Origin of the sequence: Psychroserpens sp. (assembly GCF_034670085.1) — a bacterium.
GTDB lineage: Bacteria > Bacteroidota > Bacteroidia > Flavobacteriales > Flavobacteriaceae > Psychroserpens.
Genome location: NZ_JAXMOD010000008.1, coordinates 1 through 57,671, shown reverse-complemented (window position 1 = coordinate 57,671; position 57,671 = coordinate 1). Strand labels below are relative to the sequence as shown.

General features: G+C 31.8%; 55 protein-coding genes and 1 tRNA gene (1 of these 56 running past the window's edge). 23 read left to right on the top strand and 33 right to left on the bottom strand.

The features are described 5' to 3' along the window. From VOI25_RS13320 to VOI25_RS13270, 11 genes are all read right to left on the bottom strand, one after another. Positions 1–267, bottom strand: the 5' end (the start) of a protein-coding gene (locus VOI25_RS13320) for an efflux RND transporter periplasmic adaptor subunit (protein WP_323789574.1). The gene continues 879 nt to the left of window position 1, outside the view; only the first 267 of its 1,146 coding nucleotides appear in the window; it begins with the start codon at positions 265–267; the stop codon falls past the left edge of the window. A gap of 2 nt (positions 268–269) precedes the next feature. Beyond that, complete coding sequence (locus tag VOI25_RS13315) at positions 270–4,583, bottom strand: CusA/CzcA family heavy metal efflux RND transporter (protein WP_323789573.1); 4,314 nt, start codon at positions 4,581–4,583, stop codon at positions 270–272. Between the two features lie 70 nt (positions 4,584–4,653). Further along, positions 4,654–5,043, bottom strand: coding sequence for a hypothetical protein (locus VOI25_RS13310; RefSeq protein WP_323789572.1), 390 nt, complete (start codon positions 5,041–5,043; stop codon positions 4,654–4,656). 85 nt (positions 5,044–5,128) lie between these two features. Next, positions 5,129–5,338: a DUF2892 domain-containing protein gene (locus VOI25_RS13305; protein ID WP_323789571.1), complete on the bottom strand. Its 210-nt coding sequence runs from the start codon at positions 5,336–5,338 to the stop codon at positions 5,129–5,131. Positions 5,339–5,356: 18 nt separating this feature from the next. Further along, on the bottom strand, positions 5,357–5,662 hold the full coding sequence (locus tag VOI25_RS13300; RefSeq protein WP_323789570.1) for a hypothetical protein: 306 nt from the start codon (positions 5,660–5,662) through the stop codon (positions 5,357–5,359). Next, positions 5,662–8,856, bottom strand: coding sequence for an efflux RND transporter permease subunit (locus VOI25_RS13295; protein ID WP_323789569.1), 3,195 nt, complete (start codon positions 8,854–8,856; stop codon positions 5,662–5,664). The genes VOI25_RS13300 and VOI25_RS13295 overlap by 1 nt, the downstream gene beginning before the upstream one ends. Positions 8,857–8,867: 11 nt before the next feature. Further along, positions 8,868–9,947, bottom strand: a complete 1,080-nt coding sequence (locus tag VOI25_RS13290; RefSeq protein WP_323789568.1) for an efflux RND transporter periplasmic adaptor subunit — start codon at positions 9,945–9,947, stop codon at positions 8,868–8,870. A gap of 7 nt (positions 9,948–9,954) precedes the next feature. After that, the gene (locus tag VOI25_RS13285; RefSeq protein ID WP_416376071.1) at positions 9,955–11,235 is read right to left on the bottom strand and encodes a TolC family protein; all 1,281 of its coding nucleotides are present in this window, start codon (positions 11,233–11,235) and stop codon (positions 9,955–9,957) included. A gap of 364 nt (positions 11,236–11,599) precedes the next feature. Then, complete coding sequence (locus VOI25_RS13280) at positions 11,600–12,511, bottom strand: hypothetical protein (RefSeq protein WP_323789566.1); 912 nt, start codon at positions 12,509–12,511, stop codon at positions 11,600–11,602. Between the two features lie 71 nt (positions 12,512–12,582). Next, positions 12,583–13,254 carry a DUF6799 domain-containing protein gene (locus VOI25_RS13275; RefSeq protein WP_323789565.1) on the bottom strand — a complete coding sequence of 224 codons (672 nt, stop codon included), beginning with the start codon at positions 13,252–13,254 and terminating at the stop codon, positions 12,583–12,585. A gap of 121 nt (positions 13,255–13,375) precedes the next feature. After that, a complete protein-coding gene (locus tag VOI25_RS13270) occupies positions 13,376–14,002 on the bottom strand; it encodes a DUF2202 domain-containing protein (protein ID WP_323789564.1) in 627 nt (208 codons plus the stop codon). Positions 14,003–14,228: 226 nt separating this feature from the next. Here VOI25_RS13270 and VOI25_RS13265 point away from each other — a divergent pair, with 226 nt between their 5' ends. Continuing rightward, the gene (locus VOI25_RS13265; RefSeq protein ID WP_323789563.1) at positions 14,229–14,606 is read left to right on the top strand and encodes a hypothetical protein; all 378 of its coding nucleotides are present in this window, start codon (positions 14,229–14,231) and stop codon (positions 14,604–14,606) included. Positions 14,607–14,671: 65 nt separating this feature from the next. Then, positions 14,672–16,774, top strand: a complete 2,103-nt coding sequence (locus VOI25_RS13260) for a TonB-dependent receptor domain-containing protein (RefSeq protein WP_323789562.1) — start codon at positions 14,672–14,674, stop codon at positions 16,772–16,774. A gap of 284 nt (positions 16,775–17,058) precedes the next feature. Here the strand turns inward: VOI25_RS13260 and VOI25_RS13255 are convergent, their stop codons facing one another. The 16 genes from VOI25_RS13255 to VOI25_RS13180 form a co-directional block, all read right to left on the bottom strand. Continuing rightward, on the bottom strand, positions 17,059–18,060 hold the full coding sequence (locus tag VOI25_RS13255) for a c-type heme family protein (RefSeq protein WP_323789561.1): 1,002 nt from the start codon (positions 18,058–18,060) through the stop codon (positions 17,059–17,061). 19 nt (positions 18,061–18,079) lie between these two features. Next, on the bottom strand, positions 18,080–18,391 hold the full coding sequence (locus tag VOI25_RS13250) for a cupin domain-containing protein (RefSeq protein WP_323789560.1): 312 nt from the start codon (positions 18,389–18,391) through the stop codon (positions 18,080–18,082). Positions 18,392–18,449: 58 nt separating this feature from the next. Beyond that, positions 18,450–18,824 (bottom strand): rhodanese-like domain-containing protein, encoded by a 375-nt coding sequence (locus VOI25_RS13245; RefSeq protein ID WP_323789559.1) that lies wholly within the window; start codon positions 18,822–18,824, stop codon positions 18,450–18,452. A gap of 200 nt (positions 18,825–19,024) precedes the next feature. Beyond that, entirely contained in the window at positions 19,025–19,657 is a 633-nt protein-coding gene (locus VOI25_RS13240) for a Crp/Fnr family transcriptional regulator (RefSeq protein ID WP_323789558.1), read from the bottom strand. Positions 19,658–19,749: 92 nt separating this feature from the next. Then, entirely contained in the window at positions 19,750–20,670 is a 921-nt protein-coding gene (locus tag VOI25_RS13235) for a mechanosensitive ion channel family protein (RefSeq protein WP_323789557.1), read from the bottom strand. A gap of 10 nt (positions 20,671–20,680) precedes the next feature. Beyond that, positions 20,681–20,977 carry a chaperone modulator CbpM gene (locus VOI25_RS13230; RefSeq protein WP_323789556.1) on the bottom strand — a complete coding sequence of 99 codons (297 nt, stop codon included), beginning with the start codon at positions 20,975–20,977 and terminating at the stop codon, positions 20,681–20,683. Continuing rightward, complete coding sequence (locus tag VOI25_RS13225; protein ID WP_323789555.1) at positions 20,967–21,872, bottom strand: J domain-containing protein; 906 nt, start codon at positions 21,870–21,872, stop codon at positions 20,967–20,969. The genes VOI25_RS13230 and VOI25_RS13225 overlap by 11 nt, the downstream gene beginning before the upstream one ends. Then, entirely contained in the window at positions 21,872–22,084 is a 213-nt protein-coding gene (locus tag VOI25_RS13220) for a hypothetical protein (protein ID WP_323789554.1), read from the bottom strand. Before VOI25_RS13220 ends, VOI25_RS13225 begins: the two co-directional genes overlap by 1 nt. Before the next feature lie 10 nt (positions 22,085–22,094). Beyond that, complete coding sequence (locus tag VOI25_RS13215) at positions 22,095–22,547, bottom strand: hypothetical protein (protein WP_323789553.1); 453 nt, start codon at positions 22,545–22,547, stop codon at positions 22,095–22,097. A 78-nt stretch (positions 22,548–22,625) separates the two neighbouring features. Then, positions 22,626–23,300, bottom strand: a complete 675-nt coding sequence (locus VOI25_RS13210; RefSeq protein WP_323789552.1) for an ABC transporter ATP-binding protein — start codon at positions 23,298–23,300, stop codon at positions 22,626–22,628. Position 23,301: 1 nt separating this feature from the next. Beyond that, a complete protein-coding gene (locus tag VOI25_RS13205) occupies positions 23,302–24,564 on the bottom strand; it encodes an ABC transporter permease (protein ID WP_323789551.1) in 1,263 nt (420 codons plus the stop codon). Then, positions 24,564–25,724 carry an efflux RND transporter periplasmic adaptor subunit gene (locus VOI25_RS13200; protein ID WP_323789550.1) on the bottom strand — a complete coding sequence of 387 codons (1,161 nt, stop codon included), beginning with the start codon at positions 25,722–25,724 and terminating at the stop codon, positions 24,564–24,566. The genes VOI25_RS13205 and VOI25_RS13200 overlap by 1 nt, the downstream gene beginning before the upstream one ends. Positions 25,725–25,726: 2 nt before the next feature. Further along, positions 25,727–26,812: a site-2 protease family protein gene (locus tag VOI25_RS13195; protein ID WP_323789549.1), complete on the bottom strand. Its 1,086-nt coding sequence runs from the start codon at positions 26,810–26,812 to the stop codon at positions 25,727–25,729. A 60-nt stretch (positions 26,813–26,872) separates the two neighbouring features. Further along, positions 26,873–27,571 (bottom strand): purine-nucleoside phosphorylase, encoded by a 699-nt coding sequence (gene deoD, locus VOI25_RS13190; protein WP_323789548.1) that lies wholly within the window; start codon positions 27,569–27,571, stop codon positions 26,873–26,875. Positions 27,572–27,580: 9 nt separating this feature from the next. Beyond that, on the bottom strand, positions 27,581–27,877 hold the full coding sequence (gene trxA / locus VOI25_RS13185; protein ID WP_323789547.1) for a thioredoxin: 297 nt from the start codon (positions 27,875–27,877) through the stop codon (positions 27,581–27,583). Next, complete coding sequence (locus VOI25_RS13180; protein WP_323789546.1) at positions 27,867–28,268, bottom strand: hypothetical protein; 402 nt, start codon at positions 28,266–28,268, stop codon at positions 27,867–27,869. The genes trxA and VOI25_RS13180 overlap by 11 nt, the downstream gene beginning before the upstream one ends. A gap of 163 nt (positions 28,269–28,431) precedes the next feature. Between VOI25_RS13180 and VOI25_RS13175 the strand changes: the two genes are divergently transcribed. From VOI25_RS13175 to VOI25_RS13105, 15 genes are all read left to right on the top strand, one after another. After that, the gene (locus tag VOI25_RS13175; RefSeq protein ID WP_323789545.1) at positions 28,432–30,321 is read left to right on the top strand and encodes a PAS domain S-box protein; all 1,890 of its coding nucleotides are present in this window, start codon (positions 28,432–28,434) and stop codon (positions 30,319–30,321) included. After that, a complete protein-coding gene (locus VOI25_RS13170) occupies positions 30,318–31,361 on the top strand; it encodes a response regulator (protein WP_323789544.1) in 1,044 nt (347 codons plus the stop codon). Before VOI25_RS13175 ends, VOI25_RS13170 begins: the two co-directional genes overlap by 4 nt. Positions 31,362–31,448: 87 nt before the next feature. Further along, positions 31,449–32,309, top strand: coding sequence for a universal stress protein (locus tag VOI25_RS13165; protein ID WP_323789543.1), 861 nt, complete (start codon positions 31,449–31,451; stop codon positions 32,307–32,309). Further along, complete coding sequence (locus tag VOI25_RS13160) at positions 32,302–32,688, top strand: hypothetical protein (protein WP_323789542.1); 387 nt, start codon at positions 32,302–32,304, stop codon at positions 32,686–32,688. Before VOI25_RS13165 ends, VOI25_RS13160 begins: the two co-directional genes overlap by 8 nt. Before the next feature lie 283 nt (positions 32,689–32,971). Then, entirely contained in the window at positions 32,972–33,820 is an 849-nt protein-coding gene (locus VOI25_RS13155) for a universal stress protein (protein WP_323789541.1), read from the top strand. A gap of 18 nt (positions 33,821–33,838) precedes the next feature. After that, a complete protein-coding gene (locus tag VOI25_RS13150) occupies positions 33,839–34,681 on the top strand; it encodes a universal stress protein (protein ID WP_323789540.1) in 843 nt (280 codons plus the stop codon). Positions 34,682–34,757: 76 nt separating this feature from the next. Next, positions 34,758–35,591, top strand: coding sequence for a universal stress protein (locus tag VOI25_RS13145; RefSeq protein WP_323789539.1), 834 nt, complete (start codon positions 34,758–34,760; stop codon positions 35,589–35,591). 65 nt (positions 35,592–35,656) lie between these two features. After that, the gene (locus VOI25_RS13140) at positions 35,657–36,511 is read left to right on the top strand and encodes a universal stress protein (protein ID WP_323789538.1); all 855 of its coding nucleotides are present in this window, start codon (positions 35,657–35,659) and stop codon (positions 36,509–36,511) included. A 12-nt stretch (positions 36,512–36,523) separates the two neighbouring features. After that, on the top strand, positions 36,524–36,931 hold the full coding sequence (locus VOI25_RS13135) for a hypothetical protein (protein WP_323789537.1): 408 nt from the start codon (positions 36,524–36,526) through the stop codon (positions 36,929–36,931). A gap of 79 nt (positions 36,932–37,010) precedes the next feature. Beyond that, positions 37,011–37,850 (top strand): ATP cone domain-containing protein, encoded by an 840-nt coding sequence (locus tag VOI25_RS13130; RefSeq protein WP_323789536.1) that lies wholly within the window; start codon positions 37,011–37,013, stop codon positions 37,848–37,850. A gap of 13 nt (positions 37,851–37,863) precedes the next feature. Further along, on the top strand, positions 37,864–39,237 hold the full coding sequence (locus VOI25_RS13125) for an MBL fold metallo-hydrolase (RefSeq protein ID WP_323789535.1): 1,374 nt from the start codon (positions 37,864–37,866) through the stop codon (positions 39,235–39,237). Between the two features lie 11 nt (positions 39,238–39,248). Beyond that, positions 39,249–39,668 (top strand): hypothetical protein, encoded by a 420-nt coding sequence (locus tag VOI25_RS13120; RefSeq protein ID WP_323789534.1) that lies wholly within the window; start codon positions 39,249–39,251, stop codon positions 39,666–39,668. Positions 39,669–39,785: 117 nt separating this feature from the next. Further along, on the top strand, positions 39,786–40,238 hold the full coding sequence (locus VOI25_RS13115) for an Hsp20/alpha crystallin family protein (protein WP_323789533.1): 453 nt from the start codon (positions 39,786–39,788) through the stop codon (positions 40,236–40,238). A 65-nt stretch (positions 40,239–40,303) separates the two neighbouring features. Further along, positions 40,304–40,750 (top strand): hypothetical protein, encoded by a 447-nt coding sequence (locus VOI25_RS13110; protein ID WP_323789532.1) that lies wholly within the window; start codon positions 40,304–40,306, stop codon positions 40,748–40,750. 18 nt (positions 40,751–40,768) lie between these two features. Next, positions 40,769–41,419, top strand: a complete 651-nt coding sequence (locus VOI25_RS13105; RefSeq protein WP_323789531.1) for a hypothetical protein — start codon at positions 40,769–40,771, stop codon at positions 41,417–41,419. 193 nt (positions 41,420–41,612) lie between these two features. On the opposite strand, the gene VOI25_RS13100 is transcribed toward VOI25_RS13105, so the two are convergent. Further along, positions 41,613–41,798 (bottom strand): hypothetical protein, encoded by a 186-nt coding sequence (locus VOI25_RS13100; protein ID WP_323789530.1) that lies wholly within the window; start codon positions 41,796–41,798, stop codon positions 41,613–41,615. Between the two features lie 181 nt (positions 41,799–41,979). Here VOI25_RS13100 and VOI25_RS13095 point away from each other — a divergent pair, with 181 nt between their 5' ends. From VOI25_RS13095 to VOI25_RS13080, 4 genes are all read left to right on the top strand, one after another. Next, positions 41,980–42,759: a DUF3108 domain-containing protein gene (locus VOI25_RS13095; RefSeq protein WP_323789529.1), complete on the top strand. Its 780-nt coding sequence runs from the start codon at positions 41,980–41,982 to the stop codon at positions 42,757–42,759. A gap of 6 nt (positions 42,760–42,765) precedes the next feature. Continuing rightward, positions 42,766–43,101 (top strand): FUSC family protein, encoded by a 336-nt coding sequence (locus VOI25_RS13090; protein WP_323789528.1) that lies wholly within the window; start codon positions 42,766–42,768, stop codon positions 43,099–43,101. Positions 43,102–43,220: 119 nt separating this feature from the next. Further along, positions 43,221–44,261 (top strand): M28 family peptidase, encoded by a 1,041-nt coding sequence (locus tag VOI25_RS13085; RefSeq protein WP_323789527.1) that lies wholly within the window; start codon positions 43,221–43,223, stop codon positions 44,259–44,261. Between the two features lie 86 nt (positions 44,262–44,347). Continuing rightward, positions 44,348–45,877 carry a M28 family peptidase gene (locus VOI25_RS13080; protein ID WP_323789526.1) on the top strand — a complete coding sequence of 510 codons (1,530 nt, stop codon included), beginning with the start codon at positions 44,348–44,350 and terminating at the stop codon, positions 45,875–45,877. A gap of 77 nt (positions 45,878–45,954) precedes the next feature. Here VOI25_RS13080 and VOI25_RS13075 read toward each other — a convergent pair. Together VOI25_RS13075 and bshB1 are read right to left on the bottom strand one after the other, a co-directional pair. Further along, positions 45,955–46,030: transfer RNA gene (locus tag VOI25_RS13075), tRNA-His, on the bottom strand. A gap of 202 nt (positions 46,031–46,232) precedes the next feature. Further along, positions 46,233–46,949 (bottom strand): bacillithiol biosynthesis deacetylase BshB1, encoded by a 717-nt coding sequence (gene bshB1, locus VOI25_RS13070; RefSeq protein WP_323789525.1) that lies wholly within the window; start codon positions 46,947–46,949, stop codon positions 46,233–46,235. A 294-nt stretch (positions 46,950–47,243) separates the two neighbouring features. Here bshB1 and VOI25_RS13065 point away from each other — a divergent pair, with 294 nt between their 5' ends. Next, on the top strand, positions 47,244–49,082 hold the full coding sequence (locus VOI25_RS13065; protein ID WP_323789524.1) for an SLC13 family permease: 1,839 nt from the start codon (positions 47,244–47,246) through the stop codon (positions 49,080–49,082). Between the two features lie 38 nt (positions 49,083–49,120). Next, the gene (gene pckA, locus VOI25_RS13060; protein WP_323789523.1) at positions 49,121–50,731 is read left to right on the top strand and encodes a phosphoenolpyruvate carboxykinase (ATP); all 1,611 of its coding nucleotides are present in this window, start codon (positions 49,121–49,123) and stop codon (positions 50,729–50,731) included. Between the two features lie 52 nt (positions 50,732–50,783). Here pckA and rlmF read toward each other — a convergent pair whose 3' ends face one another. From rlmF to VOI25_RS13045, 3 genes are all read right to left on the bottom strand, one after another. Beyond that, entirely contained in the window at positions 50,784–51,671 is an 888-nt protein-coding gene (gene rlmF / locus VOI25_RS13055) for a 23S rRNA (adenine(1618)-N(6))-methyltransferase RlmF (protein ID WP_323789522.1), read from the bottom strand. After that, positions 51,664–52,830: an aminotransferase class I/II-fold pyridoxal phosphate-dependent enzyme gene (locus VOI25_RS13050; RefSeq protein WP_323789521.1), complete on the bottom strand. Its 1,167-nt coding sequence runs from the start codon at positions 52,828–52,830 to the stop codon at positions 51,664–51,666. Before VOI25_RS13050 ends, rlmF begins: the two co-directional genes overlap by 8 nt. An 87-nt stretch (positions 52,831–52,917) precedes the next feature. Further along, the coding region (locus VOI25_RS13045; RefSeq protein WP_323789520.1) for a LamG-like jellyroll fold domain-containing protein at positions 52,918–57,671 on the bottom strand (4,754 nt) is incomplete at its 5' end.

The following is a 57,671-nucleotide window of genomic DNA, read 5'->3' as shown; positions in this document are numbered from 1 at the left end:
TGTTTTCGTAATATAACCACCAATAAACGTAGTAATACTAGACTTGTTATGTGGTGGCACATCAATCATACCGTTTACTTTTACGGTTTCATTAAAATCATATTCTGCTAGCTGGCCTAAAGCCATTTTCTCGCCTTCAAATTGCGCTTTTGTGATGGCAATTTCATCGTTATGAGATTGGTTTTCTGTTATTCTGTCTTCTTTCTTTTCTGAATTCCCACAAGCTATAAAAACCACTGAAAATAATAAGATATATACGTTTTTCATAATTATAAAATTAGGTAATTGATGGTGATAACCGTTTGGTTATATTGATTTAATTGATCTAAATAATTAAGCTGAATATCTTTAGCCGTTTCTAAACTTTGAATGTATTGAAAGAAATCTATTTCACCTTCTTTAAAGGTTCGATTTGCAGTTTTAATTATTTCTTGGGAAAGTGAATTCCCTTGTGTTTCGTAATATTGAATCGCTTCTTCATACTGCTGAAGCTTTGCCAATAAGGATTGATATTCTGCATTTAATTCAATTTGATAGTTCTGTCTTTGCTCTAAAATCACTTCTTGAGCTATATTTGAAGCTTTTATTTTAGAACGTTGTCCACCAAATAAAATAGGAATTTTAATACCAAATTGATACCCTTTTATAGTCTCATTTAAATCACTGTTTGAACCCTGAAAATATTCAGCATTAAGATCTGGTAGAAGACTTTGCTTTTCCAATTTGGTATGTGCTTTTTGATAATTAATGGTGGCATCAAAAATCGATAATCCAGCATTTTGGTTTATAGATAAATTTTCAACTTCTAGTTTTCTAAGCAAACCAGTTTCGATAGAAATAGAATCTACCTGAACTACTTTTTTAAGTTGCTCATTAGCCAATTTCACTTCATGAAGCGACTGTTTATAAAGTGTTCTTAACTGCTTTTGTTTGGATTTGGCAGTAATCATTTCTAAATAATTAGTTTCACCTAGCTCAAACCTGCGTTCTGCTTTTATTGCAAAATCCTGATATAAGCTATCTAGATATTTATAATTTTCCGCTTTATTTTCAGCATAACTTAACTTGTAATAATTGGCATAAACCTGTTGTTCTAATTGCTGTAATTGCAAGTTTAAATTTGCCTCTTGTATTCTGACTTTGGACTGATTCAACTTTTTTTCAGCGAAATAAACCGTTGGAAATTTAAAGTCTTGCGAGATTCCAAAAACCTTGAGAGGTTTATTATTTATTGCCAGATTATTTTCATCATAATTATAATACACATTGGTTTTATCGAAAGAAAAGGCAGAACCAACTAGTACCTTGGATTGATTTAATAATAAATTCTCAGCTTTCAAATTTGCATTATTTTCAATTGCTAATTCTAAAACTTGTGTAACATTTAATGGTTTGTTTTGAGCTTGTACACTAATCGTCATTAGTAAAATCACAAAGGAAGCCATGGTTTTATTTTTCATTTTAAACTCTTTTTTTTCTTCAAACCAAGCATATAAAACGGGTAAAACAACTAGTGTTAAGAAGGTTGCGGTAACTAAACCTCCAATAACCACAGTTGCTAATGGTCGTTGTACTTCTGCTCCAGCGTTAGTAGAAATAGCCATAGGCAAAAAGCCTAAAGCTGCTGCTGCGGCTGTCAATAAAACAGGTCGTAAACGTTCTCTTGTCCCTTTTTTAATGCGCTCTTCAATATTGGTAAATCCTTCAGTTTTTAATTCTTTAAAATGCTCGATTAGTACAATTCCGTTAAGTACAGCAATTCCAAAAAGTGCTATGAAACCAACTCCTGCAGAAATACTAAATGGTAAATCTCTTAACCACAATAATAAAATCCCACCAACTGCCGCAAGCGGAATTGCAGAATACACAATTAAGGCTTCTTTTACAGAGTTGAATGCAAAATAAAGCAGTACAAAAATTAACAACAAAGCTACAGGAACAGCAACTAGCAATCGGTCTTTTGCACTTTGCAAGTTTTCAAATTGACCACCATACGTTATAGTATAACCAACAGGTAAAATTAATTTTTCGTTTATAATTATTTGTACATCATTTACTACAGATTGTAAATCTCTGTTTCTAACATTAATTCCAACAACAATTCTTCGTTTTGTATCATCTCTAGATATTTGTGCAGGTCCAGAACTGTAGCTAATATCTGCTAATTCACTTAACGGAATTTTATTTCCACTTGGAGTATCTACATATAAGTTTTGAAGACTTTCTATGGTTTTTCTGCTATTTTCTTGAAGACGAAGCACTAAATCAAAACGTTTTTCTCCTTCAAAAACACTACCTACACTTTCGCCTGCAAAACCCATCGTAATTATTTTGTTTAAATCGGAAATATTAAGTCCGTAACGTGCAATTTTACTTCTATTAAATCTCACGCTCATTTGTGGTAAACCTTCTACTTTTTCCACGGAAATATCTGCAGCACCTTCAACATTTTCAATAAGATTTTTGATTTCATTTGCTTTGGAAGCCAAAACAGTTAAATCTTCTCCAAAAATCTTAATAGCAACATCTGCTCTAACACCTGTAACTAACTCATTAAATCGCATTTCAATAGGTTGTGTAAACTCTACTTCCATGCCAGGAATGACGGTTAAGGCCTCTTTAAATTTATCGGCTAATTCGTCTTTGCTTTTGGCAGAAGTCCATTCTTTTTTAGGCTTTAATTTTATAATGACGTCACTTTCTTCCATCGACATTGGATCTGTAGGAACTTCTGCTGCTCCAATACGAGTTACGACTTGATCTACTTCCGGAAAATTATCTAATAATATTTGTTCTATTCTTGTTGTTATTTCTATAGTTTTCCCAAGTGATGTACCTGTTTTTAAAACAGGTTGAATAACAAAATCTCCTTCATCCAAAGTGGGAACAAATTCGCCACCCATTTTACTAAAAATCCAAATACTAGAAGCTAATAAAATTGCAGAAAGAACAACAACTATTTTTTTATTTGATAACGACCAATTAATAACTGGTTGATAGGCTTTATTTATAAAATCCATTAACCTGACCGAAATATTTTTATCAGATTGTTTACTAGGTTTTAGAAACAAAGACGCTACTACAGGAACATAGGTTAAACATAATAGCATGGCTCCTATTAATGCAAAACTAAAAGTCATTGCCATTGGCCTAAACATTTTGCCTTCAATACCACTTAAAGAGAGAATTGGAATAAACACAATTAAGATGATTAATTGACCAAAAATGGCAGAATTCATCATTTTTGAAGCACTTTTTAACGTTATTTGATCAATTTCGGCTTGTTTTTCGTTTTTACTGATTGCAGAAAGATGGTCTGATTTTCTTATAATTTGAAACGCAATAAATTCTACAATAATTACGGATCCATCGATTATAATTCCAAAATCAATTGCACCTAAACTCATTAAATTAGCATCTACACCAAATTGATGCATGAGTATAATAGCGAATAGTAAACTTAACGGAATAACAGAAGCAACTACTAGTCCAGAACGCCAATTACCCAGTAATAAAACCACAACAAAAATTACAATTAAAGAGCCTAAAATTAGATTTTCGGCAACTGTAAAGGTTGTTTTATCTATAAGTTCACTTCGCTCCAAAAATCCGTTAATATAAACACCTTCCGGCAATGTGCTTTGGATAGAAGCAACCCGTTCCTTCACAGTATTGATTACTTTTTTAGAGTTACCATCTTTGAGCATCATTATTTGTCCTAATACTTTTTCGCCTTCACCATTACCAGTAATTGCTCCAAAACGTGTTGCGCTACCAAAACCAACATTAGCAACATCTTTAATGTAAATTGGTGTGCCATCATTTTTCACAACACTATTTTCAATGTCTTGCAATGAGGTCACTAAACCTTCACCGCGAATAAAAAAGGCTTTGTCATTTTTTTCGATATAACCTCCACCAGAAACACTATTGTTTTTTTCTAAAGCTTCAAAAATTTCAGCAATAGAAATATTCATAGCTGTTAGTTTATTTGGATTAATCGCAACTTCATACTGTTTTAAAAAACCTCCCCAAGTATTAACTTCAACCACGCCTGGAATTCCAGACAATTGACGTTTTACTACCCAATCTTGAATGGTACGTAAATCAGTTGTAGTATAGGTGTTTTCATAACCAGGTTTAACATCAAGAATGTATTGATAAATTTCACCTAACCCTGTAGTTATTGGTCCCATTTCTGGTGTACCAAATCCTTTTGGAATTTGTTCAGAAGCAGATTTAATTTTTTCAGCAATGAGTTGCCTTGGAAGGTATGTTCCCATATCATCGCTAAAGACGATTGTCACTACTGACAAACCAAATTTTGAAATGGAACGGATTTCTTCAACTCCAGGTAAATTTGCCATTTCGAGCTCAACAGGATAGGTAATAAATTGCTCTACATCCTGTGTGGATAAATTCCTAGATGTGGTAATTACCTGAACTTGGTTATTGGTAATATCTGGTACTGCACCAATTGATATTTGGGTTAAAGAAAAGATTCCGAAACCAATAATAAATGCGGTAAACAGAAATATGATGAGCTTATTATTTAAGCTGAATTTTATGATTTTTTCTAACATAATTCATATATAAAAGCGTTGAAAGCTATTGATAAACAGCTTCTGAACTAAAGATTTTAATAGGTATGAATTATGCTAATTTTGGTGGTTGAAAAACGGAAGGTTTTTCGAACAAAGAAGTGCTTTCTTTGTAAAAGAAGTTAACCAGTCTTTCAACTAAAGGTTCGTTGGTGAAATCGAACTTTATAGTTTCAAAAGTAAATACTATAGTTGTATGAGTACAGGTTTGATGATTATGCTTAAACGGTAAATCCTTATGCTCATCATGATTATTATCATGTTCAGCAACTTTATTCCCATAATGTTCATCAAGAAAATCTAGAAAGGAATCTCCATAATTTTCTTGATGAAATTCAGCATGCTCCATTAATGCCTTGAATTTTGAAATATCTTCAAGATTTACATTAAAACTCTGGAACAGAATTAAAACTGAATATATTATAGCAATCAATTTATTCATAAGTTATGACTAAGGTACTAAAAAGTGTTAAGGCAACAAAAGTATTATCACTCAAAAATAGTTACAATTCAAACGTGTGTTTTATCTAGTTTGTTGAACAACTTCCACCTTCTTTTTTTATGCCTAACTTAACAAGAATAGTTTCCAACAAACACCATTTTGTAAATGCAGATTGGATTAAATTTACTCCAATAAATACAGTAAACCACATCCAATTTTGATTTACATAAACAGTTAACACAACACTGAGTAATATAAATGTGCCAACAATAGCTCTAAAATATGTATTTAACATTGTAATTAATTTTTAAGTTTATATAAATTTTTCAATAGGAACTACAATCGCTTTCAAAGGATTGTTCGTTTCTAATTTTGTATTAAATTCTGTTATCAAATTGAATAATAATTCAATATGTTCGTCATCTGTAAATGAGAAAAACAAGCTCGATTCGTTTCCTGCTTTTTCACCTGAAAACCAGTTGGAGGCCATTAACAAAGAAGGTCTGTTCTTGTAGCCATCAATGTCTGAACTACTAAAGTTTTCAATATTTGCGTTTTTAAAGAGTTTTAAAACATCTTTCTGAAACTCTTCTACTGCTGTAACTATGACTAATTTCATTATTTATAATTTTTACGTTCTATCATAAAATAAACCAATGGCACAACCAATAAGGTTAATACTGTCGAAACAATTGTTCCTCCCATTAGTGATATCGCTAAACCTTGAAAAATTGGATCGAATAGGATGACAAATGCTCCAATTACGACCGTTCCAGCTGTCAATAAAATTGGAGTTGTTCTCACTGCTCCTGCTTCAATTGCAGCTTGTTTTAATGGAATTCCTTCAGCTATACGTAGATTAATAAAGTCAATGAGTAATACTGAATTTCTAACCATAATTCCAGCTAAAGCAATCATGCCAATAAATGACGTTGCTGTAAAAAATGCTCCCATAATCCAGTGACCAAGTATAATTCCGATTAAAGAAAGAGGAATGGCAACCATCATCACAATAGGAGCTTTAAAATTTTGAAACCACCCTACAATTAATATATATATCAAGATTATAGCTCCTAAAAACGCAATTCCTAAATCTCTAAATACTTCTAATGTAATTTGCCACTCGCCATCCCATTTAACCGTGTAATCATTTTCATAATCTGGCTGACCTAAATACATTTCATTGATTTTATATCCATCAGGAAGCTTAATAGCGTTCAATTTTTCTTCCATCCCAAGAATAGCATAAGCAGGACTTTCTAATTCTCCAGCCATATCAGCCATTACATATACGACTCGTTTTTGATTTTTACGATAAATACTTTTTGCACTTGAAATTTCATTAATGGTTACCAAATCGGCTATGGAAACCATGTTTCCTTGTTTAGATTTCACTCTTAATTGAGAAATATCGCTTATAGTTGATTTTTCCTTTTCATCCAGGCTCAGCACCAAACCAATTTGATTTGAAGCAACTTCATCATATAAGGTTGTAATCGCTTTATTAGATAAAGCCATATGCATGGCAAATGTTATTTGCTTTGGAGCAACACCATACAACATTGCTTTTTCTTTGTTGATTTCGAATTGATATTCAATTTGATCTGCTTCCACCATCCAATCAATATCTACAACATCATCAGTATTTTTCAAGATATTTTTAATGCTATTGGCAATTTTAATTTGCTCGTTATAATCAGGACCATAAACTTCGGCAACAATGGTTGACAGCACTGGAGGTCCTGGTGGTACTTCAACCAATTTCACATTGGCATTGTATTTTAGCGCAATTTTTTGAATATCTGGACGTAGTAATTTAGCGATATCATGACTTTGAGCTGAACGCTCGACTTTGTCAATTAAATTCACCTGAATATCTGCCATATTACTACCACCTCTTAAATCGTAATGACGAACCAGACCATTAAAGGTTATGGGAGCTGATGTACCAATATAATTTTGATAATTCACTACTTCTGGTCGCGTAGATAAATATTGAGCAATTTCTTGAGCAACAACAGCTGTACGTTCAAGAGTTGTCCCTTCAGGCATATCGATGACGACTTGAAATTCATTTTTATTATCAAAAGGCAACATTTTTACGGCAACCGATTTAGTAAAAAACAATACCATCGTTGCCATTAACAGAATAAAAGTTCCGCCTAAAAACAACCAACGCTTAGCTTTATTTTCTAATAAAGGACGTTCAAACTTGTTATAAATCTTGTAGATTAATGTTTCTTCTAATGGTTTTTCTGGCTTGTTATCTTTGCCTTTTTTATCTTTTTCTCTTAGAAATATATAACCTAAGTATGGTGTAATGGTTAAGGCTACAAATAAAGATAAAATCATGGCAATTGAAGCTCCAATTGGCATTGGAGCCATATATGGACCCATCAAACCAGAGACAAAGGCCATAGGTAAAACTGAAGCGATTACTGTTAATGTTGCTAAAATTGTTGGGTTTCCTACTTCATTTATGGCATATAAAGCAGCTTGTTTAAATGGTAAGCGTTTCATTTTAAAATGCCTATGCATATTCTCAGCAATAATAATGGAGTCATCAACGACAATTCCTGTTACAAATACTAAAGCGAATAATGTGATTCGGTTTAATGTGTAATCTAACATATAATAACTCAATAAGGTTAATGCAAACGTGATTGGAACTGATAAAAACACAACCAATCCACCTCGCCAACCCATTGCTAGCATAACCACAAATGTTACTGCTATGATAGAACCTATGAGATGTAACAATAATTCTGATACTTTATGTGATGCAGTTTCTCCATAATTCCTAGTCACTTCAACATGAACATCATCTGGAATTAATGTCGTTCGCAAATGTGCGACTTTGTCAATAATGACTTCTGCAATTTTCATGGCATCTGCTCCTTTACGCTTAGCAACTGAAATTGTCACAGCAGGATATTCAGATTTAAAATCAGTTGCATTTTCACTTCCATTTCCAAATCCTAAACTCACATAATTCTGTGGTACTTCTGGTCCGTCAATAATTTTGGCAACTTGTTTTAAATAAATTGGTTGATTTTGTTGTACACCCACGACTAGGTTTTCAACATCAGTTATTGATTCAAGAAATTTGCCAGTATTCACTAAAAATTCCGTATCATTTTTATCAAAACTCCCAGAATTTAATTGGCTATTATTAGCTTTAATCATTTCAGAAATGGATAAAAAATCTAAACCACTTTCTGCTAACTTATCTTTATCTAATACCACACGTAGTTGACGATTTCTACCACCAATTTTATGTGTGATTGCTACATCATTAATCTTTTTTATTTCGGCTTCTAACTCTTGAGCCATCTGACTTAATTGGTAATCGTCATAGTTTTCACTCCATAAGGTCAAGCCTAACATAGGTACATCATCAATTGCACGTGTTTTTACCAGCGGAAACGTAACGCCTTCTGGCATCTGATCCATATGCTTATTTATTTCGTTGTATAATTTCACAAATGAACGCTCAATATCTTCACCTACATAGAATTGAACAATGACCATGCCTTGCTCTTTCATTGACGTAGAATACACATATTCAACACCTTTAATATTAGAAATTAATTGCTCTAAAGGTTTTATAATACGTGACTCTACTTCGGTAGGGCTTGCACCTGGATAACCCACAAAAATATCTGCCATTGGCACATCGATTTGAGGTTCTTCTTCACGCGGAATTAAAAACGAACTATACACGCCAATAACCATAAACACAATCATTAGCAATACGGTAAGTTTTGACTGTATAAAGATTTTTGCTATTTTTCCTGCGATTCCTTCTTTCATTATATTCTAATTTATTGAATTGAAACTTTCGCTCCATTAAACAGTTTCCCTTCAGAAGAAAGGACATAAGCTTCTTCACTATTTAAACCTGATAATACTTCTACTTGATCACCAAACGTTCTACCTAAGCGTAGCCAACGTAATATTGCTGTATTAGTTTGACTTACAGTATACACGCCAGATAACTGACCATGTGTCACAATTGCTTCAGTTGGAATTAAAACAAGTTCTGATTTTACTTTCCGCTCTAAAGGAAATTGTATTGTTGCAAACATTCCAGATAAAACATTCGTTTCTGTTTGATCTAAATCGATTGTTACTAAATATTGTCCACCCGAATGTTTAGCTGAAGAACTTACTTCTTTCACTTTTCCTTTTATAGTTTTATTAATAGATTTTATGATTACATCAACTACTGCTTCTGTTTTTATTTCAGAAATTTCCGTTTCAGGCACCATTGCTCTAACTTCAAAATCACCTGGAGTTTCCATACTAATTAATGGCACACCTGGATTTGCCATATCTCCAATCTCAATGTTTTTACTTGTAATTACACCACCAAAAGGAGCCGTAATATTGCTGTATGCAAATTGCGCATTGATTTCGTTTTTCATCTGATTTGCAGCGTCTAACCTTGCTTTAGCCATTTCGAAATTGGCTGTCATATCATCCACTTCTTTTTGTGATGCACTAGCATTTGCGAATAAATTTTTAAAACGATCGTAATCCTTTTTCGCATTATTAAAAGCAGCAGTAGCCTCTGTAATTCCTGCATTTATTTGTGCTCTTTTTGCCTGTAAATCAGAATTATTGATGGATACCAATAATTGTCCTTTAGAAACTTTATCACCAACATTAACATGCACTTTATTAACGTAACCCATTATTCTCGTACTTAAGTCAGCACTACTAACAGCTTGAATTTTTCCGCTTACATTTAAAAACGGATTATTAGAATTTTCTTCTACTTGTCTGACTTTAACGTTAATTGCTTGCGAATTATCTGCTATTACTTTTTGGTCTTCGCTACCACAACTTGATATTAAAAAAGTTGCAATTGCCAAGGTAACTACGTGTTTATATATTTTCATTTTATAATTAGTCTTTAGTTAAAAATTGTAAATAGGCTTGTATGTAATTCAATTCAAAAATGGTTTGATAGTATTCCAATTGCTTTTGTGCATATTGCGATTCTGCCAATAGCAAATCAGATGTTTTTTCTAATCCTTCTTTAAATCTATTGGTTCTAATTCTTAAAGCTTCTTCTGATTGCTGTAATGCTAAAGTGGTTAACTTCAACTTGCTTTCTGCATCTAATAAATCACGTTTAGCCTTTTGTAATTCGAGGTTACTTTTAGATACATAGTTGTGATATTCTAGTTTTGATTTTTGGAATTCGGCATTACTTTTTTGTGCTTTCCCAATACGCTTGGAGCCTTTAAAAATATCCCAACTTAGTTGTGCACCAAACAAATATCCATTGGCATCGCCTTGAAAAATTTGATCATCATACATTTCATAACTTCCAAAGGCATTTAATCGTGGTAAAAATGCCATCTTATCTGCTTTACTCATAGCCTCGTAAGCGTTGGAAGCGAGTTCCATTGCTTTGATGTCAGAACGATTTTCAGAAAGCGTCATATCTACTAAAGTAAAGGTCGAAATCACTAATTCTTCTGTTGGTGAATACACCACATCGGTTTCGTCATTCATTAAAAAAGCTAAATAATTTGAAGCGTTATACACATTACTCATTGCCATTTGCAATTGATTTTGAACTTCTGTGCCTCTTACTTCAACATTTAAAACATCTGCTCGTTGTATGATGCCTTGATTAAAACTATTATCTGCCAATTTTTTATTGGCATTTGCAGCTTCCAAAGCTTTTTCAAGAACATCTACTGCTTTATAAGCTAATTGCAATTGCATGTAAGCCTTGTCTACTTCAAGCCTTAAAAAATCTTGAATACGCTCTGATTTCAATGACATTGCTTCCATTTTAGACTTGGCTGCTTTACGTTGGTAAACGCCATCCAAATTTATTAACGGTTGTTGAATTTCGAGTTTTGTTGCAAAGTTTTCAATCTGTGAAGGATTGTTTAACAATACTGGATTAAAATCATTTTGTGTTAGTATTTCTTGATTCAATTTTGAACCAAATGCCATTAGTGGATTTGTAGTAGCAATTCCTGAATGACTTGCTGTTATGTTTGGCAAAAAGACAGCATTGGTTTGTCTGAAATCACCTTTGGCTTGATTAAATTCTTCTTGAGAGATTTTAATACTTGTATTATTTGCTAATACTTTAGTTAATACTTCGGATTTTGTAATCGGAATCAATTCTTGTGCTTTTACCATTACTGTAAATAGTAAAATCATAAGCGATATTATATAAGTGTTATATTTCATTATCCTTAATAATTTGTACAAAATTAGGTTATGATTTAATGAAATTCAGTAACTATTGTTACCAAGAAATCAGATTGAGTGACATTGACACACAGCATGGGAAATAAAAGTAATTCTTACCTTAGTGAATAGAAATGACATAAATCAGTAGACAAAAAAAGTATTCAAATTTTATTGAGAATTTTTACTGTTAATTCATAAAAATTAGCGAATAAAATTTTCATTTTTTGTAAGGAAATTTCCTTTTTTAATGAAGTTTAATTATACTTAGCTATGAAAGAGCATGTCAGTAACAAAGGCTATAGAGAACATTTAATTTGATGTTTTTCTATTGTTAAAAACTATAAGTTATGCCAGTAATAAAATAGAATGTATTATCTAAATTTTCTTCTACTAAAACATCATCAACACTTAGAATTCCTTCATTTTGTGGTATGACATAAGTTGGCATAATTACTACATTAAATGATTTATGTACATACCAAATAGGTAGACTAAACTCAATGGCCATAAGGTTGAACTTCTTACTTTCTCTGAGGTCAACAGATGTAGATTGAGATGTACTTGAATTGCCTTGTCCTTGCCCAGAACTTTGACCTCGACCATTACCAAAGCGGTTATTGATATAATATTGTTCATAAAAATTTTGCGAACCAAAATTAACACCTACTGTGGGCGAAAACTGAAATTTTTTGTTTTTTGTTATAATATCACGATTGATCTCTAACGATAAAAAGAAATCCGAACTTCTATCACTATTAAAATATGTATTAGCAGCCATAGACACGTTTATAATATTAAAATCATACCTCATAAGTGCTGATAAATCGGTTTCCACTTCAGAAATAACATTATAACTATCCTCATTAAAAAAGTATTTTGTAAAAGAAATATCCCCTTCAATTTTTTTTATAGCAAAATCAAAACCAGCAGTCAATAAAAATAAGTCAACTCTACCTTCTTTTGATTTTACAAGATAGGATAATGACCCATTGGCATAAAACCCAGATTTATGATGGTAAGTTAGTGCAGGATATAGATAAGGTGCCGAAATTGAATCCTTTCTACCCATATAAACGGCATCACTTATATAATTTAAACTCAATGAAATATGAGATGAATCTAAGTCTTTTGTATTTTCTTCTTTAGTATTTTCATTTTTTAATATATCATCTTGTGCTATTAGTAAACTACTAAAACATAGTGATATAAATACCAACACAAATCTATTTTTTAAAGATCTCATATAACTAACTAATTTTTAAAAGAGGAAATTGATTTTGATATTTCAAATTCCCTCTTTTAACTTCTCAATTATTATAAACTCTTTTTAGCACCTTTTTTAGATGTCTTTTTCTTAATAGTTGACTTTTTTTGAATTTTTTTCTTAGTCAGCTTATTTTTCTTAACCATTTTTCTATGTTGGTATGTGTTCTTAAACATTTGACCATCCATATTAAGACATTCACCATCTTGAAGACGTAATTGTTTACGATCTCTTGTTTGGTATGTTCCATCAGGATTTACAGTTGTTCCATTGCTAAGATTAAGTTGTTGTTGCAATCTGTTCTGTGACTGATTTCTTATTTGCATAACTTCACCATCTACCAGCATATAATGAACTCTGTTTTGGTTTCTTTGCTGAACTTGAGCTTGGTTTAAACCCTTATTTTCTTGTTGTATTTTATATCTGTACTGGTATTCATTACGATACATTATACCATCCATATCTAAACATTGTCCATCTTTTAAACGTAATCGATTTTTATCCCTAGTTTGATAGGTTCCATCAGGATTTACAAATGAACCATCATTTAATTTTACCTTTTCTTTTAAACGTATTTGATCACGATCTCTAATTTGAAGAACATCACCATCTACTAACATTAAGCGGTCTTGATCTTGGACTCTGTCCTGATCTTTGTCCTGTGCCATCATAGTAGCTGTTCCTAGAACAACAAATACTACTGTTAAAATCAATTTTTTCATTTTTTTTCATTTAAATTAATAATAGTATAAATGTATTGTTATATAACATTTAGCGAAATGATTTAAATCATTAAGCCTTAATTTTTAGGGGTTTATGTAACAAATGTTACATAAAAAAACACTAATTACATTGTTCTTGAGTACCTGAAATAATAAGATCAAATTCGTCTTGGGTTAGAAATTGAGGTGTGTATGTATTACCTCCATTTTCAATACCAGAGACAAAACTTCTTAAATGGTTACGTGAGCCACATTGTAGCTTTTCAAATACAGCTATCAAATTAGGATGACTTGAGACATCTAAAAAGTCTTGTAAATCTTTAATATCCAAATCTTCAATTGTTGCACCTATTTGGAACGCATTAGCAGAACTCAGAGTACCATCGATTACAAATTGGTCGTAGAAATCTTGAAGGTTTTGGTTTTCAAAATCACCAACAGGTAAAATAGTATATTCTATAGCATTTTGGATTAAAAGATTTTCAACTAAATTCATATGCGCTTGCTCACTATTTTTAATATTGGCAAACTGATTTATAGACCATAAATCATTTAAATAAATATACGTGTCTCTAGCTAATTTTTCTTCTTCTAACATGAATATCAAAGCAGCTCTATCACTTTCTGTCATTACAAAGTTTGTGTTGTCTACATTACTATTATCATCATCGGAGCAAGTATACAAAAACGCAAGTAAAATGGATATTATTAAAACAGGAATCATACGTAATACTAGTGGCTTTTTCATCTTATTAAAATTTTAAATTACATATAAATTTAGAGAATAAATAAGAGGCTATCGGTAACTCATGTTACATAACTAAAACAAAAAAACAGTCCTGTTTTTTACAACTAAAACTATTAATTAAGTACAAGGACACTTAAAAAAAGAGCCTTCGGAAGGAATAAAAACATATTAGAAAACATGATAATAGTCAGCTTTAAAAATAGCTCTGAATATTACATTTGTGCCAATGAAAATAAGCGCCTACATTTTTTCTATTGTATTAACAACACTACTTTTATTAAATAGCACAAGAGTGTCGCTAACTTATGCTTATTACAATCTAGATCCCATTGGTTTTATTGAAGCTTTATGTGTTAATCAAAATAAACCTGAACTAGAATGTAACGGAACATGTCATTTAAAAAAGGTTGCACAGTCACAAGACAAAAAGCAAAACACTCCAGAAAGCATTATCGATTTTAAAGAGCTTACTTTGTTTCCAAATGCAGGTGAACTTATAATCTTTATGCCAAAAATTCATCTCAAAAAAGGAAACATTTCATCGTACCAAAACTTGTATTCATTTAGTACTACAAACGACTGTTTTCATCCACCTCGTTTTTAATTTATTCTTCCGTTGATAGAATTAACTATCACAATTTCTCAAGTTAAACTATATATTATTATAAAATGAAAACATTATATGGTGTGCTTTTCTGCACACTAATCACAATCATGTCTTATGGTCAAGAACAAAAAACCATAGAAAAAGACACTACAGAACAAAAAGTAACCAAGTTAGATGTCGTAATAATTACAGGGAAAATAAAAAACGACCCAGTATTAACATTAGTTTCTAATAATTATGATCAAAATATTGTCCAGCCTAAAAATGTTGCAGACCTGTTTAATAACATTAATGGTTTCTCAGTTATAAAAAGAGGAAATTATGCCATAGATCCATCATTTAGAGGTGCACAATATGAACAATTAAATATTCAGTACGATGGTGGAACAAAAGCCATGCATGCCTGTCCAAATAGAATGGATCCTATTACTACGCATATTATTCCTGAAGAAATAGCTAAAATAGAAATCATAAAAGGACCTTATACTGTACGCTATGGACCTACTTTTGGAGGTGTAGTAAATTTAGTAACCCAAAAACCAGACTATGAAGATTACGGCTTACATGGAAAAGTATCTGGAGGCTATGAAAGTAACGGAAACTCAATCGTCAACCTGGCACAATTACAATATATTCAAGAAAAATATGATATAGTTGCAAATGCAGGTTACCGTGATTTCGACAATTATGAAGATGGAGATGGTACTGAAATTCCATCTTCATTTAGAAGTACAGATTACGGTTTGAAACTAGGTTATAATTTTACAAATAACCAACGATTTCAAGCGCATTGGAGACAATCTTTTGGTCGAGATGTTTTGCACGCTGCATTACCAATGGATACAGAATATGACAATAGTAGTATTCTGTCTTTAGATTATAAACTGGATCATATTGGCAAGGTTGCACAATCATTAACAGCAAAAGCGTATTACAGCTATGTTGATCATTTAATGACCAATACCAATAGACCATCCTTTATGATGATGGAAGCCTCATCTGCTGTAGATGCCACTACTATTGGCGGAAAAATAGAATTAAACTGGAAACCAACTGAGAAACTAAACATGTTTTCTGGTTTAGATGCCATGCATATTGCCAGAGATGGTGGAAGAACTAGATTGGTAAAAATCATGAATGGAAATGTATTACCAATGCCAATGACCTTCAATGATAAGGTTTGGCAAGATTCTTATATAACAGATATTGGCGTGTTCACTGAGGCAAAATACATGGTATATCCTAAAACCATACTCACTGTTGGTCTGCGCTATGACAACGTAACTTCCGACATCCGAGATCCTGAAGACGATTTTGCAGCCTTGTACACACTAGGAAAACGGACAGAACATAATGTTAGTGGCACCATTTCTATTAAAAAAAGAGTATCCTCTAAATTTACTTTAGAGGCTGCTTATGGACGTGGAGTGAGGTCTGCTAATATGATAGAACGTTTTATCAACCATTTTAACGTTGGTCAAGATCCATTCGAATATATTGGAAATCCAAATTTAGAAGCTGAAGTCAACAATCAATTTGAAATTGGATTTAAAGGTAAAGAACCACTAAAAAATGGACTTAATAGTTTCTCCTACGAAACCTCTTTTTACTACTCGTTTTTTGAAAACTATATTGTTGGAATTATTGACCCTACAATTACAAGAAAGTTTAACCCTATGGCTGAACCAAGACACGTGAAGGTATTTCAAAATTTAAACGAATCTTATAAAACTGGTTTTGAAGTTATGGCACAAATCGATTTTTTAAAACACTACTATTTCAAAAGTGAATTAGCTTATGTCTATGCGAAAAATAAAGATTTAAATGAATCTTTACCATTAACACCTCCTTTAAATACGAGGCTAGTTTTTGGCTTTCAGAAAGAAAAATTTTGGGGAAATTTACAATTCAACCTAGTTTCTAAACAAGATAATATTTCAAGAAGTTTTGGCGAAACGGAAACTAGTGGTTACCAAACCTTAGATGCTCGTTTTGGTTTAAAACCTGTAAAGAATATTACCTTAGGAATAGCCATTATCAATGTTTTTGATGAAGCCTATAATAGCCATTTAAACTTCTCATTTACTAATCAAGAAGATTTTGGCAGAACTCCAATTACAGAACCTGGACGTAATTTTTCAGCCTTTTTACAGTATAAATTCTAATACATATGAACTAAAAAAAGGAGCACATTTAAAATATGCTCCTTTTTTTATTCTATAATTATAGGTAGAACTATCGTTCTTTAGGTTCGTTCTTATTCCTATCGCTTGTGGTCATGAATTTTACCAGAAATCCAATCAACACTAAACATACTAGTCCAAAAATTGAAATCATTATTACACCGTTATTCCAGTTATACAACATAATGCTTTGAGATATCATAATTATAAGTTTTAGTTTGTATTTATGCTTGCATTTAATTTAAAAATGCTCGTACCTGACGTTCTTATTTTTCAAAAGCTATACTCCAAATTCCTCTTACTTGATTAATATCATAGCCAATCGCCTTATCATTTGGATACAACCGATGTAATGCTTTTAGAGTTTTTGAATCAATATCTTTATTTGGTTTTCCATGGCATTGCAAGCACATAGAATTGGTTGTAATTGGATAATAGACATTTACTTGGTTATCGATTTGCTCTACAATTAGTTGAGGTTCACGATTATTTATTATCTCATTTTTAAAAGAATTAATATAATTCAACTCTTTAATACTCGCCTGATTATTGGCATTTCTAGGTTTATCTGAAACACGCTTAATTGTTGCATTATGTACCACAGACATACTATCTGTTAATGGATATGCCTTTTCATTACAAAATGTGAGAGCCTCAATTGCTCCTTCTTTTTGGATGGTTCTCATTAGGTTTTTACCCAAAACGGCTTTAGTCGTTAACGCATAGTTTAAACCACGTTCTCCATAAGGCAAAGGTTCAGTATTAACTTTAGCTTGTTGTTTACGCATACCCTTTCCTTTTCCCATTCCTTTACCTTTATGATTGCCTTTTTCTTCATTAAAATGAGCATCAAACCATTCAGGCTGTTCAATTTCATAATCAAACATATAGTCTGCGATTTGGTTGATGGTCTCTTCAGGAAATACCTGTTTTGGCATAACACCAAATCGTTTAACTGCTCCAAACATTTTTGCATCTTCTTCGTTAGGATTTTTAATCCATTCCTGCATTGCGTCTATAAATTGTTGTTTCGTAGTTCCATCATTTAAATAATGTTTTTTTATGGCAATCATTGGAGGCCCTAATCGTTCAACATGACTTGCAGAAGGACTATGACAAACATAACAATTAGTCTCCATTAGTTTTTTTCCTGGATGCTCTTGAGTAGCATCTTGCTTTATCACATCTGCTATTAAATAGTCTTCGCTTTTTTTAGTATTGCAACTCAAAAAAAAGAATGTCAGTATAAAAAAAATTAGTAGTCTCATGGTTTATCCTTTTAATTTCTTATTTAATTAAAACAAACTTAATATCGCTAATTGGTGACACTGCATGATCAATATTTTTTGGTAAAATAATAGATTCTCCTTCATTTATAACATAGGTGTTTTTGTCTATGTTTATCGTTGCTTCACCTTCAAGCATTAGCAATGGCGTATCCATAGGTGCGCTATGTGGTTTTAAAGTCTGATCTTTTTTCATTGCAAAAAGTATCATTTTATAAGCGTCGCTTTCATAATAAATTTTGCTGTTTATTTTATCTTCATACTCAACTTGATTAGTAAGTATGTTTTTTTTAGTTTCGGTATTATTTTTCATTTCTGAACAGTTTAAAGCCAAAACTATCATTGGCATTATTAGTACAAACTTTTTCATATTATTCATGTTTCCAATTAAGGTAACCTCCTTTTAAATCATAAATTTCTTTGAAGCCTAATTCTACTAACAATTTTGATGCTCGTTGACTTCTACTGCCAGATCTGCAGTAGAGATAAATGGGTTTGTTTCTATCAAATTTCTCAAAATATTGAACAAACGCACTTCGGTTAAAAACATCAACATTGATAGCTTTTCGGATGTGTCCTGAGTCAAATTCTCTTTTTGTACGAACGTCTATGAGTTGTACGTTCTCCTTATTAATTGCATTATAATATGCGTTAGGCTCTAACACTTTTATTTGGTCTAATTGCTGAGCAGCACTACCAAAAATTGAACTAAATATAGACATAGTAATTAAAATTAACTGTTTCATATTCTACAAAATTAACTCGTTACAACCAGCTATACAGTAACCTTTGTTACACTAACAAAAAAAGAGTAACATTTCTGTTACTCTTTTTTAACCAACCAATCAAAAATAAGATTAACCTCTTATTTTACTTAATTATAAATAAAACCAATCATTTATAAGTCAAATATAGTGAGATGATTTATTGTGTACAGTAACAAAAGTTACAAATCCAATAGTTTGATATTATTTCTGTACAATTCGATTTTCTTTTCGTTTTCAAGTTTTTTTAATAAGCGAGATACTACTACTCTTGAGGTGTGTAAATCTTCAGATATATCTTTGTGTGTAGCGTGAATGAGATCATCATGGGTTACCATTGCTTTGTCTCTTAGGTATTTCAGCAAACGTTCATCCATTTTTAAAAAAGCAATTGTATCGATAGCTTCTAATAGCTCTATCATTCTGGTGTGATAGCTTTGTAAGATAAAATTTTGCCAGCTTTTATATTTCCCTAACCATTCGCTCATTTTTTGAACAGGAATCATAATAAGTTCAGCATCAGTTTCCGTAATTGCCCTGATTTCACTTTTGGATTGTCCCATGCAGCATGACAAAGTCATAGCACAAGTGTCACCACGTTCTAAATAATACAGAACAAGTTCGCCATCATCGTCATCTTCTCTAAGGATTTTTATGGCACCACTAATTAATAATGGAATAGACTTTATATAATCGCCAATTTCAATGAGTTTCGAATTGGCTTTTAACTCTTTAACTACTCCAATGGTCTCAATCTCTTTTAGCAAATCATCCTCAAACAGATAACCATAATTATGTCTTAATTCTTCTATCATTAGTTCTTAAATCAATTTAATATTCAAAAGTAAGAATCTTAAAATAGATTCGACTGATATTTATCAAGGTAAACCCATAAAAAGAATATATACTATCTATTTTTAGTCCCATCGAGCTTCACTTTTAAGTCTGGTATTTTAATAAGTTCAATGGTCGTTGAGGCCAACACAATCTTACCATTAGAATTTTCAATTTCTTTTCCAATCCTGTCGTTTAAAAGGTGTTTTGTAAATCGTCTTTTTTTATAATCAACGATATATCTTAAATTAAACTCAATCCAATTATCTGTGAGTTTAATTGCTAAGGTTGGCTCAACTTGAGCATCTTCTATGTAGTATTTATTCACTACGTCAGTCCATTGTGATTTTGAATTTGCTGTGTATTCTGATAGAATTTCTGAAGCTATTTTGATGATAATCGATTTTGCCAAATCCATATCAGAGCCATAACGAATTGGTAAGTTCAATTCATCCCAAATAAAGGGGAAATCTTGTGAGTAATTATAAATAGGTCCTTTAAAGACAAACGCATTACTCAATTTTACGATTCTACCACTATAATTATCACTGCTTACCCATTGGCCAATCTCCATTAAGGTAGTGTAAATACTATCAACATCTATAACATCACCTTTTAATCCGTTAATCTCGATACGGTCTCCAGGTTTGTACACTTTCACCAAAAAAATATAAATAGAACCTGCTATACTCAATATTAATTCTTGTAAAGTAAAAGCGATACCTGCTGTAAACAGTCCTATTATTATTGTGAAATCCTTAATTGCACCAGAAAAATAAGTGATCGTTAAAATAACTAATCCCAAATAACCTAGTATTTCTATGCCTTTCTGAGTTTTGTATCGAACAACTGAATTTGATATTCTCTTTTTTAAATACCTTCTTACTATTTGAATTCCAATCAATACAAGAATAAGAATCATAAGAAACTTAATCATACTCCAAATAAATGGATTGCTAACTACCCAATCTTTTACATGTTCTAATTCTGTCATAGTATACTATTTAAAAGCCTTGATAAGCGTCTAATTTATTTTTAAGCGTTCTAATTTGAGATTGAAGCTGTTCAACTTGCTTAAGTAGGTTATAGATGGCGTCAATTCCTTCTAAATTTATATGTAGATCATAATGCAACCGGATCATTTTTTCAACATCATTAAGCTGATTGGTTTGCAGATAATTTTCAGTATCAGTAATAGTAATTTCAACTAAATCATAGTCTTGAAGTGCTTTAATAAAGGCAACAGGAACATTATAATGTGCACAAAATTGTTGAATTGAAATTAGATTATCAGTTTTCATATGCTCTCAATTTTGAAAGTTCTGTAAAAAGTTCTTTTTCCTTAGCTGAAAGATTTTTGGGTGTTTTTATAGTATAGGTGACATACAAATCACCAAATTGTCCTTCTTTTTTATACTTTGGAAACCCTTTACCTTTTAATTTGACTTTTGTACCGTTTTGGGTTTCAGGTTTTACTGTTAATTTGACTTTTCCATCAAACGTATTAACAGTTATCTCACCTCCTAAAAGCGCTTTATATAAATCTAAATCAACTGAAAGATACAAATTATGTCCATCTCTTTTAAATGGAGTTGTATTGTGTATTGAAAACTGAATATACAAATCACCATTAGGACCACCATTAATTCCTTTTCCTCCATGCCCTTTTATTTTGATGACTTGTTCGTTTTCTACTCCAGCAGGAATGGTAATTCGTATATTTTTATTGTTTACAGTTAAAGTACGTTTGTGAGATGTATACACATCTTTGATATTTAATTCTAATTGTGCGTTAAAATCTTGACCTCTAAACTGGCCTTGTCTACGTTGACCTTTAGTATGACCTCTACCAAACATAGAACTAAAAAAATCTGAGAAATCACTATCACTATATCCACCAAAATCACCTTGCGACGTTTGTTGTCGAGCATATCGCTTTTGTTGTTGCTTAGCTTTTTTATAGTCTTCGGCATGTACCCAATGCTCTCCATATTCATCGTATTTTTTACGATTTTCAGGATTGCTTAATACTTCATTGGCTTCATTAATTTCCTTAAATTTCTTTTCGGCTACTTTATCATTCGGGTTTAAATCTGGATGGTATTTTCGAGCTAACTTTCGATATGCTTTTTTGATATCGCCATCAGAAGCATTTTTAGAAATGCCTAGTATTTTATAGTAATCGATGAATGCCATTACTTCTTATTGTGTGTTTTAATATATTGCTTTAATATTTCTTTTAAACTTTCTAAATACTCTTCCATAATCTTAATATCCATATTTGGATGAACTTGAGTTGGTATAGTGATGGGATTTTCGTCTAAAGTTGCATAGAGTTCTGGGTAATTAACTTCGATACTAGTAGAAAGTCTTATAATTTGATCCTCTATGTCTTGTAGCGTTTTCATTATCGATAATTTAGTTGTATTTCCAGATAAAATTTGGTTTTTCATTTTCTAAAACATCTTTAGTCATTTTAAAAACCGTAAACTGAATGATTTTATGATTAACTGTAAACTCTGAAACGTCATCTTCAAGCAGTTCATGCTCAACCCTAAAGGTTGAACGGTCTAATTTATATGGTTCAATTAACATTTCTGCAATATAATTTAAGTGCATTTGAATGTCTTCTAATAATTTTAAAGATTGATTTTTAGATTGATGAAGGTCTATTTGAAGTTCTCTTAATTCATCTAAATTTTCCTGCAGAAGGAGTTTTATAAAATAAGTATCAATTAAACGCTCAAGAAATTTAATTTCATATAATTGAAATTTTAAATTATCCTGCCAGCGTTCGGCTAATTTATATAAATCTTGCCATGCAGCTTCTTGAATATAATCTCCTTTAGGTCTATTTCTATAATTACTCATAATAGTTAATTTAGAATTTATGATAAATATAATTTTAAATAGAATCATTAGAAATGATTAATATCATTGAACGTAAGCTTAGATAAGTATTCTACCGTCTCCCATTTGTATAATTCTATCTGTCTTATTTGCAAAATCTTCATCATGTGTTACGACTAAAAGCGACAAACCTTGCTCAACACTTAATTGCTTGAAAATATTGAATACATTCTCTGCATTATAGCTATCAAGATTACCTGTAGGTTCATCTCCCATTATTATTGAAGGATTATTGATCAATGCACGAGCAATGGCGACCCTTTGTTTTTCACCTCCAGAAACACGTGATGCTCGCTTTTTTGCCAAATGGTCAATATTGAGCATTTTAAGTTTTGCCATAGCATCATACTCAATTTCTTGAAACGATTTTTCTGCTAATTTTTTGGCAGGAAGCATAACGTTTTCCAGCACTGAAAATTCAGAGAGTAAATAATGAAACTGAAATACAAATCCAATATGCTTATTTCTCAAATAAGATAAATGTGTTCTATCCTGACCAGTAATAAGCTGATTATTTAAAAACAATTCGCCTTCATAATCTGTATCCATGGTAGAAAGAATGTAGAGTAAGGTAGATTTTCCACAACCAGATTTACCCATTATCGAAGCAAATTCTCCCTTTTTAATCTGAAAATTAATATCCTTTAAAACATGAAATAACACAGGTTTTTTAAAGTATTTGTTGATCTGTTTTGATTCTAATACAATGCTCATATTACTGGCCTCTAATAATTTTTACTGGATCTATTTTTTTAGCTTTTTTAGAAGGTAAATAACCTGCGAAAAATGTTGACAGCATTGCGAATGAAAAACCGATGATGAAATAAATTGGATTCAAATTTATAGGATAGGTTTCTACTGTCGGTAAAGCTTCAGTTTGAAACGGAATAGTATCAATTATACTCACCAATCCATAACCTATGAGCAACCCTAAAACACCACCAACAAAACCAATAATCATTGCTTGACTCATAAAAATAAGCTGAACATCTTTACCAGAAAATCCAGTTGCCTTTAAAATGGCGATATCATTCATTTTCTCGTAAATAAGCATGTTCAAAATATTATATATACCAAATCCTGCTACGATTAGTAGTGTTATTGACACCGCATAGGTAATTAGGTTTCGTATTGTAGTTCCAGTTTCAAACTGTGCATTTGCTGTCTTTATATCAATAGCTTTTAGCTTAAATTGTTCCTCAATTTTTTTAGATAGAGGAATCGCTAAATCAATATCATGAAGTTTTACATTAATATCTGTAATATAATTATTTGCTTCACCAAGAATACGTTGTACTGTTTTTACATTAACGAAACTTTGAATCGCATCAAGATCAGCAATGCCACTCTGATAAAACCCAACAATTTTTAATGGAAACACACCTCCTTTAATAGGACTAACTTGAACGCGATCTCCAACGTTCAATGACATTTTTTTTGCAATACCAATGCCTAACAAAATTCCATTATCAGTTTGATGAAGTGCTTCGGCTGAACCTTCAACAATATAATCGCTCATATTGAAAAATCTCACTTCATCTAAGGGATTAATACCTGTAAGATTTCCTCCAATTTCTATAGAACCAGCGATATAAAAAATTTGTGTTTTGACTTGTGGAAGTGCTCCACGAACATTATGATTAGATTCTAAATAATCAATTATTGGTAGTGCATTATGAATTTTCTTTTGACCTAATTTAGGTTTTATAGAATGGATAATATTAAAGCTTTCACTAAAATCATCATATAATGAAACAGGTTGCTCTTTTGACGGTTCAATTTCATTATAGATATGAATGTGAGGTGTTTGATTAAGTATTAAATCATCTAACATCGTATTTAAACCTGTCATAAAACACACCAATGTAATATACGAACCAATCCCAAAGGTTACACCTAGAGCAGCAATAGAAGTTTGCTTTATTTTGGTGAGCAAATGTGTTTTGGCAATACTTAATATAACGTTCCAATTGGTCATTATTCAGTTTTATAGATATAAGTATCTTTGGTAATTCCTGACAAGATTTCGATGTATTCTATATTTTGAAGTCCTGTTTCTACAGTTACAAATCCTTCGTCTGTTTTCACCTTATTACTTTCAATTAAATAGGCTTTAGGAATGGTTAACACTTGTTCTTTTTTAGCAATTACAATATTAGCTTCACCTGAAAGTCCTGGATACAAAATTTCTGGTGGATTTACAAAAAGGGCTTCTATGGTAAAAGTTTGGTTGCGTTCGTCTTTTTTTGGATAAATCTTATACACTTTAGCTTTAAAGACCGTATCTGGATAAGCATCCAATTGAATTAAAACGTCCTGCCCTTTTCCAATTTGAACAATATCGACTTCATCTACTAATAACTCAATAATAAACCGATTAGCACTTCCAATTGCTGCCATTGGTTCCAAACTTGTAACTATTTCTCCAGGCTCCTTATACAAGGCATATACTTTTCCATTCATTTTACTATTAATAGTAAAATCATTATTTGCAATAAATGAAGATTGGTATGCATTTTGAGCTTGTTTAACTGATGTTTGAAGCTCATTTTTAGTCCGATTATATTTGCCTTGAAGTAGCTGCAATTGATTGGAAGCCAATTCATAAATAAGCTTTTTAGATTCAAATTGCGTTTTAGAACCTATGTTTTGTTCCCAAAGACTTTTTTGCCGGAAATAATTGATAGAATCATTTTTATATTTGAGTTTGGCTGCCCTTATTTCATCTTGAATATTATTTAAAATAGCAGCTTCTCCATCATAATTCTGTTTAGCCAAATCCAACGCAAACTTGGCATTTTGAGTATTTAGTTTAGGCGTCTTATCAATGATTTGAAATAAAGGCGTATTCTGTGAAACCAAATCACCTTCAACCACAAAAACAGCATCTAATATTCCTGAAACTGAAGCATAAACTTGATAAAGACTATCTGGCTGAATGGTTGCTGAAGAATATACAGATTCTGTTAAATCACGCTCTATTGGTAATATGCCTTCTTGCGTGCCTGAACAAGACAGCAATAGAAACAATATGCTTATGCAAATCCATACTTTCATGTAATTGTTTTTTAAGATTCCATAGTGTTGGTTATCTATCATGCCTTCGAGAACCAACGCTTTGTTGTTTGCTAGTTCCATATCTAATAGGCCAGTTTTGATTGCAACAAAGTGTATTCATTTAAGTTGGTCGCATCAATAGCTCCATAAAGTTTCCCATCATTTACTACAGGAAATAATTCTTGCTTATCAGTATAAATAAGTTGATATACTGTTTTGAGTTTATCTGTGTCTTTTACAGTTTTAAAATTTGTATCCATGACTTCCTCAACTGAAACCATTTTATTAGAATTTTCAATAATCGATTTGTGATGCAGAATTCCTTTAATTGTATGATCCTCAACAACAATAAAACTAGTTTCTGTCCCAGAAATTATTTTGTTTACAACAAGATCTATAGAATCTTGAGGTTTAAAAGTTGTGATATTGAGTAACATAGCTTCTTCTACAGTATGACCATCGAGTAAGGCTAATTGTTGCACCATTCGATTTTCACCATAAGCTCCTAAAAAGATAAATAAGGCAATAAATATCAAAAACGGATTATAAAGCAATCCGATTAATAAGAAAACAACAGCGGTAAATTGACCAATGCTTGCTGCGATTTGAGTGGCTTTAACACGATTCATATTCATTGCTAACAATGCTCTCAGAATACGACCACCATCCAATGGAAATGCGGGAATGAAGTTAAAAACCACCAAGCCTACATTTACGACAAACAAGAAGAACAGAAAGCTTGGTAAGCTAAAACTCATTAAAACCTCGAAAGTTTCTGTAAAGTTTAAGTGCATAAAATCTTGAATTGGAATCATAAAAAATAATAAAGCAGCTATAACAACATTAACTAAAGGGCCTGCTAAAACAATAAGAAGTTCTTGTTTTGGTGATTCAGGAAGATATTCTAAACTCGCCATTCCGCCAATGGGAAGCAATGTTATACTATGGGTTTTTATACCAAATCGTTTAGCCATTAATGCATGTCCCAATTCATGTAAAACAACACATAAAAAAACTGCTAAGACAAAGGCTATATTGAACATTATACTTGCCGTGTTGCCACCTCGTTTTAGTTCTTCAAATACAATCCATGCTATTAAAAAGAAAAATGTCCAATGAACAATAATCTTTATTCCAGAAACACGACCTAAACCTAAATTTGCTTTCATGTGATACCCTTATTTTATCTACTTATTTCTCAAGATGAACAATTACCCTTTTTGATTGTTTTACAACGTACCCAAAGCAATCTCAATCATTGTATTAAAAGTACTTTCACGCTCGTCTTGCGTAGTTCGCTCCTTGCTAACCAAAGAATCAGAAACTGTTAAAATTGAAAGTGCTCTCACATTAAATTTTGCTGCAATTGTATATAATCCTGCGGTTTCCATTTCTACACAAAGCACACCAAACTCCGCCCATTTTTTGTAAGCATCATAGTCATCTTCATAAAATTCATCGGCAGATAAAACATTTCCAGCTTTAATGTTGATATTATGCTCTTTTGCATACAATGCAGCTTTCATAAATAATTCAAAATTTGCAGTTGGCGAATAATCGGCATTTATAAATCGAGAATTATTAATTCCAGAAGTTGAAGATGCTGCCATTGCAATTACTATATCACGCAATTTTATGTCTTTTTGATAAGAACCCGTAGAGCCAACCCTAATCAAGTTTTTAACACCATAATCATTAATAAGTTCATGGCAATATATCAAAGCAGATGGTATTCCCATACCAGTTCCTTGTACAGAAACACGTTTTCCGTTATACAGACCTGTATAGCCTAACATGCCTCTTACATCGTTATAGCAAATTGGATTTTCAAAAAATGTTTCTGCAATCCATTTCGCGCGCATCGGATCTCCTGGTAATAAAACCGTTTCTGCGATGTCTCCTTTCTTTGCTTCTATATGAATACTCATGATTTCTTATTAGTTTGAGTTAATACTATTGATAATCTCTTGTTTTTGAAGTAGTCCAGATTGCCGCCAAACCTGTTTACCGTTTTTGAATAAAAGCATGGTTGGCACACCTTTAACTTTATATTTTGAGGCTAAAGACTGATTTTTATCCACATCAATTTTTATGATTTTGATGTTGTCTCCTAGCTCCTTTTTAACGTCTTTTAAAATAGGTGCCAACATTTTACATGGACCACACCAATCAGCAAAAAAATCTACTAAAACAGGTGTGTCAGAATTTATTAGAGTGCTAAAACTAGTTGTCATTATTTTGCTTTTTAAATTCGATATTAAGTTTTGCCAAGAGCATTAGTTCAGACTTATTTTGATTAGAGAAACTGGCTGCAACCTTGCCAGCAGTTTTTAATATTAATGACTTTATTTTACTACTAAAAAGAGCGTTATTTTGTTTTTTAAATCTTATAAAACTATTGTAGCATTCTTCAGCAGAATATTGGTTATCCTTACAGAGCCAAATAAATGTGTTTACAATGACATTATCCATGTTTCTTATAGATTTATCAGTTATAATATCCTGACTTAACCAATATTGCTTCACTAATTTTTTCAAGGTTTCAAGCTCTTCATCCCTTACTACATTATCTATAGCAGCAACAGCATAAAATAGTTTACCAAGATTTTGGTAGAATAGAAACATTATGCTCTGTTGTTGATTCAAAATAGGTTGAATTTATAAGTAAAATTACATGGAATAGATTTCTATATCAATGATATAAATCAGTTTAGAACAAACATCAAAAACTTAAGTATTTACATTAGGATTATGGTCAGGAATTGTTTAAATTTAAGGTTAATCTTAAATGTTTAATTTGCTACAACAAGACCAAGAAATATTCAACATATTGCTGGAAGCAGTTTCTGAAGGTGTGATTATTGTTGATAATCATCAGCACATTATGGAAGTAAACAAGACCGCTGAAGCACTATTTGGTTATAAAAAAAGTGAGCTGATTCAACGAGATTTAAACCTACTACTACCTTCTAATTATCATAAAAATCATACTACACATTTTGAGGCGTTTGTTAAAAATGGCAAACCACGACAAATGGGAGAAGCTTCAGATTTATTTGCCTTAAAAAAAGACGGCAGTATTATAGCCATTGAAGTAGAACTAAACCCCTTTAAAATTTACAATAAAACCTATGTCATGGCATTAATTAAAGATGTTTCAGACAAAAAAGAAACTGAAAAAGATTTAATGCTAAAAAGTAGTGCTTTACAATCGGCAAGTAATGGTATTATAATTACAGATGCTTTAAAACCTGATAATCCTGTAATATATTTCAATTCAGCATTTCAAAATCTTACAGGATATTCAAGCAAAGAAATACTGAATCATAATTGTAGATTTTTACAAGGTAAAGATAGAGACCAAGAACCTCTTAAAAAATTAAGAAAAGCCATTAAAAAAGGTGAAAGTTGCCAAGTTACACTTCGTAACTATAAAAAAGATGGTACGCCATTTTGGAATGACCTATATATCATGCCCATAGTTAACAACAAGGATATAATCACTAATTTCATTGGAATTCAAAATGATGTCTCCTTAAGAAAAAACGTTGAAGAAGAACGTAATCATTTGGCGACAATTATTCAGGAATCATTAAATGAAATTTATGTGTTTGATTCTACCACATTAAAGTTTTTAAATGTAAATCATGGTGCTCAAAAAAACATTGGTTACACCTTTGAAGAATTAAAACAAATGACACCTTTAGATTTAAAAACTCAAGAGGATGAAATTGTGTTTAGAGACAACATAAATGTTTTAATTAAAAAAAATGTTGAAAAATTAGAATTTGAGACCATTCACCAGCGTAAAGATGGAACAACATATCCAGTTGAAGTTCATTTACAACTCTCCAGTTTAGGGGAAAAAGAGGTTTTTGTAGCTATTATTTTAGATATTACTGAACGTAAAACCTATACCGAAAAACTTGAAAAAGAAGTAGAAGAACGTACAGCGCAACTTAAGGTAGCTTTATCAAAAGAAAAAGAACTTAACGAACTTAAAACAAAATTTCTATCGCTGGTATCCCATGAGTTTAAAACACCGCTAAGTGGTATTTTAACCTCGTCAGTATTATTAAGTAAATACAAACTGAGTGAAGAACAGGAAAAGAGAGATAAGCACATTAAAACCATTGCAGACAAAGTTCAATATTTGAATTCGATTCTAAACGATTTCCTATCTTTAGAACGATTAGAAACCGGTAAATTGAATTATAATTTTAATCATTTTAAACTCAGTAAAGTGATTGATGAAGTAATTTATAACGCGAATATGTTACTTAAAGAAGGGCAGTCTATCAAATATCCAAATGATATTGACAACTATTCACTTTATCAAGATGAAAAATCAATCGTTTTAATTCTTTCTAATTTAGTTAATAATGCCATTTTATATTCTCCAGAGCATAAAACTATTGCCATTGATGTCTCCCAAGATGAAACCACCACAACTATTAAAATTAAAGACCAAGGGATTGGCATTCCTCTAAAAGATCAGAAAAATATTTTTGATCGTTATTACAGAGCAGAAAATGTTAGCAATACCCAAGGTACGGGTATTGGTTTAAATATCGTAAAGAACCATTTAGAAAACTTAGGTGGAACAATTCATTTTACTAGTGAAGAGCACCATGGCACAACATTTACAATAACGTTTCCTAATACAGCAAAACCATGACAAGTATTTTACTTATAGAAGACGATATGGTATTAAGAGAAAACACTTGTGAGCTTTTAGAGCTTGCAAACTATAAAGTTATTACCGCTTCAAATGGTAAAACTGGTGTTAAGATGGCAAAAGAATACGTACCAGATATTATTATTTGTGATATTATGATGCCTGAACTCGATGGCTACGATACGCTAAAAATTTTATCTCGAAATAAAACTACTAGATACATTCCATTTATCTTTCTATCAGCCAAAACAGAACGCAAAGACGTTAGAATGGGAATGAATTTGGGTGCAGACGATTATATTACGAAACCCTTCACAGAAGAAGAACTCATTAATGCTATTGAGAGTCGGTTGGCAAAAGCAGCAATCCTTAAGGAGTTAAAAAGTAGTCCAAAAGAACCATCAAACGAGACCATTAAAACACTGAACGATTTAAAAAACTTTTTTGATGATAATGGTACGGAATTCACTTTTGAAAAAGATGACATCGTTTATCGCGAAGGAGATCATTCCAACTATATTTATCTTATTACAAAGGGTACAGTCAAATGTCATCAAATTGATGAACAAGGTAAAGAGTTAGTTACTTCATTGTATAAAGAAGACGATTTTTTTGGTTACAACTCCTTCACTAGTAATCTTTCTCATAAAGAAACAGCCACTGCTATTGAACCTTTAACACTAGTAGGCTTACCAACCATTGCTTTTAATGATCTTCTAGACAACAACCCTAAAGTTACATTAGATCTTATACAATTGTTATCTGACGATGTTTTGCTTTTGAAAAATCAATTATTAGAAATGGCTTATGGATCTGTAAATAGAAAAACGGCAATGACCATTTTAAAATTTGCTGAAAAAATAAATCGAAAACCAGAAGATTCCATTAATATTTCTCGTAATGATTTGGCAAGTGTTGCTGGTATTGCAACAGAAACCTTAATACGAACCTTAACCAATTTTAAAAAGCAAGGCATTATTACAACTGAAGGGAGAAATATTAAGGTCTTAGACTTAGATAAATTAAAGGATATCCACTAATACATCTACGAATTTTTCCAATATGACCAATATCATTTTAGGTACGTAGTCTAACCTCTAAATTAGCTATTCTAATGTTATTGTTCGATGAAAAATATATTACTACCTACTGATTTTTCAGAAAATTCATGGAACGCAATTGCTTATGCCATCCAATTTTTTGAAAATCAAAGCTGCAACTTTTATGTCCTGCACATTAATTCCCTAAGCAATTTAGTGACTACTGATGCTCCAGTCATTATGAATCAAAACGACATAGAAACAATTTACATAAAACCTACAAAACAAAAATTACGAAAGTTACTAGAACGTATTGTAACCTTAACCACAAATAGGAAAAATCACAATTTCTATACGATTACTGAAACCAATTTTTTTATAGATGGCATTCGAAAAGTGGTAAATGAAAAGCAAATAGATTTCATAATTATGGGCACCAAAGGTGCATCAGGATTAGAAAAAATCATTTTAGGTTCTAATACGGCTAATGTCATTACCAAAGTAAAATGCAATACCTTAGTAATACCAGAAAACGCAAAATTTGTAACACCTAAAGAAATCGCATTTCCGACAGATTTTTCATTATCTCATAATTTACATTTTTTACAACCTATTGTAGAAATTTTAGAGCAATATAAATCTACTTTACGAATGGTATATATTAACAAAAACAAAGAAGGTTTAAACAATGATCAAATGAAAAACAAAGAATTACTAGAAGATTATTTTAATCATCATCCTTTTAGTTTCCATTATTTAACAAATAAAAAAATAGAAACTGCAATTCAATGTTTTGTTGAAAGTAGAGCCATAAATATGATTTGTATGGTGGCTAAAAACCTAAATTACTTTCAACAAATATTATTTCATTCAAAGGTCGAAAACATAAGTTATCACACCGATATTCCCTTTTTAGTCTTACACGAAAAAACCAAAAACTATGGATAATTCAATTTTTTTAGCAAAATTCTGGGGATGGTATCTCCTCATTTTCTTTTTTGTATTAAGTCTTAACCCTAAACGAATAAAACAAGTATTTAATGACCTCAATGATGAAAAATTTCTGATCCTCTCCTCCTTTTTAGCTATCATTATTGGTTTAATTAATATTCTAAAACATAACATTTGGGAATTGAATTACAAGCTTATTATAACAGGTATTGGATGGGTTTCAATGGTTATAGGATTGGCACTGTTTATTTTTCCAAAACCTACAATAAATTGGTTGATATTTATTAATATCAAACTTGTTCAAGTTATTTATTTATTGCTCTTTTTTGTCGGTCTTTTTCTACTAAATGTAGCCTACGGAGTTGTATTAATTTAAATAAAAAACCATAACTGATAAATATCATTTCGGGTATAAACCTTTCAAATTATATTTGTAGTGTCATTTAATTTTGGCTATTGGAAATGGGGATTTTCATTAGGCTTGCTATTAATTCTGAAAGAAGCCAAACGCATGTTTGGCTTCTTTTATCTGTTACCATTTTTATACGATAACTAAAGAAAAGTAATTGATGGCTATAAAATAGCTTCATCTGATATATATCATTGAATTTAATAAGTCAACAACATAGTTTTGTAAAACAACGCAAAATTATACCACCATGCTATCCATACTTCTTCCCACCGATTTTTCTAAAAATTCTATGAATGCCATCAAGTATGCCTTAGAATTTTTTAAATACCAAAAAGTAAATTTCTATGTGATGCACGCGTATAGAAATGAGTTTTACGACCATGACGAATTGGTGTCTAGAGAGAACTTTGATGCGGTTTTAAATAAGGTTAAAAACGAATCTCAAAACAATCTTGAACTACTCATAAATAAAGTAAAAAAAATAGCGCCTAACCCTAGGTTTACCTATAAAACTATTTCAGCTTATAATACGCTCGTAGAAGAATCTAACGCCATTACAGATCAATACAATTTAGATTTAATTGTCATGGGTACCAAGGGCAAATCTAATGAACGCCATATAGCATTTGGAAGTCAAACATTTCAAGTTTTAAAATATGTAAAATGTCCAGTATTAGTCATACCTACAGACTATACCAACACACAACCCAAGCGTATTTTATTTCCTACTAATTATCTAATTCCTTACAAACGTCGTGAGTTAAAACTATTATCTGTTTTAGCAAAATCATATAGAAGTGAAATAGATGTTTTATACATTTCCACAAGCAACAAATTATCTATCCGACAAGAGGACAATCAAACATTTATAAAAGAAACATTATCTAATAATAAGGTCAATTTCCATATTGAAAACAGTAAAAAAGTAGCCCAAACTATTTCATCATACATACAAGACAAAAGTATAGATATGGTCACCATGGTAAATACACAACATTCCTTTTTAGAGGATATGTTATTTCCGTCAACACTTGATAAAGTTGGATTAGGGTTAGAAATACCACTATTGGCGATGCAAAACACAATGCGCAATTAACATAAAAACACTTACATCATGAAACATATATTATTACCAACCGATTTTTCAGAAAATTCGTGGAATGCCATTACATATACCTTACAATTATTTAAAAATGATGAATGCACATTTCATTTACTAAATACCTATACGCCTATCATTTACCATACAGAATATGTATTGGGTTATCCAGCCCAGTTTGGATTGGGAGACGCGGTTAGGAATACTTCACAAGAAAATTTAAAATCATTACTGCAAAGAATCACTGAAACGTTTAATAATTCAAAGCATAAATTTGAAACAGCAGCAAGGTTTGACACGATAATTTCTGGCATAAAAAAATACATGAACGATCACTCAATAGAGTTAATAGCCATGGGAACCAAAGGTGCCACAGGAGCAAAAGAAATTTTATTTGGATCAAATACAGTACATGTATTTAAGGAAATAAAAACTGCTATTTTGGCTATTCCATCAGATTTTGAATACGAACCACCTCATGAAATATTATTTCCTACAGATCTAGAGGTAAACTATAAAAGTTCACAACTCAATATTCTTAGGGAAATAGCAACGTCAAATCATTCTAGGGTAAATGCTATACATGTATCTACTGGTTACGAACTATCTAAAGATCAAATAAGCAACAAACAAGATTTAGAGTTATATTTCAAAAATATAGCTTATTTATATCATGATCTCAAAAGCATGAACATCATAGAGGCAATTGATCAATTTCAGTTAAAACATAAAATCAATTTGTTGGTTATGATTAATAACAAGCATTCTTTCTTTGAAAATTTATTTTTCAAGAATACAATTAATCAAATAGGATTTCATTTAAGCATTCCATTTCTGGTGATTCCCTCTAAGGTATAGTTCTGGACTGATTTATATCATTTCTAAAAGCCATCCTAAACCTTACATTACCTCTATTAATTTATGATGTTCAGCCATGAAAACAAACATATTATTACCCACAGATTTTTCAGATAACGCTTGGAGTGCAGCTGTATATAGTTTAAAATTCTATGCTGAGGAAGAATGCACATTTTACTTTTTACATTCGTCTAAAATAAAAATTTCTTCAATGTCAAGCATATCGAATAAATTATCAGGAATTATGGCTGAAAACGCCATGAAAGAGCTCAACGAATTAAAAGAAATGGCAGAAAAAACAAATGTAAATGCCAACCATGATTTTGAAATTATTTTCAGTATTGAAGACTTACAAGACGCCATAGAGACTTCGGTTACAAAATATGACATAGATCTTGTAATTATGGGAACAAAGGGTGTTACAAAAGCTCAAGGAGTTTTCTTCGGAAGTAATACCATTCAGATCATAAAAAAAATGAAGCTTTGTCCTGTGTTAATTATTCCTGATGAATTTGATTTTTTAGAGCCACAACAAATTGCGTTTCCTACAGATTTTAATCATTTTTATGGTGAAGAGTTAGTGCCCTTAAAACGCTTGGCAGATGTATACAACTCTAAAATTAGAATAGTTCATATAAATGAAGAGGAAAACCTAACTACTCTTCAAAGTTATAATTTGGCTATGCTTAAAACTAATTTAGAAGATTATCCACATAGTTTTCATTGGATGCCAACCTATGCGAAAAAAACGAAGGAAATCAACGACTTTATAGAAGAACTCGATATCGATATACTTGCAATGATAAACTACAAACACAGTTTTATTGAAAGTATCATCAATGAACCTATTATTAAGAAAATCGGATTTCATCCAACAGTTCCATTTTTAGTTATTCCTTGTATGAACTGATGGATGTCATTTCACTATTAATGTTCAGATCGTAATTTTATATCTATACGATAAATACCATGATTATGAGACATAAAATTTTGTTACCAACAGATTTTTCAAAAAATTCAATGAAAGCAATAAATTTTGCTAGAGAATTGTACAAAAATGAAAGCTGTGATTTTTATGTTCTTAATGTGTTTTCTGCTACAGGTAATATTTTAAAAAGTTTATTAAACCTAGAACCTGGAAGCGAATTATACGAATCTGCAAAGTTGCACTCCGAAAATGGTTTGGCTAAAGTTTACGACATTATAGCCATGAGTGACTTTGACAATCCTAAGCATCATTTTGAAGTCATCTCAACCTTTAACAATGTCATCGACGCTATTAAGCAAATAGTAGAACAAAAAGATATTGAGATGATTGTAATGGGAACCAAAGGAGAAACTCATTCAAGAGCAACGGCTTTTGGTAGTTCGGCTATAAATGTCATGGAAAAAGTACGTAATTGCCCTGTAATAGTTGTGCCTCAAGATGCAAAAATCACATTACCTAAGGAAATTGTATTTCCTACAAGCTATAAAACACATTACAAACGAAGAGAATTAAACTATCTAAAAGATATTGCTAAAAAATGTGATGCCACGATTATCGTACTTCATGTTGAAGAAGCCCATGAATTGGATACGAATCAGCAGGAAAATAAAGAACTATTAGAAGATATATTAAACGGTTCAAATTATAAATTTCACACCTTATCACATAACTCTGTTGTAACAGCTCTAAACATTTTTGTAGAAAGTAGAGCGAGTGATATGGTGGCTTTTATAAATAAAAAGCATATGTTTTTTGGAAGCATGCTCACAAATGCGATGGTTAAGGAAATTTCATTTCATTTAAAAGTACCAATATTAACAATGCACGATTTAAGAAATTAAAAATAAGAAAACATGAAACATACAGGCATCTGGATAGATAAAGATAAAGCTCATATTGTAACTATTGAGAATGGAGTTGAAACATTTAACACTGTTTTATCAAATGTAGATCATTTTAAACCTCATGGAGGTTCAGGAACAAAATTAAAAGGTGGTCCACAAAATGTTGTCCAAGACAGTAAGTATTTAGAACGTGAAAAACACCAATTAAAGCAATATTATAATGCTATCGCGACAGAAGTTAAAGACACAGATGCATTAGTGATTTATGGACCAGCAGACACTAATAAAAAACTAAGCAAAGAATTATACGAAAATCATAAGAGCTTAAGTCACAAAATAAAAGATGTAATAAAAGCTGATAGCATGACAGAAAATCAAGTTAAAGCTTTGGTAAGAGACTTCTTTAAGTTGAATTAAATTTCAACGGTTTACTTAGTTAGTGAAGTGAAACTGCCATTGTCTAATTAGATTTTGGCAGTTTTTTAAAACATAAATTATGATCAACACAGACTTTGAGATTACAAAATCATCTGGAGAAAAAGTGAAGTTTTCATTAGAGAAGCTTCGTTCATCATTAAAACGAATAGGAGCCGATAAAGAGACGATAGATCAAATATTAGCTAATGTTCGTGATGAATTATATCAAGGGATCTCTACTAAAGAGATTTATAATAGAGCCTTTGCCCTCCTCAAAAAGAAAAAAAGCTATCTAGCCTCTAGGTACAAACTAAAAAAAGCCATCTATGAGTTAGGACCTACAGGATTTCCTTTTGAACGTTTTGTAAGTTCTATTCTAAAATATTCAGGATACAAAACTGAAGTGGGTAAAACTTTACAGGGTAAATGTGTAAAACATGAAATTGATGTTATTGCACATAAAAAAAATGAAACCACAATTATAGAATGTAAATTTCACAGTGAGCAAGGCCCTAATTGTAATGTGAAAATCCCACTATATATTAACTCACGTTACAACGATGTAAAAACACATTGGGATGCTAATTTAAAAAACGGTACCACACTTACTAAAGGTTGGTTAGTAACCAACACCAGATTTACTGAGGATGCATTACAATATGGTAATTGCTGTGGACTCTATTTATTGAGTTGGGATTACCCTAAAGATAATGGTTTAAAAGACCGAATTGATAGACTAGGACTATATCCTATAACAGTCTCAACTTTACTGACTAATAGAGAAAAACAATTCTTATTAAGCAGAGATACCGTGTTATGTAGAGAATTATTAGGAGACGTTTTCTATTTAGATCATTTAGGTATTTCTGAAATAAGAAAAGAGAAAATTTTAAATGAAATTTCGCAATTATGTCGCTAAATATATACTCAAAATGGAAAAATTTGTAAAAATCAATTTTTTAGGTGCTTCAGGAGTTGTTACGGGTTCAAAATTTCTAATTGAAACTTCAGAAAAAAACATACTAATTGATTGTGGTATGTTTCAAGGTTTAAAAGAACTTCGAGAATTGAACTGGAATGATTTACCTGTTGATGTAAACGCAATAGACGTTGTTTTACTTACTCATGGCCATTTAGATCATGTTGGCTACTTACCTCGTCTAATTAAGCAAGGTTTTAAAGGAAAAATTATAGGAACGGCGCCTACGTTGGCAATAGCAGAAATCATACTTAAAGATAGCGCTAAAATTCATGAAGAAGAAGCCAACAAAGCAAATAAAGAAAACTACAGTAAACACAATCCTGCTCTACCCTTTTACACGGTTTTAGATGCTGAGAAAACTATAAAACTATTTGAAGTAGAGCTAGAAGACAAATGGATTCAGCTATCAGAACATATATCCTTTCGTTTTCAGTATAACGGACATATTATTGGTGCTACTTTTATAGAACTAGATATCAATAGAAAACGCTTTGTGTTTTCTGGAGATATTGGCAGAACGAATGATTATTTATTGAATGATCCTAAAAAACCAGAATGGGCAGATTTTTTATTCATTGAAAGTACCTATGGTAACAAACTGCATCCCAAGGAGGATTTAGAAACCATGTTATCTACAATTATCAAAGATACCATTTATAAAAAAGGAAATCTTATCATTCCAAGCTTTGCTGTTGAGCGCTTACAAACATTGATGTACATCCTATGGAAACTGTATAAGAAAAATAAGATTCCAAATATTCCAATTTTTATTGATAGCCCTATGGGTAACAATGTTTTAGAGGTTTTTAAACGTTTTCCTAAATGGCATAAACTGCCAACAAAAGACTATAAAGCAATGTGCAAGCACATAAATATTATTCAGTCTTATAAAGAAACTTGGGAAACTATAGATGACAAACGATCAAAAATTATAATCGCAGGAAGCGGCATGGTCACTGGAGGACGCGTACTCACTTATTTACAGCAACTTATTGACGAGCCATCTACAACTGTATTATTAGTTGGTTATCAAGCTGAAGGCACACGTGGTCGACAACTTCAAGATGGCACACATGAAATTCGTTTTTTTGGAAAATATTATCCTGTGAACGCAACTATAAAAAACATTGAAAGCTTATCGGCTCATGCAGATCAACAGGATTTAATAAACTGGATGAAAAACATTAAAAACATTCCTGAACAAGTATACCTAATTCATGGTGAGCCTACCGCATTAGATGCGTTTAGAGTAAAAATAAAAAGCATATATCATTGGAATGTGAAAATCCCAAAATTAACAGATGTAGAAAAAGTAATGATTTAAAATAAAAACTCATGGAAACTAAAAACAATTATAAAAGTTTTAATAAAGGCAAAACAATAGATGAATTACAATATAATATGTTCCAAAACATAGCAATACTGAAAGCCTTCAAAACTGATTATGAATTCATTAAGCATCTCATTGAAGCTTCTATTTACAAGCCAAATACAAGGAATCTTTTTGAAATTTTACAACAGTATAAAAAAGAGATAGAGCTTGCAGATTCTGAACTTATTCTACTTATTGAAGAGGCAACTAATAACAACAATAAGATAGCCCAAAAAATAGAATATAATGATTTAGAATGTGACAGTTTATGTATTGAAAAATTTGATGTATTGGAACAAAAATTTCATACATTTTTTTACAAAACGATAAATAGTAAAAGACAAATGTTTGAATATTTACACAGTGTAATTAAAATCTGCTAGACCATAAAAGCACCTCATAAATTAAGAGATCAAACTGACTGATATCATTTCATAGAATATACTTCATTAGTAAATTAGTAACAGATAATTAAGTTTAACTCTAAAACCAAAAAAATTATGTCACTTATTAAATTTAACAACGGAAACAGATTATTTCCAAGATGGTCAAATGAAAGTTTAAAGAACTTTTTAAGCAATGATGATTTTTTCAATCATGACTTTTTAGAAGAAGACAGTTTGATGCCTGCAATGAACGTGAAAGAACAAGACAAAAACTTTGAAATTGAGTTTGCAGCTCCTGGCTTTTCAAAAAAAGATTTTGAAGTTACCATAGATAATAATACACTCAACGTGTGTGGTGAGAAGAAAAAAGAATCTGAAGAAGAGGATGAAGACTACACTTGCAAAGAGTTTAGTTATAATTCATTTAAAAGATCTTTAAAACTACCAAAATCAATAAATACTGATCAGGAAGTAAAAGCCACTTACAAAAATGGTATTCTTAAGTTAAATCTTCAAAAGAAAGAAGAAGCAAAAGAACAACCAAAAAAAGTAATTGAAGTTTTATAATAATCAAGAAAGCAGATTGTAGTTAGAGGGATTACTTTCTGCTTTCGCATTTAAAAAAGCATAACATGACAACTAAAACTCACATACATTATGTAGAATGGCTGAGCGCAGACCAAATGCATGACGCTTCAAAAGAATGGCTTTCAGAATTAAAGTTTCTAAGAGATGAGCATCTGTTTTTTGAAGATCTCATAACCAAATTTACATCTCAAATAATCGACTTTGGAAAATTTTCAGATACCAAAGAAATTATTGATGCCATTAATAAATCTCAAAAGCGAAATAATTTACTTATTGAAGTCGTAAAAACACACGAAAATGACCTTCAAATAATGGTAGATGGTATCGACCAAGTTGAAGAAGAAAAGGCCTACACTAAAGAACATAGTGGTTTAATTGTGACAATCGCTAACTTCTTAAAAGAATATAAATTGCTCAAAGCACAACTCTTCAATATCATAAAAGACATCAAAAAAGAAGACAAACAAAGACGCTTAATTGATAAAAAATAACTTTTAAATACAAATGCTATGAAAAAATGTGTTCTAATAGTTTCTGTTTTACTTTTAGTTGGTTGTTCTTCAACTCAATTAGTTGAAAGCTGGAAAAACCCAGAAATTGAGAGTTACGAATCTTATAAAGTTCTTGTTATAGGTTTGACCTCAGATGAAGAGGCTAGAGAAAAATTTGAAGAGAAACTAAAAAAAGAACTCATACTTAGAGGCTATGAAGCCGAAATGAGTATGGATATTTTTAACTCAAAAAAAATGTCTATTGCAGATTTAGATTCTCTTGAGAGCCAGCTTATTGAAGATGGTTTTGATACTATCCTACTAACTAAAGTTATTGGTGTTGAAGAAAAAATTTCTTATCGAGAAAGTTACAAAGATTACAATAATACCTATCGCAAATTCAAAGAGGAATATTTAATGCACCAGGATATCGTTTATAATCCTAATTATTACAATGAATATCAAGTTTATAATGCTGAAACCTCAATGTATTGCATTTGTCCAACTAAAGACAGAGAACTTATATGGAAAGGCTATATCAATATTACAGACCCTGAATCTCAATCCATAAAAAAAACTATAAATGATTATGTTAGGTTAGCCATTGTTGTTTTAGAAGAAGAACAAATAGTGAGACCAATACTAATAGAAAATGAGATTGACGATTAATTAGTAGTGGTTAATTTCATAAATCAAGCTGTTGAAGAACTTCTTGTTCTTAAAAAGACCTTTACGTTATTAACAGTGTTTTTTTTAGATTAATTATCTATCTTGATCAACCTTGATATACGCACGGATGATTATAACAGCCCAAATAACTACGCAGAAAGAAACGAAGCCAGAAAACCAAAATACAATTTCGTTAGCGTCCATTAGTGATCTGTTTTATAAAAATTACTAGACCTAAAATTGTTGGCGCCCAAAGGCCAATGAAGATTGCATGAAGCTTGTCTCCTCTAAGGAACAGATACTCAGCAACAACAATAATTAGAGCGCAAAGCAACAACATAAATGCATTTGACAGTCCTATTTTTCTTAAGAAATTCATTAATTGAGGATTAGTTTAAACTACTAAGTTAACAAAAAGTTAATAGAAAACAGCTTCAATTTGAGTTCACAAATAAAACTTTCAATACTACTGTTAGTTTCAAATTTCCATATCTAAAATTTCGGTATTACATTTGGCACAATAAATGTTTAATGAAACGTTATTAAACAAAACCTAGCTCATGAGATACGTACTACTTATTATTTCGCTTATTGTTTCAACAATTATAAGTGCTCAAAACTCATCTATTGGTACTAACGAACAACTTACATTTAGTGCTTCTTATTCCATGTCAGGTTTACTTACAGAGATCGCTCAAGTCACAATGGAAACTAGTGAAGTAAAAACATCTACATCTACTTTGTTACAATTAAAATGCACTGCAGCTACATATAGTAAATGGGATAGTTTTTTTAAGATTAGAGATTTATATGAAAGTTATGTAAGTCCGAAAAGTCTAACACCATATCTTTATAAAAGAGACATTAATGAAGGAGGTTATGAAAAATTCATGCAGTATAAATTCAAGCGTAAAATAAATACTGTAGAAAGTATAAAACGTAAAAAAAGGAAAGATGGTACGACATGGGAAGAGAAAAAGAAAATAAAAATTGGAAGCACTACCAAAGACTTAGTGAGTACAATCTATAATATTAGAAATCTAGATATTCACAAAGCTAGTATAGGCGATAGCCAAATATTTAAAGTTGTTTTTGATAATGAAGAGTTTTCAATTAATGTCAAATACCTAAAAAAAGAAACTATAAACACAAGCCTCGGACAAAAAGAATGCTATAAATTATCAATTTCAATTAATAATAGTAATGTCCTAAAAGGTACTAATGATAATCTCCTTTGGTTAACAGCTGATGCTAATAAGATTCCTGTATATGCAAAATTTAAAATTCCTGTTGGTAGTGGTGAACTTAAAATTAAGTCAGCTACAGGATTAAAAAACTAAATGATTATGAAAAAGTTAGTTATTATTTTAGGATTCATTTCTGCAATTTTGGCCATAGTTTTAGCAGTTACGCCTTTATTCAAAATTGCCTTCGTTCCAGGTATTGCTGCACTTCTTTTTGGAATTTTAGCGATATACCTTTCAAAACAAGATTCAAAAAAATCTATTCAGTTGATTTTTCTATTAACCATAATTGCATTATCACTTACAACTTATAAATCTGTTTTTGATACTGTTGAAGTTGGAAATACAGATGAATTACAAGAAAAGGAAACTGAATCTCAAGAAGATGCTATAAATGAGCTTGAAGGAATTGAACTAGACGAGTCTGACTTTGAATAATTTTATTTTAAAATTAAACAAGTTCAAAACTTCTATATTATCTTTTTTTTTATTTTATTTGACTGAAAATTAGAGCTATATCAATGCACCTAGTTTTTTTATAAATAGAAATACAATACATGAAAGTACTTATCGTGGCATCTGCCTTAACCCTTGTTGGATCCTGCGCGACTTTAAGTCATACTGAAAAGTTACAGAACATAAAAGATAGTATCGTTTTTACCGATGCTAATATTATTAATAACTACGCAAACACTATTACATCAGATGAACTCAAGACTCACGTCTATAAGTTTTCTGATGATGAGTTCCAAGGTCGTAGAGCTGGTGAACCTGGACATCACAAAGCTGCAAACTATTTGAAAAACTATTACATTGAAGAAAATATTGCATCGCCTTTAGGAACCGATAATTATTATCAAATTGTCCCTGAATCCTTTTTTAAGGATGGCATAAAAAGTTCTCCAAATGTAATCGCATATATTAAAGGTTCTGAATATCCTGAAGAAGTCTTAATTATTTCAGGACACTCAGACCATGAAGGCTATACCGAAAATGCCATATATAATGGAGCAGATGACAATGGATCTGGTACTGCAGCTATGCTCGAAATGGCTCAAGCGTTTAAAAAAGCTGAAAGTGAAGGTTTTGCTCCCAAGCGCAGTATCGTTTTTTTACATTTAACAGGTGAAGAAATTGACCTTACAGGCTCAAGATATTATACAAAACATCCAATTTTTCCGTTACATAATACCATCGCAAATCTAAACATAGATATGATTGGTCGTGTAGATGATTCACATGAAGACAATCCAAATTACATTTATCTCATTGGATCAGATCGCTTAAGTACCGAATTGCATTATATTTCTGAATCTGCTAATGAAAACTTCACGAAACTTGAATTAGATTATCGATTAGATAGCGATAGTGATCCTAACCAATATTACAGCAGATCAGACCATTACAACTTTGCTCAAAATGGCATTCCTGTCATTTTTTATTTTAATGGCACGCATGACGATTACCACGAAATTACAGATACTGCAGAAAAAATAAACTATCCGTTATTACAAAAACGAACCAAACTCATATTTACTACAGCTTGGTATATTGCTAATAATGAAAACCGTATTGAAGTCGATCAAGATTCAAAATAGTAGTTAAATTTTGTTAAAGATAATTCCATTGAAAATCTAATGCTTTAGATTTTCGTAATATCGCATTTCAAAACACTAAAACAATTATGAAAAAGATTTTTTTACTAGGCATTCTAGGCCTTTTGACCTTGACTTGCGCAAAAGAACCAGCTGACCCAACAGTTTATGGTAACTCAATAACTTCAGACGAATTAAGCGTATTACTCCACCAATTCGCTTCAGATGAATTTGAAGGTCGAGAAACTGGTGAACCTGGTCATGACTTGGCAACAAACTATCTAAAGGAAAAATATTTAAGTATGGAAGTTGCATCTCCCTATGAAACTAACAACTATTTTCAAGTAGTCCCTTTAGAGTATCAAAAATTACCAGAAGTAAGTTTAGCTATCAATGGAAAGAAAGCAACTATGCTTGATGGCTTTATTCCTTCTAGAAATGTCAATATACCTTCATTAACCGTCAATCAAATTGTTTATGCTGGATATGGTATTGATGATCCTATTTATTCAGATTATAAAAACCTAGACCTTACAGATAAAATTGTAATTATCAAAACTGGAGAACCTATTAATGCAGATAGCACCTTTGTGACAACAGGTTCAACCGAAAAATCCAGATGGAATTCAGGAAGTAAAGCTAGAGGCTTAAAAATTGAAGCTGCTAAAAAACTTGGAGCTAGAGCAGTCTTTATTATGGATGATTCTGCTCATAATTACTATGCAAATCGCTACCAAACAAATAAAGAAAGTAGTATCTCAAAAGCAAGTAGTGATGATGACACCTTTAGTTTTATCATTACTCAAGCATTAGCTAAGCAATTAGTTAATGATATTGATACTAATCATACACCTCAACTAGTTGATGTGAAAATTGAGCTATCTATTAAAAAGAAAGCTCAGCCCTTCAATTCAAATAATGTAGTTGCTTTTATCAAAGGAGAAGAAAAACCTGATGAAATTGTAGTAATTTCTTCACACTTAGATCATTTAGGTATTGAAGATGGCGAAGTTACTAATGGAGCTGATGATGATGGCTCAGGAACAGTGGCAATGTTAGAAATTGCTCAGGCATTTAAAGCAGCGATTAATGATGGATATCGACCAAAACGTTCTATTTTATTCTTGCATTTAACTGCAGAAGAAAAAGGGCTTGAAGGTTCAGAATATTATACCGACATCAACCCTATTTTTCCTTTAGAAAATACCGTAGCCAACCTAAATATTGACATGATTGGACGAGTAGATAAATACCATGAAGATGATAGAAATTATGTTTATGTTATTGGCGCAGATATGTTGAGCAGTGAACTATACAATATTAATGAAGCTGCAAACAATAGGTATACCAACATTAATTTAGATTATAGATATAGTAACGACACAGATCCAAATCAATACTATTACAGATCTGATCATTATAACTTTGCAAAACATAATATTCCTGTGGCATTTTATTTTAATGGTCAGCACGATGATTATCATAAAGTAACAGATACGCCAGATAAAATTGAATACGATCTATTAGAAAAAAGAACTCGACTTATTTTTTATACCGCTTGGGAACTCGTAAATAGAGCACAAAGAATTAAAGTAGATAAAGTCGTAAAGACAAAATAGAATCTGTTTATAGCAATAAAAACTAAAGATAAATATCACAAAAAAAGCTTCTCATTTCTGAGAAGCTTTGTGATTCTGGGTGGAAGACCGGGTTCGAACCGGCGACTTTCGGTACCACAAACCGACGCTCTAACCAGCTGAGCTACAACCACCATATTATTTTATTATAAGTTTTAGAAAAACTTTATAAAAGGAATGCTCTAACCAAATGAAAGAACCACCATGTTTTTTTATTTAAACTCCAAAAAGCTTTCCAAAAGGAATGCTCTAATCAGCTGAAATAGAGCCACCATTTAAATTGGACTGCAAAGGTAAATGATTTCGCAATTACAACAAAGCCTTTTTTTTAAAATTATTACTTCAAATCAAACAAACTATCAACTGCCACATATCGCTCCACAGTATACCCTTCTGCAAACTCTACTCCTATTAAGCGACCTAAGTCTTTAGCTCTATAATTTATACTGTCTGTGAAATTTTTGCTCGAAATTGGCGTTTGAGGCTCTTTACTATTAGGGTCATAAAACTGAGTTTTATAAGCTAACACAGACATCATTTTAGTTTCTATGAATCCAGTGACATCAACTGTTATTTCTGGTTTAATATTTTTCCATTGTATGTAATGATAAACCTGTTTTGGTCGCCATTCTTTTTGTTGATGCCCATTAAGAGCCGTTTCAATTTTAAGCAATCCGCTTAAAAAACAAGCGTCACTAACTAATTTACTTCCTTTTCCATGGTCTATATGTCTATCATCAATAGCATTACATAACACAATTTCTGGCTGATATTTCCGAATCATTTTTATAACTTCCAATTGATGGGCTTTATCATTTATAAAAAACCCATCTGCAAAAGCTAAGTTTTCTCTTACTTCTACGCCTAAAATTTTAGCAGCAGCATTGGCTTCTTGATCTCTAGTTTCTGCAGTTCCTCTCGTTCCTAATTCACCTCGAGTTAAATCAATGATACCAACTTTTTTACCGTTAGCCACTTCTTTAGCGATGGTTGCTCCACAACCTAATTCTACATCATCTGGATGAGCTCCAAAAGCAAGTATATCTAATTTCATCTTCAAAATCTTTAAAATCTATAATAACATTTGACACCTTTTATAATGTGCAACACTTAAAAGCTGTCATAACCGATTATAGATAATTCAAAATAAATTCACAAAACAAAGCTACTATTTATAAGTTAATACTTCTCACTCGTTTTCGTAAATATTTTACGCAATAATTTTAAGAATAAACGATCAATATCGCAAAAGCGTTGTTCATAGGTATTCAATGACATATATCATATAAAATGGAACCTAATACCAATAACTTTATCTTCCAAAATAGCATCACATATAATGAATCTCATGCTTATCATTTTAGTAATCACAATCGCTCTTTTTGTTTGGGGAAAATTCACTCCAGACATTATAGCATTATTATCTATGATTAGTTTATTCATTTTTGGAATATTAGATCTTCATGAAACACTTAGTGGATTTAGCAATCCTACAGTCATTATGATTGCAGCTTTATTTATTATTGGCGAAGGGCTTTCTCAAACAGGTTGGACAGCTATAGCTGGAGAAAAATTCATAAAACTCGCGGGAAAAAGCACAACACGTTTACTTTTAATCACAACGCTTGGATCAGGATTATTATCTGGAGTTGTAAGTAATACTGGAACAGTCGCAACTCTTATGCCAGTTACTATTGCTTCAGCATGGAGTATTGGCACAATGCCTTCTAAATTATTAATGCCTGTTGCCTTTGGTTCTAATACGGGTGGTCTTCTCACCTTAACTGGTACTCCTCCTAACATTATTGTTAATAATACCATGATTGAAAGTGGTTTAGAAGGATTCTCCTTTTTTGAGTTTGCACTAATTGGATTGCCTTTATTATTAATCACATTACTCTACTTCAGATTTATTGGATACCGCTTATTGCCTAACAATAAAACCAATAACAAACCTGTTGATATCAGTACAACACTTCACAAATGGATTGAAGCCTATAAAGTTGATGATGATTATTATCGACTTAGAGTAAGATCTGTTTCTCCGCTTTTGAACACAAAACTTGGCGATTGGAACTTTGAATCAGAACACCATGTCTCTATTTTAAGAATAAAACGCAGACATCCAAATCTTTTGAAAGGAAATGATCCTTTTATTGAGTTTCCAACGAATTCAACAGAATTCATGTATCATGATATCATTACAGTAAAAGGTGATACTGATGCTATAAATAAGTTAATGATTACATTCAGATTAGGTTTATTACCATTAGAACCAATTGCAGACGAACTTAGAAACAATTTAATAAATCAAGAGGTTGGTATGTCTGAAGTTATCGTAACACCAAAATCTGTTTTAGTTGGTAGAAAAATACGACTAGGTAATTTCTTTAAGCGATTTGGTGTGCAACTAATGGCAGCTTCCCGAAACAACATCCCAATTACAGAACGTGAAATAAGAATAAAAGCTGGTGATGCCTTTTTAATTAGAGGTACTTGGAGTGACATTGAACAATTAAAGGAGCATCATGAAAACTTGGTACTTTGTGGTAGTCCTGAAGGAATGGCTAAAACAGTAACAAACATTACTACTAAGTCATACATCGCTTTATTTGCTCTAGTTTTAATGATTGTATTATTAGTATTCAAACTTGTACCAGGAGCAATTGCAGCACTTATTTCTGCAGGTATTGTTCTTCTCTTTGGCTGTGTACCTATTTCAAAAGCTTATAAAGGGATAAGTTGGATTAGTGTCATTATGATTGCAGCCATGATTCCAATGGGATTAGCCCTACAAAAAACAGGAACTGCAGATTTAATCGCTAATGGTTTAGTTGACTCACTCGGGAGTTTACACCCTATTATATTATTAGGTGGTGTTTTTCTACTCACAACAACCTTTAGTCAAGTTATTAATAATTCTGCCACTGCCGTGCTAATGGCTCCAATAGTAATTATTTCGGCGAGCACACTTAATATGTCTGCAGCACCTTTTATGATCGCTGTTGCACTAAGTGCATCTACTGCATTTTTAACACCTGTAGGCACAACAACCAACGCCATGGTCATGACTGCTGGAGGCTATAAATTTTCGGATTATTTTAAAGTTGGGTTTCCGTTATTAATACTATTCCTGGCAACCACACTCATACTAGTGCCTTTAATTTGGCCATTTTATAAAATTTAAATTATTTATCTATAGAAACACTTTTAAAACTAACAATTATGAAAACAAGAGATCTAACCAAATACGGCTTAAAAAACACAGTTGCACACTGGAATCTTTCTCCAGAAGAACTACAGCAAATTACCATTGAAAAAGGTATGGGAAAAGAAACTAAAAATGGAACACTTGCAATTAATACAGGAAAATTTACAGGACGTTCTCCTCAAGATCGTTTTCTAGTCAAGGACAAGTATACTGCAGAAAAAGTATGGTGGGGAAAAACAAACAAACCAATTTCACCTGAGAACTTTGATGCCTTACAAGCAGGAATTGAAACCTATTTAAGTGGAAAAGAAATCTACGTTAGAGATGGTTACGTCTGTGCTGATCCAGAATATAAGATGAATGTTAGAACCATAACAGAATACCCTTGGTCAAACATGTTTATTTATAATATGTTTTTGAGACCTGAAAATTCTGAACTTGAAAATTTTGAAGAAGAATGGTTAGTACTTTGTGCACCAGGATATGAATGCCCAGAACCTGCAAAGCATGGATTAAGACAAGGCAATTTTTCTGTTTTAAATTTCACAAAGAAAATTGCTTTAGTAGGTGGTTCTGCTTATACTGGTGAAATGAAAAAAGGTATATTTTCAGCTTTAAACTTCATCTTACCAGTTGAAAAAAATGTGTTGCCAATGCATTGTTCTGCTAATGTAGGTGAAGATGGAGATACTGCAATATTCTTCGGATTATCAGGAACAGGTAAAACAACCCTTTCTGCAGATCCAGATCGTAAACTTATTGGTGATGATGAACATGGCTGGACTGCTAATAATACTATTTTCAATTTTGAAGGTGGCTGCTATGCAAAAGTGATAGATTTAACTGAAGAAAAAGAACCAGACATTTTCAGGGCTATTAAACCTGGTGCAATCTTAGAAAATGTAATCTTTAAAGATGATGGTGATATTGATTATATGGACAGCAGTATTACGCAAAATACACGTGTAAGCTATCCTATATATCATATTGACAATATTCAAGAACCTTCATTTGCTGGAAACCCGACTAACATCTTCTTCTTAACCTGTGATGCGTTTGGAGTATTGCCTCCTGTTTCAAAATTAACACCAGGTCAAGCAGCCTACCATTTTATTTCTGGTTATACGGCTAAAGTTGCTGGTACAGAAGCTGGAATTACTGAGCCTGTACCTTCATTCTCTGCATGTTTTGGAGAACCTTTTATGCCATTACACCCAACCGTATATGCTGAAATGCTAAGTAAAAAAATGCAAGATGCTGGTGTAAATGTTTGGCTTATAAACACTGGATGGAGCGGTGGCCCTTATGGTGTTGGCTCTCGAATAAAATTGAAATACACTAGAGCAATGATCACCTCTATTTTAGAAGGAAAACTTGAAAATGCCGACTTTGAGCAGCATCCAATTTTTGGTTTATTTATGCCGAAAGAATGTGATGGTGTACCAACAGATTTATTAGACCCAATAAATACTTGGTTACAAAAAGGTGCTTATGTAAGTAAAGCTATTCAGTTAGCACATTCTTTCCATTTAAATTTTGAAAAGTTTGTGAATCAAGCATCAACACAAATTATAGAAGGTGGACCGTTAATTGATGAGCATCATCATTTAAATGATCACGTATAAATTATCTTAAGTAAAAGAGGTTGGTGTTTAAAAAAAATTCACCAACCTCTTTTTATTTCCATTCTTTTTGTTGAGCTTCAGATAAAAAAGTCCAAGCTACTACTCTACTTATCTTGTTACCTAAAGCGATTTGCAGAATTTTAAAATCAGTAGCACCTAGCTTTTTTAAAGATGTTTCCATACTTAAAACATGTTGTGTTTTAGACACCAAACAGCTGAACCAAAAACAATTTGTTTTTAAAAGTGAACTTTGATACAAGTAATTATGCACAAATGCCTTCTCTCCTCCAGGATACCATAATTCTTTTGCAGTACCACTAAAATTGCGAACAACTTTATTGGTTTGCTTACCTAAGCCCTTTTGTTTGAGCAATGTTTTTTCATTGGCTTCTTCTTCGTTTTTATAGAATGGCGGATTACAGATGGTTGCCGTTACTTTTTCAGAAGGATGTAAAACATTCGTAAATATCGATTGTGGATTATCTTGAAATCGTAATTTAATATGATTACTTAATTTGTTTTTTTCAACAATTAACTTGGCATTGTCAAGTGCATTTTTATCGATCTCTGAGCCAATAAAATTCCAATTGTATTCAGCATGACCAAGAAGTGGATAAATACAAGTTGCTCCTGTTCCGATATCTAATACAGTAATATTTTCATTGACACCTGAACGTTTTAGCAGTGCATTTAATAAATGAATATACTCCACTCGACCTGGAATTGGTGGACATAAATTTTCATCAGGAAAGTCCCAATAATCAATTCCATAATATTGCTTTAATAATGCTGTATTTAAAGCTTTGACTGCTTTGGGTTTTCCGAAATCAATCGTTACATTTCCGAAGGTATTAGTAAAAACGAATTCTTCTAATTTTGGAGAACTCTTAACTAAGATATCAAAATCATAACCTTTAGAATGTTTGTTGTTTTTATGCAAAAGATGTGGTTTTAGTTTTACTAAGTGCTTGAGCAATATCGCTCTTTAAATCTTTAAAGCTTTCAATACCAACTGAAAATCGAATTAACTGATTGCTAATTCCGACTGCATCACGTTGGTCTTGAGTAAGAAGAGCGTGTGAAGTTTCAGAAGGCAATAACATTGTACTTTCAATACCTGCTAAACTCATAGATGATTTTATTAAATGAAGTTGTTTTTGAAATGTCATAGCATCAATACCCTCAACTAATTCAAACGACATCATGCCGCCAAAATCGTGCATTTGTGATTTGGCTAATTTATAATCTGGATGACTTTTCAAACCTGGATAATTTACTTTAGCAATAGCACTGTGATTTTCTAAAAACTCAGCTAATTTCTTAGCATTTTTGGTTTGAGCTCGTACGCGCAATGCCAGAGTTTTCATACTGCGTTCTAACATCCAAACAGTAAAATCACTAAGACTTCCACCTAAACTTATACTAACATTCCAAATTCGTTTAATATGGTCTTTTGAACCAGCAACTGCACCTGCTAGAATATCACTGTGACCACCAAGATATTTTGTTGCTGAATGCATAACGAGATCAATTCCGAAGTCAATTGGATTTTGATTTATCGGACTTGCAAAAGTGTTATCTATAGACGATATAATTCCTTTAGTTTTTGCCAAATTAGCAACAGCCTTTATATCTGTAATTGTCAATAAAGGATTTGAAGGTGTTTCTATATGAATCAGTTTTGTATTGGCTTGAATTGCTGCTTCAAAATCTGAAACATGACACCCATCAGTAAATGTATACTCAATTCCGTATTTAGGAAACTGTTCTCTAATAAAGTTACTTGTACCGCCATACAAGGTGTTTTGAACAACTAAATGATCACCTTTTTGCAGAAACGCTAAAAACATATGGCTAATTGCTGCCATTCCACTTGCAAAAATAAGAGCGTCTTCAGCATGCTCTAAAGCTGCTATTTTTTTTGCTAGATGTTCTTGATTAGGTGTATTGAAATAACGAGGATAACGCTTAATATCTACATTATCAAATTCATAAGACGTCGATAAATATATGGGCGAAATCGCACCTTTAAACTGTTCATCCTTAATTTCTCCAACATGAGTACAAATGGTATTTGTACCTAATTTTTTCTTTGACATAGTAGTATTAATTATAGATACTAAAATTACAAAAAAAGTATGTGAATTTGGTTACAACTATTTGAGGTCTATATTGTATTAAAAAAATTAATGTTTTATTACAACTTTAGAATTAAACGTTGAATTGTTTGTTTGAACTTTAATAATATATGTCCCTTCTGAAAGTTGTTTTACTGGAATTCTAATGGAAGAGTCAACAATATAATTCGCAGGTCTATTCCAAATTTGAATTTCTTGTCCTAAAATATTAATTAAGCTAATTTTCTTTACTTCGGATACATTATTCGTTTTTACATAAATCTCATGAGAAGCATTTAAATAATTAATAATGGTCTGACTTTGAATCTCTTCACTAGTAGATAAAGTATCTTCAGATGAAAATGTGACAAAAAAGCGGTTAAAATAATCTCCTATTGCCAAGTTTACTTCAAAATCACTAGTCCTTAAGTTATGATATACGCCTAATTCCTGATCGAAAATAAAAATAGTTTTATCATCAGAAATATTTTCTAATTCATCTATTTTAATGGTACAAATTCCTTCTTGATTAACAATTAATCCTAATGGAAGTATTTGTTCTGAATCAAAATTATCAATAGCCTGAATAACATATTTCGTATCGTTAAAATTCCAAAACATATCTTCATCATTAATATCAATAATTGGTGCATCAAACCCTAAATCAAAACCTAAAGAAGTCCCTAATTCAACTCCAACCAGAAGTTGTCTATGATAACCAGAAGGTGAATCAAACATTAATCTCAATTTTTCTCGTTGATCCTCATCAGAATTATCTACAGTATTAGCATTTCTAAACATTACTGATTGACCAGAACCTTCTGTTTTGAATATACGTTGACTATTCTTGAACGTTACATTACCACCTGTAACAGAAGCAGTAGTTCCAGAAATAGAGGGATCTAAAGCTGTTGAAACAAAGAAGCCTTGATTTAAAGCAATATACCTACTTGGTTCTTTAGTGCCTATAGCATTATTGTTATTGATTCTTATATCATTTGAAATAGCTTTTACACCTCCCATTCTAGTATATGTGGCATAACCTCCAACATATTCTTCAAGAAGATGTGTACCTCCAGAAAAATGATCCCAGAAATACAATGCGCCATTAATTATATTTGTGGGAGCTCTTCCTCCATTTTCATTGGTATTATCTAAAATAAACTCATAAGCATCTATTGAAGACGCATAAGGATTTCCAATTAATCTATTATTTCCTGAACCTACATTAAGACTAATATCACCATTATTTGGTTTTCCTCTAAAGACATAGTTTTGAGGAGTAGCAATAGCTTCTGTTCCTGAAACTCCTTTCATTGTATATCCTTCTCCGGGCACCAACGATGAATTTGCATTTATAGATGACCAAGCATAATAATCATTATTTGTCCCGTTAAATGTGAACATCCAATACGAACTAACTGTAATAGGAGAAGTAATAGGTCCATCAGCAGCAGTAAAAGGTGTTTGGAAATTGATGGCACTTGCTGCATTTACATTTGTTCCATCAAAGAGTATTTCGTTTACTGAATAATTTGCATTAGTACTTGGTATTCCTGATCCTCTTTGGCCTATTCCCGATGAAGTAGTTGGGTTTACTGAAGATGACCAATAATTATAATGAAAACTACTTGCAGTACCTTGTTGATCTCTTTCCAAAAAGCCACCACTATCTTGATCTAAAATACTTCCTTCATCTTGAATTAATTGTGATTCACCAACTAAATTGATACTACCATCTAATTCTAAATAGTGCGTCACCCTTAAGGCTTGTCCGTCATTGGTTTCATCCTGAGTTGTAGATGGATCTGAAATTTTTAGTTCCTTATTTGCAGTATCTGAAATTAAACCTAATACCGTAATATCTTTATTACCCGATTCTATATGGTGTGATGTTTGAACAATATTCCAATCAATTGGAGTAATACCATCAATACCTATACTATTTGGAGCATCCCAAACATTAAAATTCGTCCATGTATTATCTGTATTCCATTCTTGACCATTCACTCTTGATGTATATGGTAAAGGCGCAGAATCAGGTTGAATAGAATTCATGTTTCTTAATTGACCTCTAATGTTTCCGGCATTTGCTGAAAGGTAACCACAGTTGACATCCATTTGATAATAACCATCCAAATTAGCCCAAGTCAAACCAGCTATATCAAGCGGAACAATTTCACCTCTTACTGCTGTGTTATTATAAATTTCTTGATTCATCATTTGACGAATTTGAGCAGTAGACAAAGCTTTGTTCCAAATTCGAAGTTCATCTACCCAACCATCATAATAATTAACTGGTCTTGACGATGCATTTCCTATTTGATCCATACCACCAATTAAACTTTTCATTGTGTTTACTGAAGGTGCACTTCCTCCAATTGGATTACTCACCTCTATTCCATCAACATATAATCTATAAGTTCCGCTAGAATTTACGACCGCAATATGAAACCATCTGTCGGTTGTTAAAGGGTAAGACGATTGAATCACTCCAGATGCGTTCCATGTAAATTGTATAATATTACCAACTAACCTCAAATCATAACCTGTGGACAAATCGTTGGCATTTCTTTTAGAAAAAATAGTTTGAGTTCCTGAAATTGATTCTGGTTTTATCCATGCTTCAATACTAAATTGATTAGAAAGATTATAGTTGTTTTCAAAAGTGATATAATCATTATTTCCATCAAAATCTATTGTTGGGCAACTTTCAATAGTTACTTCAATGGTATCTGAACAACCAACAGAAGGGATTGACCATGTTAATTCATAAGTACCTGGCTCGGCAGAAAATTTAGTTCTCGGACTAGAAATATCTGAAAACACATAATTACTTCCACATCCAGATATCGAAGTTGCAGACCATACTCCAGCCTCTTGCGTTCCTGGATATGTTCCTGTTGTAAATACTGCCGGATTAGAAACACCGTTGCTAATATTTTGTGCAGCGGTCAAATCATTATCATAGGCATTTAAACTTACCTCTTCACCACATTCGCCTATAAGTTGTGTTATGTTTTCTCCTGCATAAGCCAAACTTGCATCTACAGAAATAAATTCAGTTCCTTCATCACCATCTGCTCGACATCCATTTATTAAAGAAGTCACTCCGTATGTTTGAATTCCTGGAGTTACAGGACTAATTGTTGTAATTGAACCGGTTGTTACAACAGTTCCGGTACCATCTTCCCATTCAATGACCTCATCAACAGGAGCTTGAGGAATTGTAATATTTTCAAGTGCCCAAACACTATTTGATGTACCAGAATAGGTAAATTTAATTCTCAAATTTGTTAATCCTATGTAATTTTGCAAATCAACAATTACATGATTATCTACTAGTGTGCCTTGAGAATTTCTACATTGACCACCAAACCCTAAGGATTGTCCATTAACAAAACCTGTATCACTAGGTCCTGTATAATCATAAGCTGCGCCTGGATCTAACGTAATTGGATACGTTGCACCTCCATCAAGAGATAACTCAATTAAAAGCCAAGCTCCAGCTTCTAAAAAATAGGCCTGGTCAAACTCTAATAATGCTGATGCTAAGCCTAAAGTATTAAATGTTGAAGTTTCAAGTGTAGACAAAGGTGTAATGGTATGGTCTGGATTATCATAAGGTGGAATACCACTTACAACAGCAAATTTATTCCCATCTGGAGAATCAAAACATCTACCATTGAATTTTTTAGGACCATTGGTTAATTTCCAATAGGTATTGCTTGTATTATTACCTCCTGCTGACATTTCAGCAGCACCATCAACCGTCCAACCTAAATTGTTAAGATTAGCCTCATTGAACATGCCACCATTATTAAAATCAGGATTAACGCCAAACGAACTTTCTGCTTCTACTGTAATGTCTTCTCCTAAACATGTTGTAAATGTATTAGGACCAATAATTGTTGGCGGCACATCTGGTGGAATAACTACAACATAAGCAATTGAAGAGTTTGCTTGACATGATCCAATTTGAATTACTGCTCGTACTAAAGTGGTTTCAAGAATGTTAGGATAATAGTACGTTGTACTAGTATTTGCAACGGTTGTCCATGTTAATCCTCCATTTAGTGAATATTCCCAATACGCTACATTTCCAGTGTGACCATATAAATTAATTGTTGCATTCTGTGGTTCATCTGGACAAGCTGTAACCTCAACCAAATTATCTTCATCTGCAATGGTTTGATTGTTATTTAAATATCCTAAAACTGTTCCACCTGTAATATTCGGGCTTGTAACTGTAACATTAGATGTACAAATTGCACTGTTTCCATTACCATCATCAACAGTTAAAACTATAATATTTGAACCAATATTAGTACAATCGAAAGTACTTTGAGATAACGTGAAATTTACCGATCCACAATTATCCGTTGAACCATTATCAATTTGAGCACCTGTAATTGTAGCTGTTCCAGTTGTATCATCCAACTGAATTGTAATATCTTGACATAAAGGTGTAGGATCTATGGTATCATTAATAACCACATTTTGTACAACATTAATTGAGTTTCCATTACCATCATCAAAATTCCATGTAATTGCAAAAGAACCTTGAGTAGTATACACTAAAACATCAGAGGTAGTTCCTGTGATCGTTCCTGAACATATATCTGTTATTGTTGGAGTTGGGACAGTAGCAGAACATTGACCTGTTATAATTGGTAAAGTAGGAATTGTTGGATTCGTAGTATCCTGAACATCTACAATTGCTGTACACGTTGAAACATTTCCGTTATTGTCTGTTACTGTTAAGGTTACTGTGTTGTTTCCGATGTCGTTACAATCGAAACTCGTCTGATCTAAAGATAAGG

What these genes read in the sequence shown, in the direction of transcription:
- VOI25_RS13125 (WP_323789535.1), top strand. Translation starts at nt 37,864, where the DNA reads ATGGAAAAATTTGTAAAAATCAATTTTTTAGGTGCTTCAGGAGTTGTT.
- VOI25_RS13210 (WP_323789552.1), bottom strand. Translation starts at nt 23,300, where the DNA reads ATGAGCATTGTATTAGAATCAAAACAGATCAACAAATACTTTAAAAAA.
- VOI25_RS13160 (WP_323789542.1), top strand. Translation starts at nt 32,302, where the DNA reads ATGGATAATTCAATTTTTTTAGCAAAATTCTGGGGATGGTATCTCCTC.
- VOI25_RS13145 (WP_323789539.1), top strand. Translation starts at nt 34,758, where the DNA reads ATGAAAACAAACATATTATTACCCACAGATTTTTCAGATAACGCTTGG.
- VOI25_RS13085 (WP_323789527.1), top strand. Translation starts at nt 43,221, where the DNA reads ATGAAAGTACTTATCGTGGCATCTGCCTTAACCCTTGTTGGATCCTGC.
- VOI25_RS13315 (WP_323789573.1), bottom strand. Translation starts at nt 4,583, where the DNA reads ATGTTAGAAAAAATCATAAAATTCAGCTTAAATAATAAGCTCATCATA.
- VOI25_RS13150 (WP_323789540.1), top strand. Translation starts at nt 33,839, where the DNA reads ATGAAACATATATTATTACCAACCGATTTTTCAGAAAATTCGTGGAAT.
- trxA (WP_323789547.1), bottom strand. Translation starts at nt 27,877, where the DNA reads ATGACAACTAGTTTTAGCACTCTAATAAATTCTGACACACCTGTTTTA.
- VOI25_RS13100 (WP_323789530.1), bottom strand. Translation starts at nt 41,798, where the DNA reads ATGAATTTCTTAAGAAAAATAGGACTGTCAAATGCATTTATGTTGTTG.
- VOI25_RS13140 (WP_323789538.1), top strand. Translation starts at nt 35,657, where the DNA reads ATGAGACATAAAATTTTGTTACCAACAGATTTTTCAAAAAATTCAATG.
- VOI25_RS13250 (WP_323789560.1), bottom strand. Translation starts at nt 18,391, where the DNA reads ATGAAAAATAATACCGAAACTAAAAAAAACATACTTACTAATCAAGTT.
- VOI25_RS13260 (WP_323789562.1), top strand. Translation starts at nt 14,672, where the DNA reads ATGAAAACATTATATGGTGTGCTTTTCTGCACACTAATCACAATCATG.
- VOI25_RS13305 (WP_323789571.1), bottom strand. Translation starts at nt 5,338, where the DNA reads ATGTTAAATACATATTTTAGAGCTATTGTTGGCACATTTATATTACTC.
- VOI25_RS13065 (WP_323789524.1), top strand. Translation starts at nt 47,244, where the DNA reads ATGCTTATCATTTTAGTAATCACAATCGCTCTTTTTGTTTGGGGAAAA.
- VOI25_RS13200 (WP_323789550.1), bottom strand. Translation starts at nt 25,724, where the DNA reads ATGGAACTAGCAAACAACAAAGCGTTGGTTCTCGAAGGCATGATAGAT.
- VOI25_RS13080 (WP_323789526.1), top strand. Translation starts at nt 44,348, where the DNA reads ATGAAAAAGATTTTTTTACTAGGCATTCTAGGCCTTTTGACCTTGACT.
- VOI25_RS13310 (WP_323789572.1), bottom strand. Translation starts at nt 5,043, where the DNA reads ATGAATAAATTGATTGCTATAATATATTCAGTTTTAATTCTGTTCCAG.
- VOI25_RS13175 (WP_323789545.1), top strand. Translation starts at nt 28,432, where the DNA reads ATGTTTAATTTGCTACAACAAGACCAAGAAATATTCAACATATTGCTG.
- VOI25_RS13240 (WP_323789558.1), bottom strand. Translation starts at nt 19,657, where the DNA reads ATGATAGAAGAATTAAGACATAATTATGGTTATCTGTTTGAGGATGAT.
- VOI25_RS13220 (WP_323789554.1), bottom strand. Translation starts at nt 22,084, where the DNA reads ATGAAAACGCTACAAGACATAGAGGATCAAATTATAAGACTTTCTACT.
- VOI25_RS13275 (WP_323789565.1), bottom strand. Translation starts at nt 13,254, where the DNA reads ATGAAAAAATTGATTTTAACAGTAGTATTTGTTGTTCTAGGAACAGCT.
- bshB1 (WP_323789525.1), bottom strand. Translation starts at nt 46,949, where the DNA reads ATGAAATTAGATATACTTGCTTTTGGAGCTCATCCAGATGATGTAGAA.
- VOI25_RS13295 (WP_323789569.1), bottom strand. Translation starts at nt 8,856, where the DNA reads ATGAAAGAAGGAATCGCAGGAAAAATAGCAAAAATCTTTATACAGTCA.
- VOI25_RS13130 (WP_323789536.1), top strand. Translation starts at nt 37,011, where the DNA reads ATGATCAACACAGACTTTGAGATTACAAAATCATCTGGAGAAAAAGTG.
- VOI25_RS13245 (WP_323789559.1), bottom strand. Translation starts at nt 18,824, where the DNA reads ATGAAACAGTTAATTTTAATTACTATGTCTATATTTAGTTCAATTTTT.
- VOI25_RS13300 (WP_323789570.1), bottom strand. Translation starts at nt 5,662, where the DNA reads ATGAAATTAGTCATAGTTACAGCAGTAGAAGAGTTTCAGAAAGATGTT.
- VOI25_RS13280 (WP_323789566.1), bottom strand. Translation starts at nt 12,511, where the DNA reads ATGAGATCTTTAAAAAATAGATTTGTGTTGGTATTTATATCACTATGT.
- VOI25_RS13110 (WP_323789532.1), top strand. Translation starts at nt 40,304, where the DNA reads ATGACAACTAAAACTCACATACATTATGTAGAATGGCTGAGCGCAGAC.
- deoD (WP_323789548.1), bottom strand. Translation starts at nt 27,571, where the DNA reads ATGAGTATTCATATAGAAGCAAAGAAAGGAGACATCGCAGAAACGGTT.
- VOI25_RS13265 (WP_323789563.1), top strand. Translation starts at nt 14,229, where the DNA reads ATGAAAATAAGCGCCTACATTTTTTCTATTGTATTAACAACACTACTT.
- VOI25_RS13290 (WP_323789568.1), bottom strand. Translation starts at nt 9,947, where the DNA reads ATGAAAATATATAAACACGTAGTTACCTTGGCAATTGCAACTTTTTTA.
- VOI25_RS13195 (WP_323789549.1), bottom strand. Translation starts at nt 26,812, where the DNA reads ATGAAAGCAAATTTAGGTTTAGGTCGTGTTTCTGGAATAAAGATTATT.
- VOI25_RS13050 (WP_323789521.1), bottom strand. Translation starts at nt 52,830, where the DNA reads ATGTCAAAGAAAAAATTAGGTACAAATACCATTTGTACTCATGTTGGA.
- VOI25_RS13255 (WP_323789561.1), bottom strand. Translation starts at nt 18,060, where the DNA reads ATGAGACTACTAATTTTTTTTATACTGACATTCTTTTTTTTGAGTTGC.
- VOI25_RS13115 (WP_323789533.1), top strand. Translation starts at nt 39,786, where the DNA reads ATGTCACTTATTAAATTTAACAACGGAAACAGATTATTTCCAAGATGG.
- VOI25_RS13095 (WP_323789529.1), top strand. Translation starts at nt 41,980, where the DNA reads ATGAGATACGTACTACTTATTATTTCGCTTATTGTTTCAACAATTATA.
- VOI25_RS13090 (WP_323789528.1), top strand. Translation starts at nt 42,766, where the DNA reads ATGAAAAAGTTAGTTATTATTTTAGGATTCATTTCTGCAATTTTGGCC.
- VOI25_RS13180 (WP_323789546.1), bottom strand. Translation starts at nt 28,268, where the DNA reads ATGTTTCTATTCTACCAAAATCTTGGTAAACTATTTTATGCTGTTGCT.
- VOI25_RS13155 (WP_323789541.1), top strand. Translation starts at nt 32,972, where the DNA reads ATGCTATCCATACTTCTTCCCACCGATTTTTCTAAAAATTCTATGAAT.
- VOI25_RS13170 (WP_323789544.1), top strand. Translation starts at nt 30,318, where the DNA reads ATGACAAGTATTTTACTTATAGAAGACGATATGGTATTAAGAGAAAAC.
- VOI25_RS13165 (WP_323789543.1), top strand. Translation starts at nt 31,449, where the DNA reads ATGAAAAATATATTACTACCTACTGATTTTTCAGAAAATTCATGGAAC.
- VOI25_RS13105 (WP_323789531.1), top strand. Translation starts at nt 40,769, where the DNA reads ATGAAAAAATGTGTTCTAATAGTTTCTGTTTTACTTTTAGTTGGTTGT.
- VOI25_RS13225 (WP_323789555.1), bottom strand. Translation starts at nt 21,872, where the DNA reads ATGGCATTCATCGATTACTATAAAATACTAGGCATTTCTAAAAATGCT.
- VOI25_RS13235 (WP_323789557.1), bottom strand. Translation starts at nt 20,670, where the DNA reads ATGACAGAATTAGAACATGTAAAAGATTGGGTAGTTAGCAATCCATTT.
- VOI25_RS13285 (WP_416376071.1), bottom strand. Translation starts at nt 11,235, where the DNA reads ATGATTTTACTATTTACAGTAATGGTAAAAGCACAAGAATTGATTCCG.
- VOI25_RS13230 (WP_323789556.1), bottom strand. Translation starts at nt 20,977, where the DNA reads ATGAAAACTGATAATCTAATTTCAATTCAACAATTTTGTGCACATTAT.
- VOI25_RS13135 (WP_323789537.1), top strand. Translation starts at nt 36,524, where the DNA reads ATGAAACATACAGGCATCTGGATAGATAAAGATAAAGCTCATATTGTA.
- VOI25_RS13120 (WP_323789534.1), top strand. Translation starts at nt 39,249, where the DNA reads ATGGAAACTAAAAACAATTATAAAAGTTTTAATAAAGGCAAAACAATA.
- pckA (WP_323789523.1), top strand. Translation starts at nt 49,121, where the DNA reads ATGAAAACAAGAGATCTAACCAAATACGGCTTAAAAAACACAGTTGCA.
- VOI25_RS13270 (WP_323789564.1), bottom strand. Translation starts at nt 14,002, where the DNA reads ATGAAAAAGCCACTAGTATTACGTATGATTCCTGTTTTAATAATATCC.
- VOI25_RS13215 (WP_323789553.1), bottom strand. Translation starts at nt 22,547, where the DNA reads ATGAGTAATTATAGAAATAGACCTAAAGGAGATTATATTCAAGAAGCT.
- VOI25_RS13205 (WP_323789551.1), bottom strand. Translation starts at nt 24,564, where the DNA reads ATGACCAATTGGAACGTTATATTAAGTATTGCCAAAACACATTTGCTC.